The 55,674-nt window shown below is 66.0% G+C and carries 56 protein-coding genes, 1 pseudogene and 1 riboswitch; of the genes and pseudogenes, 37 read left to right on the forward strand and 20 right to left on the reverse strand.

Annotation, left to right across the window (positions count from 1 at the left end; genetic code table 11):
* The 4 genes and pseudogenes from LE190_RS13320 to LE190_RS13335 all read left to right on the forward strand — a co-directional run.
* Positions 1-234: pseudogene (locus tag LE190_RS13320) on the forward strand (IS110 family transposase); the annotation flags it as partial.
* A 444-nt stretch (positions 235-678) separates the two neighbouring features.
* The gene (locus LE190_RS13325; protein WP_307734705.1) at positions 679-2,409 is read left to right on the forward strand and encodes a methyl-accepting chemotaxis protein; all 1,731 of its coding nucleotides are present in this window, start codon (positions 679-681) and stop codon (positions 2,407-2,409) included.
* A 119-nt stretch (positions 2,410-2,528) separates the two neighbouring features.
* Positions 2,529-2,846 carry a Dabb family protein gene (locus tag LE190_RS13330; RefSeq protein ID WP_225239163.1) on the forward strand — a complete coding sequence of 106 codons (318 nt, stop codon included), beginning with the start codon at positions 2,529-2,531 and terminating at the stop codon, positions 2,844-2,846.
* Entirely contained in the window at positions 2,843-3,394 is a 552-nt protein-coding gene (locus LE190_RS13335) for a hypothetical protein (protein WP_225239164.1), read from the forward strand. The genes LE190_RS13330 and LE190_RS13335 overlap by 4 nt, the downstream gene beginning before the upstream one ends.
* Here the strand turns inward: LE190_RS13335 and LE190_RS13340 are convergent.
* The 4 genes from LE190_RS13340 to LE190_RS13355 all read right to left on the reverse strand — a co-directional run bounded on the left by LE190_RS13340 (position 3,345) and on the right by LE190_RS13355 (position 9,430).
* Positions 3,345-4,574, reverse strand: coding sequence for a serine hydrolase domain-containing protein (locus tag LE190_RS13340; protein ID WP_225239165.1), 1,230 nt, complete (start codon positions 4,572-4,574; stop codon positions 3,345-3,347). The genes LE190_RS13335 and LE190_RS13340 overlap by 50 nt on opposite strands.
* Before the next feature lie 122 nt (positions 4,575-4,696).
* A complete protein-coding gene (locus tag LE190_RS13345) occupies positions 4,697-4,903 on the reverse strand; it encodes an addiction module protein (protein ID WP_225239166.1) in 207 nt (68 codons plus the stop codon).
* Between the two features lie 41 nt (positions 4,904-4,944).
* Positions 4,945-8,535 (reverse strand): ABC transporter permease/M1 family aminopeptidase, encoded by a 3,591-nt coding sequence (locus LE190_RS13350; protein ID WP_225239167.1) that lies wholly within the window; start codon positions 8,533-8,535, stop codon positions 4,945-4,947.
* A 1-nt stretch (position 8,536) separates the two neighbouring features.
* Entirely contained in the window at positions 8,537-9,430 is an 894-nt protein-coding gene (locus LE190_RS13355) for an ABC transporter ATP-binding protein (protein WP_225239168.1), read from the reverse strand.
* A 206-nt stretch (positions 9,431-9,636) separates the two neighbouring features.
* On the opposite strand from LE190_RS13355, the gene LE190_RS13360 reads away from it, so the two are divergent.
* Together LE190_RS13360 and coq7 are read left to right on the forward strand one after the other, a co-directional pair.
* Entirely contained in the window at positions 9,637-10,068 is a 432-nt protein-coding gene (locus LE190_RS13360) for a hypothetical protein (RefSeq protein ID WP_225239169.1), read from the forward strand.
* Positions 10,069-10,120: 52 nt separating this feature from the next.
* Entirely contained in the window at positions 10,121-10,765 is a 645-nt protein-coding gene (gene coq7 / locus LE190_RS13365) for a 2-polyprenyl-3-methyl-6-methoxy-1,4-benzoquinone monooxygenase (protein ID WP_225239170.1), read from the forward strand.
* A gap of 8 nt (positions 10,766-10,773) precedes the next feature.
* Here coq7 and LE190_RS21925 read toward each other — a convergent pair whose 3' ends face one another.
* The 5 genes from LE190_RS21925 to LE190_RS13390 all read right to left on the reverse strand — a co-directional run bounded on the left by LE190_RS21925 (position 10,774) and on the right by LE190_RS13390 (position 16,304).
* Complete coding sequence (locus tag LE190_RS21925) at positions 10,774-12,294, reverse strand: S41 family peptidase (RefSeq protein WP_225239171.1); 1,521 nt, start codon at positions 12,292-12,294, stop codon at positions 10,774-10,776.
* Between the two features lie 126 nt (positions 12,295-12,420).
* Complete coding sequence (locus LE190_RS13375; protein WP_225239172.1) at positions 12,421-12,843, reverse strand: OsmC family protein; 423 nt, start codon at positions 12,841-12,843, stop codon at positions 12,421-12,423.
* 104 nt (positions 12,844-12,947) lie between these two features.
* Positions 12,948-14,132 carry an ABC transporter permease gene (locus tag LE190_RS13380; RefSeq protein ID WP_225239173.1) on the reverse strand — a complete coding sequence of 395 codons (1,185 nt, stop codon included), beginning with the start codon at positions 14,130-14,132 and terminating at the stop codon, positions 12,948-12,950.
* Positions 14,129-14,860: an ABC transporter ATP-binding protein gene (locus tag LE190_RS13385; RefSeq protein WP_224946251.1), complete on the reverse strand. Its 732-nt coding sequence runs from the start codon at positions 14,858-14,860 to the stop codon at positions 14,129-14,131. The genes LE190_RS13380 and LE190_RS13385 overlap by 4 nt, the downstream gene beginning before the upstream one ends.
* A gap of 10 nt (positions 14,861-14,870) precedes the next feature.
* On the reverse strand, positions 14,871-16,304 hold the full coding sequence (locus LE190_RS13390) for an alpha/beta hydrolase (RefSeq protein ID WP_225239174.1): 1,434 nt from the start codon (positions 16,302-16,304) through the stop codon (positions 14,871-14,873).
* A gap of 295 nt (positions 16,305-16,599) precedes the next feature.
* On the opposite strand from LE190_RS13390, the gene rplM reads away from it, so the two are divergent.
* The 4 genes from rplM (at position 16,600) to LE190_RS13410 (ending at position 19,147) form a co-directional block, all read left to right on the forward strand.
* Positions 16,600-17,028 (forward strand): 50S ribosomal protein L13, encoded by a 429-nt coding sequence (gene rplM / locus LE190_RS13395; RefSeq protein ID WP_225239175.1) that lies wholly within the window; start codon positions 16,600-16,602, stop codon positions 17,026-17,028.
* A 9-nt stretch (positions 17,029-17,037) separates the two neighbouring features.
* On the forward strand, positions 17,038-17,430 hold the full coding sequence (rpsI, locus tag LE190_RS13400; protein WP_005667904.1) for a 30S ribosomal protein S9: 393 nt from the start codon (positions 17,038-17,040) through the stop codon (positions 17,428-17,430).
* Between the two features lie 210 nt (positions 17,431-17,640).
* A complete protein-coding gene (locus LE190_RS13405) occupies positions 17,641-18,390 on the forward strand; it encodes a helix-turn-helix domain-containing protein (protein ID WP_225239176.1) in 750 nt (249 codons plus the stop codon).
* 16 nt (positions 18,391-18,406) lie between these two features.
* On the forward strand, positions 18,407-19,147 hold the full coding sequence (locus LE190_RS13410; RefSeq protein ID WP_225239177.1) for a hypothetical protein: 741 nt from the start codon (positions 18,407-18,409) through the stop codon (positions 19,145-19,147).
* Here the strand turns inward: LE190_RS13410 and LE190_RS13415 are convergent.
* Positions 19,144-19,536 carry a hypothetical protein gene (locus LE190_RS13415; RefSeq protein WP_225239178.1) on the reverse strand — a complete coding sequence of 131 codons (393 nt, stop codon included), beginning with the start codon at positions 19,534-19,536 and terminating at the stop codon, positions 19,144-19,146. The genes LE190_RS13410 and LE190_RS13415 overlap by 4 nt on opposite strands.
* A gap of 160 nt (positions 19,537-19,696) precedes the next feature.
* On the opposite strand from LE190_RS13415, the gene argC reads away from it, so the two are divergent.
* A complete protein-coding gene (gene argC / locus LE190_RS13420) occupies positions 19,697-20,734 on the forward strand; it encodes an N-acetyl-gamma-glutamyl-phosphate reductase (protein WP_225239179.1) in 1,038 nt (345 codons plus the stop codon).
* Between the two features lie 210 nt (positions 20,735-20,944).
* Positions 20,945-21,313, forward strand: a complete 369-nt coding sequence (gene erpA / locus LE190_RS13425; RefSeq protein WP_224946243.1) for an iron-sulfur cluster insertion protein ErpA — start codon at positions 20,945-20,947, stop codon at positions 21,311-21,313.
* A gap of 115 nt (positions 21,314-21,428) precedes the next feature.
* Here the strand turns inward: erpA and LE190_RS13430 are convergent, their stop codons facing one another.
* From LE190_RS13430 to LE190_RS13440, 3 genes are all read right to left on the reverse strand, one after another.
* Positions 21,429-22,526 (reverse strand): anhydro-N-acetylmuramic acid kinase, encoded by a 1,098-nt coding sequence (locus tag LE190_RS13430; RefSeq protein ID WP_225239180.1) that lies wholly within the window; start codon positions 22,524-22,526, stop codon positions 21,429-21,431.
* Positions 22,527-22,682: 156 nt separating this feature from the next.
* Positions 22,683-22,832 (reverse strand): hypothetical protein, encoded by a 150-nt coding sequence (locus LE190_RS13435; protein WP_225239181.1) that lies wholly within the window; start codon positions 22,830-22,832, stop codon positions 22,683-22,685.
* Positions 22,833-22,949: 117 nt separating this feature from the next.
* Complete coding sequence (locus LE190_RS13440; protein WP_225239182.1) at positions 22,950-23,483, reverse strand: TetR/AcrR family transcriptional regulator; 534 nt, start codon at positions 23,481-23,483, stop codon at positions 22,950-22,952.
* Between the two features lie 134 nt (positions 23,484-23,617).
* Between LE190_RS13440 and LE190_RS13445 the strand changes: the two genes are divergently transcribed.
* Positions 23,618-24,295, forward strand: coding sequence for a DUF4336 domain-containing protein (locus LE190_RS13445; RefSeq protein WP_225239183.1), 678 nt, complete (start codon positions 23,618-23,620; stop codon positions 24,293-24,295).
* A gap of 284 nt (positions 24,296-24,579) precedes the next feature.
* On the opposite strand, the gene LE190_RS13450 is transcribed toward LE190_RS13445, so the two are convergent.
* The 3 genes from LE190_RS13450 to LE190_RS13460 all read right to left on the reverse strand — a co-directional run bounded on the left by LE190_RS13450 (position 24,580) and on the right by LE190_RS13460 (position 27,843).
* Positions 24,580-25,107 (reverse strand): nuclear transport factor 2 family protein, encoded by a 528-nt coding sequence (locus LE190_RS13450; RefSeq protein ID WP_225239184.1) that lies wholly within the window; start codon positions 25,105-25,107, stop codon positions 24,580-24,582.
* A gap of 28 nt (positions 25,108-25,135) precedes the next feature.
* The gene (locus LE190_RS13455; protein ID WP_225239185.1) at positions 25,136-26,299 is read right to left on the reverse strand and encodes a dienelactone hydrolase family protein; all 1,164 of its coding nucleotides are present in this window, start codon (positions 26,297-26,299) and stop codon (positions 25,136-25,138) included.
* Between the two features lie 179 nt (positions 26,300-26,478).
* Complete coding sequence (locus LE190_RS13460; RefSeq protein WP_225239186.1) at positions 26,479-27,843, reverse strand: M23 family metallopeptidase; 1,365 nt, start codon at positions 27,841-27,843, stop codon at positions 26,479-26,481.
* A 146-nt stretch (positions 27,844-27,989) separates the two neighbouring features.
* Here LE190_RS13460 and tyrS point away from each other — a divergent pair, with 146 nt between their 5' ends.
* From tyrS to LE190_RS13530, 14 genes are all read left to right on the forward strand, one after another.
* Positions 27,990-29,252: a tyrosine--tRNA ligase gene (gene tyrS / locus LE190_RS13465; protein ID WP_225239187.1), complete on the forward strand. Its 1,263-nt coding sequence runs from the start codon at positions 27,990-27,992 to the stop codon at positions 29,250-29,252.
* Complete coding sequence (dtd, locus tag LE190_RS13470; protein WP_225239188.1) at positions 29,249-29,716, forward strand: D-aminoacyl-tRNA deacylase; 468 nt, start codon at positions 29,249-29,251, stop codon at positions 29,714-29,716. Before tyrS ends, dtd begins: the two co-directional genes overlap by 4 nt.
* 50 nt (positions 29,717-29,766) lie before the next feature.
* The gene (locus LE190_RS13475; protein WP_225239189.1) at positions 29,767-30,429 is read left to right on the forward strand and encodes a YbhB/YbcL family Raf kinase inhibitor-like protein; all 663 of its coding nucleotides are present in this window, start codon (positions 29,767-29,769) and stop codon (positions 30,427-30,429) included.
* Between the two features lie 36 nt (positions 30,430-30,465).
* Positions 30,466-31,134: a histidine phosphatase family protein gene (locus LE190_RS13480; RefSeq protein ID WP_225239190.1), complete on the forward strand. Its 669-nt coding sequence runs from the start codon at positions 30,466-30,468 to the stop codon at positions 31,132-31,134.
* Positions 31,135-31,315: 181 nt separating this feature from the next.
* Positions 31,316-32,377, forward strand: coding sequence for a tRNA dihydrouridine synthase DusB (gene dusB / locus LE190_RS13485; RefSeq protein WP_225239191.1), 1,062 nt, complete (start codon positions 31,316-31,318; stop codon positions 32,375-32,377).
* 109 nt (positions 32,378-32,486) lie between these two features.
* A complete protein-coding gene (locus LE190_RS13490; RefSeq protein WP_027865797.1) occupies positions 32,487-32,720 on the forward strand; it encodes a helix-turn-helix domain-containing protein in 234 nt (77 codons plus the stop codon).
* A 101-nt stretch (positions 32,721-32,821) separates the two neighbouring features.
* Entirely contained in the window at positions 32,822-34,408 is a 1,587-nt protein-coding gene (gene purH / locus LE190_RS13495; RefSeq protein WP_225239192.1) for a bifunctional phosphoribosylaminoimidazolecarboxamide formyltransferase/IMP cyclohydrolase, read from the forward strand.
* Positions 34,409-34,546: 138 nt separating this feature from the next.
* Positions 34,547-35,083 (forward strand): crossover junction endodeoxyribonuclease RuvC, encoded by a 537-nt coding sequence (ruvC, locus tag LE190_RS13500; RefSeq protein ID WP_224946233.1) that lies wholly within the window; start codon positions 34,547-34,549, stop codon positions 35,081-35,083.
* A 29-nt stretch (positions 35,084-35,112) separates the two neighbouring features.
* Positions 35,113-35,691: a Holliday junction branch migration protein RuvA gene (gene ruvA / locus LE190_RS13505; RefSeq protein WP_225239193.1), complete on the forward strand. Its 579-nt coding sequence runs from the start codon at positions 35,113-35,115 to the stop codon at positions 35,689-35,691.
* A gap of 17 nt (positions 35,692-35,708) precedes the next feature.
* Positions 35,709-36,776, forward strand: a complete 1,068-nt coding sequence (ruvB, locus tag LE190_RS13510; protein ID WP_225239194.1) for a Holliday junction branch migration DNA helicase RuvB — start codon at positions 35,709-35,711, stop codon at positions 36,774-36,776.
* 91 nt (positions 36,777-36,867) lie between these two features.
* The gene (locus tag LE190_RS13515; RefSeq protein WP_225239195.1) at positions 36,868-37,146 is read left to right on the forward strand and encodes a hypothetical protein; all 279 of its coding nucleotides are present in this window, start codon (positions 36,868-36,870) and stop codon (positions 37,144-37,146) included.
* Between the two features lie 131 nt (positions 37,147-37,277).
* Entirely contained in the window at positions 37,278-39,077 is a 1,800-nt protein-coding gene (locus LE190_RS13520) for a CIA30 family protein (protein ID WP_225239196.1), read from the forward strand.
* A gap of 16 nt (positions 39,078-39,093) precedes the next feature.
* Positions 39,094-40,215: a sensor histidine kinase gene (locus tag LE190_RS13525; protein WP_225239197.1), complete on the forward strand. Its 1,122-nt coding sequence runs from the start codon at positions 39,094-39,096 to the stop codon at positions 40,213-40,215.
* On the forward strand, positions 40,212-40,817 hold the full coding sequence (locus LE190_RS13530) for a response regulator transcription factor (RefSeq protein WP_225239198.1): 606 nt from the start codon (positions 40,212-40,214) through the stop codon (positions 40,815-40,817). Before LE190_RS13525 ends, LE190_RS13530 begins: the two co-directional genes overlap by 4 nt.
* Before the next feature lie 33 nt (positions 40,818-40,850).
* Here LE190_RS13530 and LE190_RS13535 read toward each other — a convergent pair whose 3' ends face one another.
* Positions 40,851-41,261 carry a hypothetical protein gene (locus tag LE190_RS13535; RefSeq protein WP_225239199.1) on the reverse strand — a complete coding sequence of 137 codons (411 nt, stop codon included), beginning with the start codon at positions 41,259-41,261 and terminating at the stop codon, positions 40,851-40,853.
* Positions 41,262-41,433: 172 nt separating this feature from the next.
* Here LE190_RS13535 and LE190_RS13540 point away from each other — a divergent pair, with 172 nt between their 5' ends.
* Together LE190_RS13540 and LE190_RS13545 are read left to right on the forward strand one after the other, a co-directional pair.
* Complete coding sequence (locus tag LE190_RS13540) at positions 41,434-41,844, forward strand: MerR family transcriptional regulator (protein ID WP_224946225.1); 411 nt, start codon at positions 41,434-41,436, stop codon at positions 41,842-41,844.
* A 2-nt stretch (positions 41,845-41,846) separates the two neighbouring features.
* Complete coding sequence (locus LE190_RS13545; RefSeq protein WP_225239200.1) at positions 41,847-44,114, forward strand: VIT domain-containing protein; 2,268 nt, start codon at positions 41,847-41,849, stop codon at positions 44,112-44,114.
* Between the two features lie 19 nt (positions 44,115-44,133).
* On the opposite strand, the gene LE190_RS13550 is transcribed toward LE190_RS13545, so the two are convergent.
* Both LE190_RS13550 and LE190_RS13555 read right to left on the reverse strand, forming a co-directional pair.
* Entirely contained in the window at positions 44,134-44,475 is a 342-nt protein-coding gene (locus tag LE190_RS13550) for a DMT family transporter (RefSeq protein ID WP_225239201.1), read from the reverse strand.
* A 36-nt stretch (positions 44,476-44,511) separates the two neighbouring features.
* Positions 44,512-44,958, reverse strand: coding sequence for a DUF2147 domain-containing protein (locus LE190_RS13555; protein ID WP_224946222.1), 447 nt, complete (start codon positions 44,956-44,958; stop codon positions 44,512-44,514).
* Between the two features lie 198 nt (positions 44,959-45,156).
* Here LE190_RS13555 and LE190_RS13560 point away from each other — a divergent pair, with 198 nt between their 5' ends.
* A complete protein-coding gene (locus LE190_RS13560) occupies positions 45,157-46,122 on the forward strand; it encodes a hypothetical protein (protein ID WP_225239202.1) in 966 nt (321 codons plus the stop codon).
* A gap of 28 nt (positions 46,123-46,150) precedes the next feature.
* Positions 46,151-47,113 (forward strand): hypothetical protein, encoded by a 963-nt coding sequence (locus LE190_RS13565; RefSeq protein WP_225239203.1) that lies wholly within the window; start codon positions 46,151-46,153, stop codon positions 47,111-47,113.
* Positions 47,114-47,145: 32 nt separating this feature from the next.
* Here LE190_RS13565 and LE190_RS13570 read toward each other — a convergent pair whose 3' ends face one another.
* Positions 47,146-49,971 (reverse strand): valine--tRNA ligase, encoded by a 2,826-nt coding sequence (locus LE190_RS13570; RefSeq protein WP_225239204.1) that lies wholly within the window; start codon positions 49,969-49,971, stop codon positions 47,146-47,148.
* A gap of 173 nt (positions 49,972-50,144) precedes the next feature.
* A riboswitch (TPP riboswitch) is annotated at positions 50,145-50,249 on the forward strand.
* Between the two features lie 63 nt (positions 50,250-50,312).
* Between LE190_RS13570 and thiC the strand changes: the two genes are divergently transcribed.
* From thiC to LE190_RS13600, 6 genes are all read left to right on the forward strand, one after another.
* Complete coding sequence (thiC, locus tag LE190_RS13575) at positions 50,313-52,217, forward strand: phosphomethylpyrimidine synthase ThiC (protein WP_225239205.1); 1,905 nt, start codon at positions 50,313-50,315, stop codon at positions 52,215-52,217.
* Positions 52,217-52,420 carry a sulfur carrier protein ThiS gene (gene thiS / locus LE190_RS13580; protein ID WP_225239206.1) on the forward strand — a complete coding sequence of 68 codons (204 nt, stop codon included), beginning with the start codon at positions 52,217-52,219 and terminating at the stop codon, positions 52,418-52,420. The genes thiC and thiS overlap by 1 nt, the downstream gene beginning before the upstream one ends.
* A 21-nt stretch (positions 52,421-52,441) precedes the next feature.
* A complete protein-coding gene (locus LE190_RS13585) occupies positions 52,442-53,236 on the forward strand; it encodes a thiazole synthase (RefSeq protein WP_225239207.1) in 795 nt (264 codons plus the stop codon).
* On the forward strand, positions 53,236-53,982 hold the full coding sequence (thiD, locus tag LE190_RS13590) for a bifunctional hydroxymethylpyrimidine kinase/phosphomethylpyrimidine kinase (protein ID WP_225239208.1): 747 nt from the start codon (positions 53,236-53,238) through the stop codon (positions 53,980-53,982). The genes LE190_RS13585 and thiD overlap by 1 nt, the downstream gene beginning before the upstream one ends.
* A gap of 47 nt (positions 53,983-54,029) precedes the next feature.
* Positions 54,030-54,638: a thiamine phosphate synthase gene (gene thiE, locus LE190_RS13595; RefSeq protein WP_225239412.1), complete on the forward strand. Its 609-nt coding sequence runs from the start codon at positions 54,030-54,032 to the stop codon at positions 54,636-54,638.
* A gap of 59 nt (positions 54,639-54,697) precedes the next feature.
* A protein-coding gene (locus LE190_RS13600) for an IS5 family transposase (protein WP_374041198.1) occupies positions 54,698-55,560 on the forward strand; the annotation gives its coding sequence in 2 pieces (ribosomal slippage) (positions 54,698-55,067 and positions 55,067-55,560; 864 coding nt in all).
* Positions 55,561-55,674: the final 114 nt, after the last annotated feature.

A 55,674-nucleotide genomic window follows, 5' to 3' on the forward strand; every position in this document is an offset into this window, starting at 1 on the left:
AGCAAGCGAGGCGACAAGCATATGCGCCGTTTGCTCGTGCAATGCGCCCGGGCGTACATGCAGCGGCTGGATCGCCAGACCGACCACATGGCGCAGTGGGTACGATCCATGCTGACACGACGTCACTCGAACGTCGTTGCTTGCGCCTTGGCCAATAAATTGGCACGCACGGCCTGGGCAATTGCTGCGCACCATACGGAATTTAAACGACAAGAGGCCGTCATGGTGGCATGACAGCCTCTTGAGCTTGCTTACCAACACCTACCTGGTTTTGCGACTGCCGAAATCGGATGACGTGAACGGCACACCGGCCCGACGGATAACCTGACAAAAAAATCGGCTCATGTAGACCGAGGCGTTTTTTAGGTCCGTCAGGCGCGACTCTCATCGTGGCGCGGAGCAAGTCTCCAACTTAACGCCGGATAGATTTGAGCAAGCCAACTACATCATACGAAATCGGGGTTGTAAAAAGGAGGGTGACCATAGATTTTTTTGCACGGGGCCGTCCGCGTCAGCCATCTTGCATAGCGTCTGTCTCCATTTCCCACTACCACACAAATTTGCTTTTCATTAATCCAATGTTCCGGTAATAATCGAGCGAATGTTTCAAACCTGAAGTTTCTTTCCTGGTCGCCTGCTTGCAGGCATTACTCCAACAAGACAGACCTGCCTGAATCCATGAAGCTCTCTGACCTGAAAATCGCGACCCGCCTCTATCTCGGCTATGGCATCCTGGTCGGCGTCACCAGTATCGTGGTGGCCCTTGCCTACGGCAATTTCACCGCCCTGGTCGCCGCCAACGAGACCAACCTGCGCGACCATGCGACCCTGGCCGAAATCGACGCGGCCCTGCTGGCGCTGGTGAACATCGAGACCGGCCAGCGCGGCTTTGCGCTGACCGGCAAGGAGGCCTCGCTGGAACCCTACACCGCCGGCAAGACCGCCTTCCAGCGCCACCTTGCCAGGTCGCTCGAGCTGACCGCCGGCGACGAGGCGCAGCGCGGCCGCCTGCAGCAGCTGGCCCGGCACCAGCGTGACTGGCTGGCGCAGGTGGTCGATCCTGCCATTGCGCTGCGCCGCGGCGCCGGCGATGCCGACCTGGCGGCCGTGGTCGGGGCCGAACAGGAAGGCAAGGGCAAGGCCGGCATGGATGCCATGCGTGCCGTGATCGCCCAGCTGAAGGCGGACGAAGCGGCCGAGCTGGCCGAACAGGCGGCCGAGATCGCATCCCTGCAGTCGGCCATGCGCCGCACCCTGGTCGGCGGCGGCCTGGTCGGCGCCATCCTGGCGGTATTCATGGCCTACCAGCTGGGCCGCAACATCAGCGTGCCGCTGCGCCGTGCGGTCCAGCTGGCGCGCAAGGTGGCGCAGGGCGACCTGAGCACCGAAGTCAAGGTGCGTACCAATGACGAGGCGGGCGAGCTGATGGCTGCGCTGAAGGACATGAATACCTCGCTGGGATCGATCGTGGCCCAGGTGCGCGCCGGTACCGGCACCATCGCCAGCGCGGCCGGCGAGATCTCGGCCGGCAACCAGGACCTGTCGAGCCGCACCGAACAGCAGGCCAGCACGCTGGAAGAGACCGCCTCATCGATGGAAGAGCTGACCTCGACCGTCAAGCAGAACGCCGACAATGCGCGCCAGGCCAACCAGCTGGCCGCCAGCGCCGCCGACACCGCGGCGCGCGGCGGCGAAGTGGTGGCCGAGGTGGTGGTAACGATGGGCTCGATCAACGAGGCGTCGCGCAAGATCGCCGACATCATCAGCGTCATCGACGGCATCGCCTTCCAGACCAATATCCTGGCCTTGAACGCGGCCGTGGAAGCGGCGCGCGCCGGCGAGCAGGGACGCGGCTTCGCAGTCGTGGCGGGCGAGGTGCGCAACCTGGCGCAGCGCTCGGCCGCGGCGGCGCGCGAGATCAAGGACCTGATCGGCGACTCGGTATCGCGGGTCGAGACCGGCTCGCGCCTGGTGGACCAGGCCGGCCGCACGATGGACGAAGTGGTGTCGAGCGTGAAGCGGGTCTCGGACATCATCGGCGAGATCGCGGCCGCCAGCGACGAGCAGCGCGAAGGCATCGAGCAGGTGAACCATGCGATCGTGCAGATGGACCACGTGACCCAGCAGAACGCGGCCCTGGTCGAGCAGGCCGCGGCGGCGGCGATCGCGATGCGCGAACAGGCGGATGGGCTGGCGCAGCTGGTCGACACCTTCCGCCTGGCCGAGGGCGCACCGGCCCAGGCGCCAGTCCAGGCCCTGCCGCGCAAGCCGGCGCGTGCGGCGCTGGCAAGCGGCGGCCAGCCGGCGCGCGTGGCCCGTGCCGGGAGCGCCCGGGGTGCAGCCAAGCCCGCCGGGGCGGCCGAGGCGGCCAGGGCGGACGAGGCAGCCGAGGCAGACGCGGCCCACTGAGGTTCACCCGGGCCGGCGCTGGCGGGCGCACCGCGGCGGCGCGTCCGTGTAGCATCGAGGCCGGTTGCCATGGCGCTGGAACGGCCACGCGACCAGACCCACGCGAAAGGAGAAGCCCGATGCCACCCAATGCCTTCCTGCGCCACGTGGTGCTGTTCGCATTCAAGGCCGAAGCCGGCCAGGATGCGATCGATACCGTCGTCGCCGATTTCGCGCGGCTGCCCGCCGCGATTTCCGATATTGCCGCCTATGAGTGGGGTACCAACGTCAGCCCCGAAGGCCTGAACGATGGATTCACCCATTGTTTTACCCTGAGTTTCACCAGCGAGGCCGGACGCGACGCCTACCTGGCGCATCCCGCGCACCAGGACTTCGTCGCCACGCTGGGCGCCTGCCTGGCGCGCTCACTGGTGCTCGACTACTGGACGCGCGCATGAAGCCTGCGCTGTCGGGGCTGGCACTGGCGCTGGCGCTGGCAAGGGCATGGTCGTTGCCGGTCATGGCCGGCGAGACGATGCCGGCCCACCTGACCGGTGTCTGGGGCACGGCCGAATCGCTGGACGCCGGCACCACCGCGCAAGCCGAGCTCTATCTGGAGGCGGACGGTTTCGGCCTGCTGATCGGTTCCTCGCCACCGGGCGTCTTCACGGCGGGACCGGACAAGGGCAAGCCGGTGGGGCGGATCACGATGGGCCTGCCGTTCCGCGCGCGGCTGGAAGAGGGTACGCTGGTGGTGCTGCCTTTCAATCCGGGCAATCCGGACGACACGGGGCCGACGACGCGCTGCCGCTACCAGGCCGTGGACGCGGTCCTGCATTGCACCACGTCCGGCCACGGCACCCTGCTCCTGAAGCAGCGCAGCGCGCCGATCGACGCGAAAATGGCCGGCATCATCGACGAGATGCGGATCGCGCTGCGCGCCCATGCGGGCAAGGCTAGCGCACTTCGCCCCGCACCTGCCCCAGTGTCTGCCAGACTTCCCTGAACCTGCGCACCAGCTTCGGATCGTCCTCTTCGCCGGGGCCGCTGAATTCGGTGTTCGTGATCAAAAGGCGTCCGGTGCCGCTGGTCGGATCGATGAACATGAAGGCGGTCACGCCCGGATCGCTGCCGGTATGCCCGACCTGGCCATTGCGCCGGATGCGCCAGAACACCCCGCTGTTCGGCTCCCCGGCCGGACTGCCGGCGGGCAGGGCGTCGGGCGCGAACTGCGGGTCGAACAGCAGCGTGAAACCGGCCTTGCTCAGCACCCCCTCGCCACCCTTGTAACCCTTCACCATCGCCATCAGGAAGCGCGCCAGGTCGGCGGCGGACGTGGTCAGGCCGCCATCCGGATAGGTGATCAGCGCATACGGTGGATAGGGCTGGTGGCGGCGATTGTAGGCCAGGGCCTGGCGTCCGGCATGCGCCGGCTCGGCGCGCCAGGAGGTGGCGCGCATCTGCAGCGGTGCGAAGATCGTGCGCCGCGTGAACGCGTCGAAGCGCTCGCCGCTCCTGAGCTCCACCAGGTAGGCCGCCAGGGCGGAGCCGATGTTCGAATAGTGGTAGGCGCTGCCGGGAGCAGGCTTCGCGAAATTGCCCGGCTTGTAGTGGCGTCCGCCCACGGCCAGGTAGTCCTTCAGGAAGGCGCCCAGGCCCGGGTCGGCGCGGCCCGGTACGGTGAATGTGCGCGCGAATTGCTCCCGCAGCGGACTCGTTTGGCCGGAGCCGGGCAGCACGATATAGGAGTGGCCGTACACCTCGTCGTCATCCAGGATGCTTGAGGTGTGCGTCACCAGGTGGCGCACCGTGATCGGCAGGCCGGTATGCGGATGCCGCACCTTGAACGGCAGGATGCTGTCGATCTCGGTGTCCAGGCCGAAGTAGCCCAGTTCGATCGCCTTGACCAGCGCCACCCCGATCACGGTCTTGCTGACCGAGCCGACGTTCTGCACGGTGTCCACCGTATACGGGCGCCGGGCCTGCAGGTCGGCGTAGCCGAAGCCGCGCTGGTAGAGCACGTCCCTGTCCGACACCACGGCCACCGCGAAGCCGGGCAGCCTTGATGCCTGCTGCAGGTTGGCCAGGCGGGCATCCACGCAGGCATGGGCGGCATGGGCGGGCGGCGCCGCCTGGGCGCACAGCGCGGCCATCGAGAGGGAGAGCAGGGCGAACAGTCGTTTCATCGGCAGGATCCTTCGCCGCAAGCGGCTGGAAATGCAAAAACCGCGGCCAGGCCGCGGTTTCCGGGAACCCGCCCATCCGGAGGCGGAGCAGAGCAGAGCAGGAGCAGAGACGGAGCAGGCGCTCAGTCCTGCCATTCCTGCAGTGCGCGCAGGGCGGCTTCGCCGCTGCGGATCGCCTTTACCCGGCGCACCACCTCGTCGCGCCAGGCCTGATCGGCATCCTCGTCCGCGACATCGGTGTCCTGGAGGAGCATCCGAAGCAGCGCGTGTTGTTCATCCGCGCTGAGCAGCTTGATCTTCTCTGCGATCTCGGCAACCAGGTTCGACATGATTCACCTCTGGGAAATATTTGGTAATAGTAACTACTGTTTCAGCGCTTGTCGACGGCGACCATGTTATCTGTTGGTTTTCGATCGATCAGCTTGTTGTCGGGATCGATCCCGGCGCGTGCGGGACGCGCGCCGACCACCAGCGTGACGTTCTGCTCGGCCCGGTCGACCAGGCGCCGCTCGCGTACCAGCGGATTGCCGTTGCGGTCGTCGACGCCGAATTCGATGTAGTCCTTCAGCGGCGCCGCTTTCTCGTCACCCAGCTCGCCGGCACGCACCTTGCCGGCATGGGCCTTGATGGTGACCTCGTACTTGCCGTCCGGACGCTGGCGCGCGCTGGCGCTGTCGGCGCGGTTCTCGTACAGGACGATGTGCTCGAACAGGTCGTCGATCAGGTAGGCCTTGTCGGGCGGCGTCACGGCGCGCAGCGCGTCCACCAGGGCCAGTACGGTGGGGTAGGGCGCGCCCTTGAACGCATGCTGCTGCAGGAGGCTGCGCAGGACACCGTTGACCGTGTCCTCGCCCAGCAGGTCGGCCAGCAGGTAGAGCGCCAGGCTGCCCTTGCGGTAATGGACGTAGTCCTGGTTCTCGTTCTGGGCCAGCGGCAGTTCTTTGCGGCGCTCGGTGGCACGGCCCATCAGGTAGGCGTCCAGGTTGTAGCGCAGGAAGCGGCGCATCTTGTCGCCGCCCACGGCGCGCTTCATCACCATCAGGGCCGTGTACTCCGACAGGCTCTCCGACAGCACGGTCGCGCCGCGCGCGTTGGCGCCCACCAGCTGGTGGCCCCACCACTGGTGCGCCACTTCGTGCGCGCTCACGTAGAACGGATAGTCGATGTCCTTGGGCGAATCGGCATCGATGCGGGCGATGAAGCCCATGCTTTCCGAGAGCGGGATGGTGCCCGGGAAGGCTTGTCCGTAGTGGCCGTAGCGCGGGAATTCGACGATGCGCAGTTCGCGGAACTGGTAGGGACCGAAGCGGCGCGACGCGTAATCCAGGCCGGCCTGGGCGCCGCGGATCATGCGCTCCACGTTGTAGCCGTGGCCCGGGTGGTAGTACACGTCGATGGTCACGTCCTGCCAGCGGTCGTGCCGCACCTCGTAGCGCGCCGACTGGACCGCGTAGAAGTTCAGGATCGGCTTGTCCATCCGATAGTGGAAGTAGCGCCGCCCCTTGTCCATCCATTCCTTCTCCAGCGTGCCGGGCGCGATCGCGACCTGGTCCGGGCTGGTGGAAACCACCGCGTCGAAGCCGATCCAGTCGGCGTCCACGCCGAGGCCGTTGTTGGCGCGCGCGGCCGGGTCGTCGCGCGCGGGCATCGGGTCCTTGGGCGGCAGGCCGCGCCGCTTGCGGTCGCGGTCGTCCGTCAGTTCCACCGCGTTCTGGTAGCCGATGCGTGGCAGCACCTCGTTGGTGAAGAAGCTGCCATTGCCGACCACCGGGGTATCCTGGCCCAGGCCCAGCAGGCCGCCCGGCTGGTAGCTGACGCGAAAGTCGAAGCTGATGCGCCCTCCGGGTGGCAGCGGCCGCGCCAGGCGGTAGTGATAGAAGCCGCGCTCGGGATCGGCCAGGCGCAGCTGGGCCGGGGCCGAGAAGCTGGCCTCGAACCGGGCGCCGCGCTGCTGATACAGGATCACGTCCGACAGTGGCTGGCCGCTGCGGTTCTCGAGCAAGTAACTGCCCTGCACGGCCATGCTGCGCTCCTCGGGGCGCAGGTCGGCCTGCAGCCGCACGTCGGCGATGCGCGGCTGCGCCAGGCGGGAGTAGCGGTGGTAGCGCAGCTCGTACTCGGCGCGGTCGCGTTCCTGGTGGGCCGTGGTGCGGTAGCCGCCGGCATGCAGCTCGTAGGCCAGCAGGACGCCGGTGCCGGCGAACACCAGCAGCCCGGCGCCGAAGCCGGCCAGTACCGGCAGCGAGAGGTTGCGGCGCGCCAGGCGCAGGCGCTCGCGCCAGCCGCTGTCGACGCCGCGCGTCCACAGCACGCGCGCCACCACCATCAGCATCAGGGCCATGCCGCCCCAGTACAGCTGGAACAGGTGCTCGCGCAGCAGGTAATGGCCGAAACCGTTCATCGCCGAATAGGTGAAGGTCGGGGTGCTGCCGTACACCAGCATCGGGTGGTCATAGCCGTAGCCCTGGGCGGTACCGAGCGCCAGGTAGACCGTAATCAGGATGAAGTAGGCCAGGTAGCGGTTGTTGACGATGACCTGCACCGCCACCGCCGCCACCGCCAGCAGCGCGTACTGCGGCAGCAGCACCGTGAACAGGTAGCGCAGGTAGAGGCCCGGCTCGAGGCCGAAGTAGCCCTTGAACAGCTGGATCAGCATGCCGACCGCCATCGCCATCAGCAGCAGCAGGGCCTGCAGGCCGATTAGGGCCAGGGTCTTGCCGACCAGCGGCAGCCAGCTCGGCGCCGGCATCGCATCGAGCATCTGCGACATGCGCGCCTCGCGCTCGCGCCACACCATCTCGCCGGCGAACAGGGTGGTCACCACCAGCATGTAGAGCTGGAACACGTCGCGTATCAGTTCCACCACCATGTAGGTGACCGGATAGGTCGTGGTGCCGTAGATCGAACCGAGGTCGAGCGAGCTGGCGGCCAGGATAAGCGCGCCGGCCACGGTCAGCGCCAGGAAGTACACGTTCTTGCTCGATTCGCGCAGGTTGTACAGCACCGATTTGCCGAGCAGGATGGCCAGGCTGCGCTGCTGGAAGTCGGGCGCCTCGCGGGTATCGACCGCGGTGCCCGACAGCGGCGGCGCCAGCGCATCCGTCACCTCGGCCAGCTGCGCGCCCTTGCGGTGGCGCGGGTCGATGCTGCCCACCGTATGGAAGCGCCAGTAGCCGAGCACCAGCACCAGCAGGCCGAAGCCGGCCCAGATCGCGCGGTTCACCAGGTACACGCCCTCGAGCGTGACGGGGCGCATGTTGCGCTCGGCGATGGGCCAGTATTCGGTGAGGCGGATCAGGGCCGTGGTGCCGAACGGGTCGATCAGGGCGGCCAGGGTCTTGTAGTCGAGGTCGCGCGCCAACGAGGGCGCGACGATGTAGCCGATCATCATGACGATGCTGGCCACGTAGACCGGCAGCATGCGGCGCGACAGCGCGGCCAGCACGAAGAACAGCGAGCCGAAGATGAAGGTGTTGGGCAGCAGCGTGAACACGTAGGGCAGCAGGTAGCTCGCCACCAGGTTCGGGCCCAGGCGGTCGGGTTCGATGCCGGGGATGAAGCTGCCCAACCAGGCGCCCAGCACGATGCTGGACAGGATCACGGCCAGCGTGGCGAAGGCGCCGATGAAGCGTCCCAGCACGTAGTCCGCCTTGCGGATCGGCGCGCTGAAGAAGAAGTGCTGCATCTCGTATTCGAAGTCCTGCTGCACCGAGCGGCCCATCACGGCCGCCACCACGATCACCCCGAAGCAGCCGAGGAAGGATGCGGTCAGCGCGATCTGGCGCGGCGCGTTGATCAGGACCCGTCCGCCGAAGGTGACCAGCGCATCCTTGAAGGCGCCGCCCGCGGCTGCCATCCACAGCATCGCCAGCGCCAGGAACATGCCGAAATAGATCCAGGTCGACAGCAGCTTGAGGCGCTGGCGCGCCTCGAAGCGGGCGATGGCGAACAGCGGCGCCATGCTAGCAGTCTCCGGCGGCGGCGTTGAAACGGCCTGCGATGGTGGCGAAGTAGACGTCTTCCAGGCTGGCGCGGGCCGGCTCGAAGCCGTCGCCCGGGTCGCTCTCGCTGTAGACGTGGATCAGGGTGCGCCCGGTGAGCAGGCGGGTGGAAATCACCTGATGGCGCTTCTGGAACATGGGCAGTTCCTGCTTGGTCACGATGCGCGCCCAGATGTAGTCTTCGATCTCGTAGGTCAGTTCCTGCGGATCGCCGCACAGCAGTACATGGCCCTTGTGGATGATCGCCATGTTGGCGCACAGGTCGGCCACGTCGGACACGATGTGGGTCGACAGGATCACGGTCTTGTCTTCGCCGATGTCCGACAGCAGGTTATGGAAGCGCACCCGCTCCTGCGGGTCGAGGCCGGCAGTGGGTTCGTCGACGATGATCAGGCGCGGGTCGCCCAGCAGGGCCTGGGCGATGCCGAAGCGCTGGCGCATGCCGCCCGAAAAGCCGCCCAGGCGCTGGTTGCGCACCTCCCACAGGTTCACCTGCTGGAGCAGGCCATCGACCACCTCGCGCCGCCGGCCCTTGTGCGATAGGCCCTTGAGCTGGGCGAAATGGTCGAGCAGTTCGTAAGCGGTCACTTTCGGATAGACGCCGAAATCCTGGGGCAGGTAACCAAGCATGCGGCGCACCGCGTCCTTCTCGTCGAGGACGTCGATATCGTCCAGGAAGACCGAGCCGGAATCGCATTCCTGCAGCGTCGCCAGGATCCGCATCAGCGTCGATTTGCCGGCGCCGTTCGGACCGAGCAGGCCGAACATCCCCGCCGGGATGTTCAGCGTGACGCGGTCGAGCGCGACCACGCCATTGGCGTAGGTCTTCGACAAATTGCGGATTTTCAATTCCATGCCTTGCTCTCCTGGCTTGCCTGACGGCTTTTTCAACACTTGCATTGTATTAAATTGTCCGGCCGGTTGTGGTATCTCTGCGACGCACCGGCCCTTCCGTGGTCCAGACTGCATTATCGGATGACAGGATGCATGACGCCGCGCATGTTTAGTTTCTATAGATAAATACCGTACGCATTCCCGATGGAAAAGTGGATAATGGGCGCATGAACAAGGCCATCCAGGACAAGCTGCTGGCGCTGATGCGCGAAGGCCGCGACCGTGCCGAATCGACCGACTGGTTCCGGGTCGCGCTCGGCCTGTTCTACCTGGCGGCCCTGATGACCGACGAGACCATCGATTTCAGGAAGGTCGACCGCGCCTTCAACCGTTTCATCTATCACACACTGGGCCGCGGCCACACCATTACCAGCGTGCTGCAGTACATGAGCGGCGCGAAGGTGATGCCGACCGTCGAATCGGCGCGTTTCATGGACGCCTTCCAGCGCCATTGCCCGGAGGTGCCGGTGGCCTCGATTCCCTTCCTGCTCGAACTGAACCTGGGAGTGGCGAAGAACCTGTCCGGCCTGGCGCCGGCCGGCCCGCTGGCCGACTGGATCGCGCGCCGCAAGGGCGAGGCGCCGGCAGCAGGCGCCTGAGCCCGGGCGCTGGGCCTATAATGGCGTTTTCGCCATTCGCAACGACGACATCATGAGTGCATACCGTTCCAGTTCTTCCCTCGACCGCCTGATCACCGGTTTCGACAAGGCCCTGCGCGTGGTCGGCGGCGTCGCTTCCGCTTCCCGCGCCAACCCCGGCGCGCATGCCACCGATTGCGAGCTGAGCGACGACGAGCGCCGCCACAGCGCCGGCCTGATGCGCGTGAACCATGTCGGGGAAGTGTGCGCCCAGGCGCTGTACGATTCCCAGGCGCGCTTCGGCAAAAGCCCGGCGATCCGTGCCCAGTTTGAGAAATCGGCGCGCGAGGAAGAAGACCACCTGGCCTGGACGGCCGAGCGCCTGGCCGAACTGGGCTCGCAGCCGAGCCTGCTCAATCCGCTGTGGTATGCCGGTTCCTACGTGCTGGGCGGGATCGCCGCCAAGCTGGGCGACCCGCACAGCCTGGGCTTCGTGGTTGAGACCGAGCGCCAGGTCGAAGCCCACCTGAACCGCCACCTCGACACCCTGCCGCCGCAGGATGCGAAATCGCGCGCCATCGTCGAGCAGATGCGGGTGGACGAGATCGCGCACGGCGCCGCGGCCCAGGCGCTGGGCGCGGCCGAGACGCCGCTGCCGGTGCGCATCTTGATGACGGCGATGTCGAAGGTGATGACGACGACGGCATATCGCATCTGAACAAGGTTCTACTGCGCTGGTCCCTGGTTTTGGTCGCGCTCGATGAGCGCGAGCGCGGCGTCCAGCACCGTCGCCGGATCCTGGTGCATGAATTCGGGCGCAATGCGCAGGTCGGGTAGTACGCCGCGCACGGACCGGTCGCCGTTCGGCCTCACAAAATAGCCTTTTGGATAGGTGACGCTGATCCCCGAATGGGGCAGCGTGAAGCTCGCCGACGAGGCGTAGCTGGTCGGGACGTCCGCCGTTTCCTCGCCGATCACTTTGCCGAATCCGTAGTCCTGGATCATGGCCGCGACGCTGGTGGCATTCGAATAGCTGTGACGGTCAACCAGCACGTACACCTGTCCGGTAAAGCGCGGCTGGCGCACACTGGCCTTGGGCAACTCCACCCGCACGGTGTCGCCGTCCTTGCGCGCGGCGATCAGCCCGGCCATGCGCGTGACGATGCCGGTCTGATCCTGCTTATCCGCCAGCGAGCGCTCGAACTGTCGGCGCAATGCGGGGCTGGCCTTGATCGAGAAGTCGTCGCTGAAGCGGAAAGGACGATCGGCGAACCAGGCCACCATCAGGTCGCTGAAGGAATTGTCGCCGCCTGGATTGGCGCGCAAGTCGACGAGCACGCGTTGCGATCCGGCTTCCAGGATGCGGGCAAACGCCGCGTCGATGAACTCCCGGAAGCGACCGGTATCCATGGGGTTTTTGCCTTCCTCGAAGAACGGTCCCGGCCGAAGATAGGCAGTCCGCGCGTCGATCAGCTTCACATCGCGCGAGGCCAGCACCTCGGTCCACGCGGACTTGCGCGGTTCGACCTGCATGATCGGCAGGCCGCTGACGCGCGCGATGAATGGTATGCCCTGCGGGTCGAGGCCGCGCACTTCCATGTCGCGTATCTCACCCTTGATGAGCCACAGCCAGCGCGGGAAGTAGCGCTCAAGCTGGGCGTTCACCATATACGGACGCTCGGCGGATACAAAGCGCGACACCTCCGCCACCAGGGCGCTGGCGGGCGCGCCATCCAAGCCAAGCAATTCGGCGCCCGGTGCGATGCTGGTACCGGGCAGGTAGCTGTGGGTGACGAATACCCGCTCGCCTTCGACGCGGATATCAAAGGGGAGCACCGTGCCTCCCTGTTGAGCCGCGGCAATGTATTCCGACACCGGAAATTCGAGACGTGCGTGGCCGATGCGGCCGAACGCCACCAGCGGCTGCATGACGCGCACCAGGTCAAGCCTGGTCATGGGGTCGGTCAGGCTTGCACGGGCCGTGCGAAACGCGGCCCGGTACTGTTCACGTGAGCGGTACGCGTACAAGTCGTAATGGGCCGCTTCGAGCGTGTCGAACAGCGCGTCGAGATCAGCGCGTGCCTGCGCGACTGTCAGCCGCGACTGCGTTTGGGTATTGCTGGCGGCGGCTTGCGCATTGGCGGCCGGAGCGCCGGCGGTGGCCGGCAACGCAACGCAGGCCAGGATGGATGAGATGAGGAGTGGCCTGACGACGCGGAAGCAGGACATGCGGAAGATCCCGAACACGATGATTGCCGATCATAGCCCATTGATATGATGCTTGTCCGCTTGCTCTGGTCCCGTTTGCTGTGACACGCGTAAATAAAAATGCTGGATGCGCGCCCGAACCGCCGGCGCGCCAGCGCTTTTCGCTCAGACCTCGACGATCTCGACCGTGTGCGTGATCTCGGCGGTCTTGGCCAGCATGATCGAGGCCGAGCAGTACTTCTCGTGCGACAGGGTGACGGCGCGCTCGACGGCCGCCGGTTTCAGCTTGCGCCCGCTGACCGTGAAGTGGAAATTGATTTTGGTGAACACCTTGGGCTCGGTCTCGGCCCGTTCCGCCTGCAGCGTCACCTCGCAGCCGCGCACGTCCTCGCGTCCGCGCTTGAGGATCAGCACAACGTCGTAGGCAGTGCAGCCGCCGGTGCCGGCCAAAACCATCTCCATTGGGCGCGGCGCCAGATTGTGGCCGCCGCCTTCCGGCGCGCCGTCCATCGCCACCATGTGGCCGCTGCCGGTCTCGGCACGGAAACTCATGCCCGACGGGCCGTTCCAGCTGACTTTCACTTCCATTGATTGTTCTCCGCTGAAGATGCTGTGCGGGGCATTGTAAGGCAGAAGGGGGCGCCATGTTTGGCGCCCCCTTCGCTTTGCTGCCGGTGCCGTGTGCTGTGTGCCTACACTGCCAGCACGTAGCGTTCGCTCTTCATGCGCCAGCTGGCGAAGGCGATGATCAGGACGGCCGGGATGGCCGAGCACAGGAAGGTCAGCACGAAGGGCAGGGCGCCGATGCCGCCGGCCTTCGACATTTCCGTCACCAGGGTCTGGTTCGACAGCATCGGCACCAGGTACATCCACTGCGCGGTCTTGAGCTCCATGAACGACACCACCAGGCCCGGGATGATCGGCACCAGCAGCACGAAGCTGATCATGGTCTGCGCTTCCTTGAACGACTTGGAATTCATCGCCAGGGTCACGTGCAGCGCGCCGCCCAGCAGCGCCAGCGGCACCGTCACCGCGCACACCAGCAGCAGCTGGCCCCAGCCCAGGCTCCAGGTCATGCCCAGTTCCTCCAGCGGCAGCCAGCCCAGGATCAGGTGCGCCAGGATCAGTTCGAGCGTGACGCCGACGATGGCCAGGGTGCTGGCGGCGAGCCACTTGCCGCACACCAGTTCCCAGGTCCGGGCCGGCTGCGCCATCAGCACTTCCAGCGAGCGCCGTTCGCGTTCGCCGGCGGTGCTGTCGACCGCGGCCGACATGCTCAGCATGAAGGCCGGGAAGAACAGGATGCCGATGATGCTGCCGATCAGGACCGCCGAGCGCGAGGCATTGGTGCCGGTGTCGTAGCGCTGCACCAGGATCGGGGTCAGCGCCGCCGGCGACACGCCGTGCGCCAGCAGGCGGGCGTTGGCGACGTTGGCGCCGTAGGCTTCGAGCACGTCTTCCACGTCCTTGCGCTGGCGGTCGCGGTCCGAGGCCGAGTCGTACCAGATCTCGAGGCGCGCCGGGCGCATGGCCTGGTAGTTCTCGGTGAAGTCGTCTGGCAGGCGCAGCACGGCCGGCACCTTCTTGGAGCGCAGCAGTTCGCCGATGGCCTCTTCGTCCATCGGCGCGGTTTCCTTGGCCGTGATGTTCTTCTGGGCCAGCTGCGACATCAGGGTCGGCGCCCTGGCGCCGCCGATCACGGCCAGCTCGATGCCTTCGCGCTCGGTCTTGGTGCTCTTCGTGATCCCCTGGTGCAGCATGAAGCCGATCATCAGCGGGTAGAACAGGGTGAACATGGCGAGCATGCCAAGCGAGCGCTTGTCGCGCAGGGTCTCGCGCAGCTCTTTCCAGTAGATGACCCACATCTTGGTCTTCATGCGATTCCTTCCTCGGTGCCGACCAGGCTGACGAAGGCGTCTTCCAGGTTGGCGATGCCGGTGCGCCGGCACAGTTCTTCGGGCGAGCCCTGCGCCACCGTGTGGCCGCCGGCGATCACGATCACGTCCTCGCACAGGGCGGTGACTTCCTGCATCACGTGGGTCGCCATGATCACGCAGCAGCCGTCCGCGCGCAGCGAGTGCAGGGCGGTGCGCAGCGCGCGCGTGCTCATCACGTCCAGGCCGCGGCTCGGTTCATCGAGCAGCAGGTGGCGCGGGCGGTGCAGCAGGGTGCGCGCCAGCGCCACCTTGATGCGCTGGCCCTGCGAGAAGCCCTTGGTGCGGCGTTCCAGGATCTCTTCCATGCCCAGCAGCGCCGACACTTCCTCGATGCGCTGGTCGAGCGCGGCGCGCTTCATGCCGTTCAGCTCCCCGAAATAAACGAGGTATTCGCGCGTGCTGAGGCGCTCGTACAGCCCGAACTGGTCGGTGAGGAAGCCGATGTTGCGGCGCACCTCCATCGGGTCCTTTTCCGGATCGACGCCGTCGATCGAGATCGTGCCTTCGTCGCGCTTGAGCAGGCCGACCAGGGTGCGCAGCAGGGTGGTCTTGCCGGCGCCATTCGGGCCGAGCAGCGCGGTGATCTGGCCATCGCGCGCGGTGAAACTGACGCCGCCCAGCGCCTGGACGGCGCCGAACTTCTTGCGTACATCGTGAACTTCGATCATGGTCGTTGCCTTATGGTTGCGGGCCGGCGCTGCCGAGCTGGAAGGTCGGGGGCGGAATCTGTTTCAGGCAGCTGGCGTCCAGCTTGTCCTGTGGCTTGTCCAGGAAAGCGCGCAGCAGGCGTGGCGCACAGCCGAGCTGCGACACGCCGTGGCCGACGTTGTCCACCACCACGTGCTGGGCGCGGGCCATGTAGCTGGCGGCGCGTTCGGCGCGGCGCGGCGGGGTGACCGGATCGAGCGCGCCGGACAGCAGCAGGGCCGGGGCCTCGATCCGCGCTGGCTCCTTGTAGGGCACGGCGGGCACGTTCATCGACTTGCACAGGGCCGGCATCTTGTCGGCCAGGGTCTTGGTCAGCTTGCCGGCATCGGCCGCGAGGAGCTCGGGCGTCATGCGCGGCACGTCTTCGGCGCAGACGACCGCGAAATGCAGCAGCGTCGCGATATGGCCTTCGCCGCCGAAGTCGCCCGCCAGGTTCTGGCGCGCGACGAAGGGGCGCCAATGTCCCTGCGCGGCATTGTGGATCAGGAAGGGCAGGCGGCGCGCGTCGGCCGGCGAATACAGGATGCCGTGCACGGTGCCGAGGAAGCGGGCGGCGGTCATGGTGTACTCGGCCGGCTGCGCGGTGCGCGGATCGGGCAGCGACAGCTTCAGGGGCGCCGCTTCGAGCTTGGCCACCAGGCCGTCGAATTCGGTGCGCAGTTTGGGGAAGGCCTTGCTGCAGCCGGCATCCTGGGCGCACTGGGCGAACATCTTGTCGAGCGCGGCCTGGCCGTCGCGCGCGCCGGCCGGGATCACCTGGTCGGGCGCGGCCACGCCGTCCAGCACCAGCGAACGCACGCTGGACGGATACAGGCGCGCATAGGCCTGGCCGAGGCGGGTGCCGTAGGAGCCGCCGAACACGTTGACCGTGCGGTAGCCGAGCGCCTGGCGCACCAGTTCCAGGTCGCGCGCGGCGGCCTCGGTGGTATAGGCGCCGAACGGCACTTTCGCGGCCGCGATGCAGGCAAGCAGTTCCGCTTCCAGCTGGTCCTCGCTCATGCGCTCGTGTTCCGGCTTGCTCTTGCAGTCGAGCTTGCCCGAGCGGCCGGTGCCGCGCTGGTCGATGAACACGATGTCGCGGGTGGCGCGCACCCGGCTGAAGGCGGTGCCGAGCAGGGGCGCGACGTCGCTGCCGGCTTCGCCGGGGCCGCCGGCCAGCACGAACAGCGGGTCGCCGCGCACGCCCTGGCGATGCGCCGGTGCGATCGTGACGTGCAGCTTCAGCTTGGGGCCGGCCGGCTTGGCATGGTCGAGCGGCACGTCGATGCCGACGCAGCGCAGGGTCGCGGTGACGCCGGGCAGGTGGCAGTTGCGAACGGCGCTGGCACCGGCGGCAGGGGCGGCTCCGGCGGTGGAGGCTGCCAGCCAGAAGGCGGCAAGCGGGAGTAACGATCTTGTCTTCACACAATCTCCTCAAAGGACGCCTGCATAGTAGAGTGGCATCGTTTTGGCGGTCAACGAATTAGTTGCACACTCGCATGAATTTATGCGGAACGGGCGGGCAGGCCGAGGGAATGCGCGGCGGGCATGGCCGGGGCAGGAAAAATGCGACAGCAGGGGCTTGTCCGCGTTGACGGGCATGGTCCTGTTCGGCTATCATCGTGGGCTTTCCCTTTGCTCGGGGAAGATAATAAGGCAGAGTCCGCTGCAACAAGGGCGGAACCACCACAGTGAGCATTTAACCTATTAGGAAGTCAACATGAAAACTTTTTCCGCTAAGGGCCATGAAGTCCAGCGCGACTGGTTTGTGATTGACGCGACGGACTTGGTCCTCGGACGTGTTGCCAGCGAAGTGGCACTCCGACTGCGCGGCAAGCACAAGCCGGAGTTCACTCCGCACGTCGATACCGGCGACTACATCATCGTCGTCAATGCAGGCAAGCTGCGCGTGACCGGCACCAAGGCCACCGCCAAGACCTACTACCGTCACTCGGGCTACCCGGGCGGTATCTACGAAACCAACTTCCTGAAAATGCAGCAGCGCTTCCCGGGCCGTGCCCTGGAAAAGGCTGTCAAAGGCATGCTGCCGAAGGGCCCGCTGGGCTATGCCATGATCAAGAAGCTGAAAGTGTACGCGGAAGGCTCGCACCCGCACGCAGCACAGCAACCTCAAGCACTGACCCTCTAAGGAACTGACATGATCGGTAACTACAACTACGGCACCGGCCGTCGCAAGAGTGCAGTCGCTCGCGTGTTCATCAAGGCCGGCACCGGCCAGATCATCGTGAACGGCAAGCCGGCTTCGGAATACTTCTCGCGCGAAACCGGCCTGATGGTCATCCGTCAGCCGCTGGAACTGACCGGCAACGTCGAGCGTTTCGACATCAAGGTCAACGTGCACGGCGGTGGCGAATCGGGCCAGGCTGGCGCCGTCCGTCACGGCATCACCCGCGCACTGATCGACTACGACGCAGGCCTCAAGGGCGACCTGGCACGTGCCGGTTTCGTCACCCGTGACGCCCGTGAAGTCGAGCGTAAGAAAGTCGGCCTGCGTAAAGCACGCCGCGCAAAGCAGTTCTCGAAGCGTTAATTCGCCTCGCTGCCTGGCAGCGCCTCCGGGCGCTGTCGCGAAAGCCGTCCTCCGCAAGGTGGGCGGCTTTTTGCATTGCGGGCCTGGATGTTGATGCTTCCATGCGTCCCGATTTGCCAGATTCATGCTTATTCGCGAATATTCATCTTCCAAGTCTTGCATGAATCGCCAAGAATACGGCCATTCCATTGACGTTCAGGAAAGGTCGATATGAATTTTGGTGAAAGACTCAAGCAGATCAGGACCGGCAAAGGCTTGACCCAGCCGCAGTTCGCGGAGCTGGCGGGGATCGAGCAGTCCTACCTGTCGAAGCTGGAAAACGACAAGTCGGTACCTTCGGCCGAGATGTTCGATACCATCGTGTCCGCCCTGGGGATGGATGCCGCGGCCTTCCTGCGCGAGCTCGACCGCGAGGCGATCGACACGACCCTGCGCCACGTTCCTTCGGTCGCGCAGTTCAAGGCGCAGGCAGTGACGGAACAGGTGCAGCACACGAAGCGCTGGCTGTTCGGTTCGGCGGCAGCCTGGATGCTCGGCTTCGCCATGATGCTGGCGGCGAACGACGGTATCTTTTTCCCGACCAAGCTCTATCAATACACGTCGCAAGGCGTGATCCGGCCCGGCGAGGCCGAGAATGTGTTTCGCGACCAGCGCCAGATCCTCGAGCTCAGGATGCAGGCCAAGCTCATTACCTACGAGGAGATGACAAAGGCGCTGGCGGACTTCTACGAGCGCCGGCTGCAGCCGCTCACGGTGGAGTCGCCGGAGAACCGCGGCACCGGCTATTACGAAGCAGTGGAGAACGGCCGGCGCCGCTTCGAACTGGCCGACACCACCTACGTCAAGGCTCCGGGCAACCGCATCCTGCAATACCTCGGCGCGATCGTGTTTGCCTGCGGCTTCGTGGGCCTGTTCATCGAATGGCGCCTGCGCCGCCTCAAAACGAAACTCACAAAATAAGCAACAAGGGGACCTCATGTCGCACATCCGCACCTTCTTCGCCGGCGCCACCACCATGGCCGCGCTTCTCGCCGCCATCATGACCCTGACCGGCGCCAGCGATCCGGCACGCCGCGCCAGCTTCGACGAAATTACCGTCGGACGCATCAACATTGTCGAGCCCGACGGCACCAAGCGCATCGTCATCTCCAACAGGGCCCAGTTTCCCGGTGACTTCATGCAAGGAAAAGAGCGTGCGCGGCCGGATCGCAGCAGCTTCGCCGGCATGATCTTCGTTAACGAAGAAGGCACGGAAAATGGCGGCTTCCTCCAGAAGGGCAGCATCGGCGCCGACGGCCGGATATCCTCGGGCCTCTCGCTCACCTTCGACCGTTTCCGCCAGGACCAGGCGCTGCAACTGATGAACAATGACAGTGCCATCCACCAGACAACCGGTATCAAGATCAACGACGTGCCCATGTACACGGTGACCTCGATTGCCGACTTCGGACGTTTGCGCGAGGAAGCCGGCAAGCTGCCCGAGGCCGAACGGCGTGCCTACTGGGATAAGCTGGCGAACGAAGGTCGCCTCAGCCAGAACCGCATCTGGCTTGGCAACACGCCCGGCAAGAGCTCGACCTTGCAGCTGAAGGATGCGAAAGGGCGCGTCAGGATGATGCTGCTGGTCACACCCGAGGGGGAGGCCGAAATCCAGATGCTGGACGAGCAGGGCAAGGTGACCAAGTCGATCACGCCCGGCTCGACCGACCGGGCTTAGAACAGCGCGACGCCCTGCCTGTTCGCCTCGCGCTCCACGCTGATCATCTTCAAGGCGCGGAGCGCGCCGCCGAGAAGCGTTTGCGCCGCCTGGCGATTTCCATCCGTGGGCACCATCAATACCCGCAGCAGCGCGGGATCGATCACGCCCCAGTTCGCCAGATCCTGGCAGCCCGATCCACCGCAAAAAGCCTGGAACACCACGAGCGGCCGGCCATCGGCCGCGTTCATGCATTGGCCGCCAATGAAGTCGATGCCGCGGAAACGCAGCACGGTGCCGAGCCCGTTGCGCGACACGGTGACGACGCCTTCGGCGCGTTCTCCCGCTACCCGGGTGTCGCGCGCGCGCACTTCGATAAATGAGGTGGCCACGCTGCCATGGTAAATCACGGCCCGCGATGTTGTGCAAAGAATATTTGCACAACGAGCCTCGCATGCAAATATTCTTTGCAATGCCCTCGCAGGCCTTGGCGGCGCACGCATTTTTCACCGCTGTTAAAATGCAGCCTCGTCCTGGAAAGGTCATTTTTACATCACGAAGGAAGAGAACATGATCAAAGTTGGCATCGTTGGCGGAACCGGATACACGGGCGTGGAATTGCTGCGGCTGTTGGCCGTGCATCCCGACGTGCAACTGACCGCGATCACTTCGCGCAAGGAAGACGGCCTGCCGGTGGCCGACATGTTCCCGTCGCTGCGCGGTGTCGTCGACCTGGCCTTCTCGAGCCCGGACAAGGCCGACCTGAGCCAGTGCGACGTGGTGTTCTTCGCCACCCCGCACGGCGTCGCCATGGCCCAGGCCCCGGCGCTGCTGGCGGCCGGCGTCAAGGTGATCGACCTGGCGGCCGATTTCCGCCTGAAGGACCAGGCGACGTTTGAAAAGTGGTACAAGATCCCGCACACGGCGCCGGAACTGATCGAGGAAGCCGTCTACGGCCTGCCGGAACTGAACCGCGAAGACATCGCCAAAGCGCGCCTGATCGCCAATCCGGGCTGCTACCCGACCACCATGCAGCTCGGCTTCGTGCCGCTGCTCAAGGCCGGCCTGATCGACGCCTCGCACCTGATCGCCGACTGCAAGTCGGGGGTCTCGGGCGCCGGCCGGAAGGCCGAGATCGGTACCCTGTTCTCGGAATCGAGCGACAACTTCAAGGCCTATGGCGTGCACGGCCACCGCCACACCCCGGAAACCTCGGCCCAGCTGGCGCGCTACACCGGACAGAAGGTCGGCCTGATCTTCACCCCGCACCTGGTACCGATGATCCGCGGCATGCACGCGACCCTGTACGCGCGCCTGACGCAAGCGATCGACGACGCGGCCCTGCAGGCCCTGTTCGAAGAGACCTACAAGGACAGCCAGTTCGTCGACGTGATGCCGTTCGGTTCCCATCCGGAAACCCGCTCGACGCGCGGCTCGAACATGCTGCGCCTGGCGCTGCACCGTCCGGAAGGCGGCGATACGGTGGTGATCCTGGTGGTGCAGGACAACCTGGTCAAGGGCGCATCGGGCCAGGCCGTGCAATGCATGAACCTGATGTTCGGCCTGGACGAAGCGACCGGGCTGAAGCAGATCGCACTCCTGCCCTGATGTCACCTGCGCGGCAAAGCAGGCGACGCCTTGAATTGCGGCCGACCGGCCGCATCATGTGATCATCACGCGCAGGCGGCAGGACGCCCGCCCGGTGTCTCATCCATCCGACGCCGAACGCGCCGGGGCATCCGGCCGGCAGCATGAGTTCTGCCAAGGGTCTATAATGGCCGCTATAGCGTAATTCACGTATTTCACCAGGAGTAATTCATGACCGCAGTCGCCGAAGTGCAAGAGCACGACACGATCCCTGTCCCGATCAACTTCACCGACAGCGCCGCAGAGAAAGTTGCCCAGCTGATCGAGGAAGAGGGCAATCCCGACCTCAAGCTGCGCGTCTTCGTGCAGGGTGGCGGTTGCTCCGGCTTCCAGTACGGCTTCACCTTTGACGAAATCGTCAACGAAGACGACACCACGATGGAAAAGAACGGCGTCCAGCTGCTGATCGATTCGATGAGCTACCAGTACCTGGTCGGCGCCGAGATCGACTACAAGGACGACCTCGAAGGCGCCCAGTTCGTGATCAAGAACCCGAACGCCCAGTCGACCTGCGGCTGCGGTTCGTCGTTCTCCGCCTGATATCCCCCAGGCAGCCCGGTACGCCGGGCAGCCAACGGCCCGGTGCGTCCGGGCCGTTCCCATGCAAGGGCCCGGTTTCTCCGGGCCTTTGCTTTTGCACATCTGTCTTCAACACTCAGGCTGGATACAGGGCCCCGAGGATGCGTGGGCCGCGTGCGCCGGTAACGGCCGGCAGGTTGCCTGGCTGGCGTTGCAGGAAGCGATGGCCGAGCCAGGCGAAGGCGAGTGCCTCGACCCGGTTCGGTGCGATGCCGAGCGCTGCGGTCGATGCCACGCTGGCGCCATCGAGCGCTGCGCCGAGTTCGCGCAGCAGGGTCGCATTGTAGGCGCCGCCGCCGCAGACATGGACGGTGTCGATTCCCGCATGCGCGGCACGGATGGCGTCCGCGATCGTCACCGCCGTCAGGCGTGTCAGCGTCGCCATCACGTCCTGGGGCGGCAGGGCGGCGTAGCCCTGCAGCCTTGCATCCAGCCAGCCATCGTGGAACAGGTCGCGGCCGGTGCTCTTGGGGGCGGGCTGGCGGAAATACGGCTCGTCCAGCAATGCCCGCAGCAAGGGCTGGTGCACGGTGCCGCTGGCAGCCCAGGCGCCATGCTCGTCATAGGCCTTGCCCAGGTGACGGCCGATCCACAAGTCCATCAAGACATTGCCCGGACCGGTATCGAAACCGCTGACGCGGCCGTCGCCATGGAGGATGCTGATGTTGCCGATCCCGCCGATGTTAACCACCACCCGCACCCCTCCCGGCTTGCCGAAGGCGGCCGCGTGGAAGGCCGGCACCAGCGGCGCGCCCTGGCCGCCAGCGGCGATGTCGCGGCTGCGGAAGTCGGCGATCACGTCGATCCCGCTCAGTTCGGCGAGCAGGGCGGGGTTGTTGGTCTGGCGGGTGAAACCCAGTTCCGGACGGTGGCGGATGGTCTGGCCATGCACGGCCACCGCCGCCACCGGCCCGCCAGCCTGCGGCAGCAGCTGGTGCACGCAGTCGGCGTAGCAGCGCGCCAGGCCGTTGGCGGCGAGGGCTTCGCGCTCGAGCTCGTTGTCACTGGCGGCCTGCAGCGCCATCAGCTCGCTGCGCAGCTCGGGCGGGAAAGGCGTGAAGGCGGCCGATACGGTGCGGATGGCACCGCCGGCAAAATCGGCCAGCACGCCGTCGACACCGTCCAGGCTGGTGCCGGACATCAGGCCGATGATCAGGGAAGAGGTCTCGCTCATGTTCTCTCTATGCGTGGAGCGGCGGCCCTGGCATGGGCTTGCCGACGCTGCAGTCTAAACGGTCGAGGCCAAAAGCGGAAGCTGCCCGGCGCGGCGGCAGCCGTCAGGCGCCTGCCCATTCCTGCTGTACACCTCCCACTGCAAGGAAAGCAGGCGTCAGGAACGGCCACTCCCGCTGGTGTGCACCCATGAGGTATTCGCGGCATTCACCCGGAAGCCGGGCGAGTCGAAGACCGTCGGGAAGATGCCGGCCGGCGTCAGGCAATGCCGGCCGCGCGACAGCAAGCTGGTCTTCGCCGACTGCATGCGCTAGACATGGACGAGCAGAGCTTGCAGGGCAGGCTGGCTTCCTGAAGCCGGGACGAACGGGTCACTGTCCGGGCCCAAAGCGGTCTTTCCACTGGCGTAATACGTTCGCGCTACCTATCTCGGCGTCAGTACCGAAAGAATCAGCTTGAGCTGGGTTTGCGTACTCACCGGGCCATCCAAAGCGGCATAGCCGACCCAGGCCCAGTAAGTCCAATGCCCCAGGGTCATCGCTTCCTCTTCAGACCATCCGATATTACGCAGCAACTTGGCCAAGTAGTTTATTCGGTCTCGGTCAACCCGCGATCGCACTTCACGTACGTTGGCATTCGTCAGGGACCATGAGCGAATAGCCCGATCCAGTCTGCAATCCGCATAGGCGGCACCAGTAATCCATGTCCGCAACTTCGCTTCCGGATCACTGGTGTCGCTTTCCATCCAGTCAATTGCTTCCCGGGTGTAGCACTGCTCCCATTCTTCCAATAATGCCGCCTGATACTCTCCAAGATTCCTGAAATGCCAATAGAAGCTTCCTTTTGTGACACCTAACTGCTCCGCAATCGGCATGATGCGAAGGCCTTCCGGTCCTTCGTTGGCCAATGCTTGCAGGCCAGCACTCAGCCAACGCTGTCGATCCAATTTCGTGTCCATGGCCTCACCATACCGCACGGTATTGACATCCGCAATCCTTGATGCAATTATCACCATACCGTAAGGTATGGAGCGTTTTTGGCGCCTGTTTGTGTACCCTTTGACGATGGTTTAGTTATCTACCAGGAAACTTTATGCTCGAAGCGATTGCGCCTGACATCTGGCATATGCAGCACAAGTTCTTTGCGAACGGGTTGCCTGTTTCATCAAGGATGACCGTTGTCCGGCTGAGAGACGGCAGCCTATGGCTGCATTCTCCTGTTCCGATCTCACCTGCAGGGCGAGCCGAACTCGCATCCCTGGGAAGCGTCAAGTACATCGTTGCGCCGAACAAGACGCATCATTTATTCCTGTCCGACTGGCTTGTGGCATTTCCGCAAGCCGAGTTGTTCGGCCCCCCGGGGCTTTCCGCGAAACGGCCGGACCTCAAAGGCATGACCGAGCTGAAGCCGGTAGCGGAACCTGGTTGGCGTCAGGACCTCGATCAGGTCTTTTTCGATGGAATCCCGTTCGGCAATGAAACGGTATGGTTCCACCAGTCCTCCCAGACCCTGATCCTTACCGACCTTTGCCAGCATTGGCAAGGTGATTTGCCGTTGGCCGCAACACTCTATGCCCGCTTCACCGGGGTGCGCAAAAAATTGGCGGTGCCACGAACAGTGCGATGGCTGGTCAAGAATCGCGAGGCGACGCAAGCCAGTGCGAAAAAGATCCTGCAATGGCCTTTCAAGCGCGTCATTGTCGCTCACAATGCCATTGTGGAGGACGATGCTTATCTCGCAGTAAAAGAAGCGTTCGCCTGTTTCGACTAACAAGCCGATTCACGACGCCATGCCGACGCGGCTAGCGCTTGTGCATTCACTTCATGCTCGCTGGAGCCGGGAGGCGATCCGCATCCACCGAACCGGATGAGCGCTTCGGGTGGTATCCGACTCTTCGCGACAACTCGTCGGCACAGAAGGCATATGGGTTCGAAACGTCTGGACGCGAGCCCTCTCGTCAGCCGTGGCTGAGCATGTGGGCATCGAGTATCTGGAATGGGCCGATAGCGGACGTATACAGCGATCAGTCCAAACATCAAGATGGCTCTTCCGGCTTACTTCTTCGGCGGTGGCACCGGATTCTCTTCCGCCGACCACACCACCGCTGCAATCCTCCAGCCATTTTCCGTGCGAACCATCTGCCAGCTTTCCTTGCCCCAGGCGCTGCGGTAGTCGCCCACCATGAAGCTGTAGTCGAACAGCACCTGGGCCATCTCGCCGTCGGTATCGATGCGTAAGTTGTCGAAGGTTTCGCTACGTGCTTCCGGGGCGCGGGCGATCGACTCGATGAACTTGCGCGGCGTGCCGCCCTGCACCTTGGGGACAGGCTGCGCCGGATCGCTCAGGTTGGCTCGGTAGCGCGCCACGCTGGCGTCCGTATAGACGGGGACCCAGGTGATGTCTTCGCGCAGGAACAGGCGCATGAAGCCTTCCTTGTCCTTGTCGAGGATCGCCTTGCCGAAGGCCTTGATCACGGCCTCGATCTTCTGCCGGCTTTCCGCCGGGTTTTCCGCAAATGCGTGCTGTGGTGCGCCTGCAAGCAGTGCCAGGTACAACGAAGCGGTGGCGAGAACGGGTTTCATCGGGTTGCTCTCCATGTGGGTGGTGTGCTCAGGGACGCGCCGCGAAAAACTGGCTGTCGACGCTGTGGCGCGGCATGCCGAGCTGTTCGGGCTTCTTCATCAGGTAGTCGAAGCCGCTGCGCTCGCCCTTCAGGGCGCCGTTCAGGAAGTTGAGGACATATCGGCCAGCCAAGGCATAGGACTGGGCGATCTCGTCGCGGGTATAGCCGCCGAAATCGAGCGGATCGAGGCGGAGGTAGCTGCTGCCGAAATACACGTGTTCCATCGCGTACATCGTCAGCAGGTAGACGTCGGCGCCGGTCATCTTCTGCAGGATGCTGCCGGAGTGGTCAGGCTTGTGCTTCAACCCGCGCTCGAAGGGCGCTGGGCGCTGGGCGAGGTAGAGCAGGGGCGTGCGCAGCTGCGCCGGCTTCAGGTAGGGTATTTTCTCCAGCATGGCATGGCGGTAGCGCACCGTGCCGTCCAGGCAGACCAAAGCCTTGATGCGCTCGTCTTGGGCCGCGGCCAGCACATTGGCCATGCCGCCCCAGGAAAAGCCGGCGACCGCCAGGCGGCTGGTGTCGGCCTGGGGCAGCGACTGGGCATAGCCGACCAGGAAACGGATGTCGGCCGCCTGGGTCTCGGCATGTGCCAGGTCATCCTTCTGCCAGCGCCCGTCCACGCCCAGTGCCGGGCTGGCAATCACGACATAACCGTGGCTGGCCAGGAGTTCCATCATCTCGGCATTTTCGAATACATTGCTGCTCAGGCTAGGCGAGTAGATCACTACCGGGTACTTGCCCGGCAGCGCCTTCGCCTCGCGCACGGCCCAGCGCACGTGCCTGCGCTCCGCAGCGATCTGTTCAGCGGACCGACCTTCGGTAACGATCTTCAGCCATTCCGCGAGCACCTTGTCCCGCTCGGCAGGGGGGCGGTCGAAATCGTCGTCCCAGCCCAGCAACTGGAGGTAATCGTCATAGCGCATTGCCTGCCCACCTTTGACGGCCGGATACCAGATGGCGGTCTGGATCGGGCGTGGCTTGCGTGTCCCCGTCGGGGCGCCCGCAGGATAGCTGCGGCTCGGATCCACCTGCCCGAGCACGCGGAAGCCCACCGCGAAGCTGCCCGGCTTGTTATGGAAGGGAAAAGCCTGCTGGGCATGGGATGGTGCGCCGATGAGAACGATCAGGATGATGCCGATGAGCCTGAGCAAGGTAGGCCTCCAATATTGTTGGTCTTTTTTACTCTAGCATTGAAGGGTAGTGCCAAGTAATGAAAATTCCACGCAATAGCAAAATAATTGCTATTGCATGGAAAAAGGCTCGCGTACCCGTCAACAAAACGCCCCGCGGCATGCTCGATGCGGCGGGGCGTTGAATGAAGCGGAAGCGCTTAGTGGGCAGCCATCGCATTGCCGCTCGGTGCGAGCAGCGAGAAGCGGTGCTTCATGTCGGCGGCGGCCATGCGGAAACGGGCCGCTTCCGCCTGGCTCAGCGGCTGCTGGACCAGCGACTTCAGCTTGCTCGGATCCTGGGCCTGGCCGGCCACGCGGAACTCGTAGTGCAGGTGCGGGCCGGTCGACCAGCCGGTCGAGCCGACGTAGCCGATCACTTGACCCTGGCTGACCTTGGCGCCCTTGCGCATGCCCGGCGCGATGCGGCTCATGTGGGCGTAGGCGGTGCTGTAGCTCGACCAGTGCTTGAGGACGACCTGGTTGCCGTAGCCGCCGCTGTTGCCGGCGAAGTCGACGGTGCCGTCGGCCGAAGCGCGGATCGGGGTGCCCTGCGCGGCAGCGTAGTCGACGCCCTTGTGCGCCTTCCACTTGCCCGACAGCGGATGCACGCGCATCGAGAAGCCGGAGGAAATGCGCGAGAATTCCAGCGGGGATTTCAGGAAGGCTTTCTTCAGCGCCTTGCCGTCCAGGCTGTAGTAGCCGCCCTGCTTGGTGACCGGGTCTTCGTACCAGACCGACTGGTAGGCAACGCCGCGGTTGACGAACTCGCCTGCCAGGATGCGGCCGGTCTTGACCAGTTCGCCATCGAGCCAGAAGGTCTCGTACACCACATTGAACCTGTCGCCGCGCTTGATGTCGGAGCGGAAGTCGATGTTGGTCGAGAACATCTCGATCATCTGGCTGACCACCGAGTCCGGCATGCTGCCGCCATCGACGTTCGAGTCGGTGGCCGAGTACAGCGAGCTGGTGATGACGCGCGAACGCATCTCGACGCGGCGTTCCAGCTTGGCCGGCGCATCGGTGGCGACGAAGCGGTCGCCCTGGCGCTCGACTTCCACCTGGCGCGCTTCGCCAGCCTTGCCGTCGGCGATCACGGCGCGCAGCGACAGCAGCAGGCCATTCTCATCGGTTTCGGCCTGGATGCGCTTGCCGGTCTTGAGCGACAGCAGGCGGCGGGCGGTCTTGTTGGTGCGGACGAATTTCTGGGCATCGGCGTCATCGACGCCAAGGCGGGTGAACAGGGAACCGAGCGAATCGCCGGGGCGGATGCGCTCTTCACGGATGAATTGCTGCTCGTCTTGCTGGAGGGCGGCGATCTGGTCTGCCAGGTTTGGCAGTTCCAGGGATTGCTCGATCGACCTGACCGGCATATCCGCCACGTCGGGGGCGATCGGAGCCACTGCAACGGCACCGAAGGCGCACACGCTCAGGAGCGCGGCGCCGGCGCTGAGGATACGCGCCTTGCGGGTCCGCGGCACCAGCTGGAGCAGGCTTTGACGGGTGATTTTCTGTATAGGGTTCATGCAATCAGTTAAAATTTGCGGCTGAACTTCCACGACCGAATCTTTTATGTGTCTGCAAAGTTTTCTGCCGGAAACATAAAAACGATCGTGAATTATACCAAAAGATCTGGTCCTACAACCGTTTTAGCTTATTTCCTACACGAATTATGACTTCCATTGTCTCGTCCGGTAAGGGCGCCCCGGTGACGTCTTCCGCCCCTTTGCCATTGACCGACAAGGTGCAGGAAGCACTGGCCATCGCCAAGCGCGGTGTCGATGAACTGCTGATCGAAAGCGAATTCGCCCAGAAATTGGCCCGCTCCGAACAGAGCGGCAAGCCGCTGCGCATCAAGCTGGGCCTGGATCCGACCGCGCCCGACCTGCACCTTGGCCACACCGTGGTGCTGAACAAGATGCGCCAGCTGCAAGACCTGGGTCACCAGGTGATTTTCCTGATCGGCGACTTCACCTCGATGATCGGCGACCCGTCGGGCCGCAACGCCACCCGTCCGCCGCTGACCCGCGAGCAGGTCGAGGAAAATGCCATGACGTATTTCCGCCAAGCATCGCTGGTGCTGGATGCCGCGCGTACGGAAATCCGCTATAACTCCGAATGGTGCGACCCGCTGGGCGCGCGCGGCCTGATCCAGCTGGCTTCGCGCTATACCGTGGCCCGCATGATGGAACGCGACGACTTCACCAAGCGCTACAAGAGTGGGACCCCGATTGCGGTCCATGAGTTCCTGTATCCGCTCATGCAAGGCTATGATTCCGTCGCCCTGCACGCGGACCTTGAGCTGGGTGGAACGGATCAAAAATTCAACCTGCTGGTCGGCCGCGAGCTGCAGAAGGATTATGGCCAGGAGCAGCAATGCATCCTGACCATGCCCCTGCTCGAAGGCCTGGATGGCGTCGAGAAGATGTCCAAGTCGAAGAACAACTATATTGGCATCACGGAAGCGCCGAACACCATGTTCGGCAAGCTGATGAGCATCTCGGACGAGATGATGTGGAAGTACTACGACCTGCTGTCCTTCCGTCCGATCGGCGAGATCGCGCAGCTCAAGGCGGAAGTGGCCGGTGGCGCCAATCCGCGCGATGCAAAAGTTGCACTGGGCAAGGAAATCGTCGCGCGCTTCCATTCGGCGCAGGCCGCCGAGGATGCGCTGGCCGACTTCGTCAACCGCTCGAAGGGGGGCATTCCGGACGACGTGCCGGAAGTCAGCCTGTCCGGCGCGCCGCTGGGTGTGGCCCAGCTGCTGAAGGCCGCCGGCCTGTGCGCCTCGACCTCGGAAGCCATGCGCATGGTCGACCAGGGCGGCGTGCGCATCGATGGCGCCGTGGTGGGCGACAAGGGCTTGCAGGTCGCGGCCGGCAGCTTCGTCATGCAGGTGGGCAAGCGCAAGTTCGCGCGCGTGACACTGGCATGATCGCCCTGTTGCAGCGCGTCAGCGAGGCCAGCGTGCGCGTCGACGGCGACACCGTCGGCGCGATTCAGGACGGGCTGCTGGTGCTGGTGTGCGCCGAAAAGGGCGATACCGAGCGCGAAGCCGATGCCTTGCTGGCCAAGCTGCTGGGCTACCGCGTGTTCCCGGACGCGGCCGGCAAGATGAACCGCAGTCTCGCCGACACGGCCGGTGGCCTGCTGCTGGTGCCGCAGTTCACGCTGGCGGCCGACACGAAGTCCGGTACCCGGCCGTCGTTCTCGCCGGCCGCCGCGCCGGAAGACGGACGGCGCCTGTTCGAGCATGTCGTGCGACAGGCGCGCGGGCGTCATGGCATTGTCGAAACCGGCAAATTCGGCGCCGACATGAAAGTTTCACTTGTCAACGACGGCCCTGTGACTTTCTGGCTGCAGGTTGATCCGGTCGCGGTTTCCGTCGCGGGCCGATGAAACCCGCGCCGTCAACAAAGGTCAATATCATGGAGGGGCAGGGAGGACGTATGCGAATCTGGAGCGAGTCATTCACCGAGGGCGGGGTCATTCCTCCCGCATGCGCGTTTGCCGTGATCGATCCCGGCAGCCACGTCAAGCTGTCCAGCAACCGTAGCCCGCACCTGGCCTGGGCTGACGTGCCGGACGGCGCCAAGTCGCTGGTGCTGATCTGCCACGACCCCGATGTCCCCTCCGTCGGCGACAAGGTCAACCAGGAAGGCAAGACGGTCCCGGCCGCGCTGCCGCGGGTGGATTTCTTCCACTGGTCGCTGGTGGACATCCCGGTCTGCCTCGAATCGCTGGCCGAGGGCATGTTTTCCGACATGGTCACGCCGCACGGCAAGACCGGCCCCCTGGTCCCCTTCACGATCAAGAACGGCACCGAGCACCAGCTGCGCCAGGGACTGAACGACTATACCGGCTGGTTCGCCGAAGACCCGACCATGGCCGGCGAATACTATGGCTATGACGGTCCATGCCCACCCTGGAACGACGAGCGCGTGCATACCTATGTGTTTACGCTGTATGCGCTCGACATCCCGCGGCTGCCGCTGGTGGGGCGTTTCACCGGCGCCGAACTGCGCCTGGCGATCCGCGGCCATATCCTCGACGAGGCATGCACCTTCGGCGTGTACTCCCTCAATCCCGCCGTCGCGGCGACACTCATCTAGACAATAGCGCCCCGAGGTTCGGGCGAACGAACCTTCATGCTTTCGAACGACAAGGCAGGCCTGCCTGCCACCATCCTCCTGATCCGCCATGGCGAAACCGCCTGGAACGCCGACAAGCGGCTGCAGGGACACCTCGACATCGCCCTGAACGCCGAGGGCGAACGCCAGGCCGCGCTGCTGGGCGCCGCCCTGGCGTCCGAGCCGATCGACCACATCGTCTCCAGCGACCTGCTGCGCGCGCGCCAGACGGCCGAGGCGATCGCGCGCCCGCGCGGCCTCGCCATCGGCATCGATCGCGCCCTGCGCGAGCGCTGCTACGGCGGCTTCGAGGGCCTCCTGTACAGCGAGATCGCTTTCCGTTTCCCGCTCGAGTTCGCCGCCTGGCAGGCGCGCGACGTCGATGCCGTGTTGCCGCTCGGTGCCAACCGGGGCGAGAGCTTCCGCCAGTTCTTCGAACGCAGCATGCGGGCAATCATGGCGCATGCGGCTGCGCACCCGGGCCAGACCATCGCCCTGGTCGCGCATGGCGGGGTGCTGGAATGCGCCTACCGGGACGCGCTCGGCCTGCCGCTGGAAACCCCGCGCGACTTCAAGGTATTGAACGCGAGCGTGAACCGGTTCGTGGTGGAGCAGGGCCGGCTGCGCCTGCTGAGCTGGGGCGAAGTGGCCCACCTGCAGCCGGCAGTGCTGGACGATATTGGCTGAGCGGCGCGCGTGAAACACGCCGGTGGCTTGCCGTGCCAGTGCGCGCGGCGGCCGCTCCTACGCCCACTGCCGGCGCCTGCCAATATCACACTCGCAACAACACCGAAAATTCTGCCGCTATTTTGAGCAGCGAATAAGGTAAAATAATAGGTTCCCCGAGAAACTTCCATGATCGCCCGTTGTGCAAATCGGTCCTTATATCCTGCGTAACAATGTCTTTGTCGCTCCCATGGCCGGCGTGACGGACCGCCCGTTCCGCCAGCTGTGCAAGCAGCTGGGCGCGGGCTACGCCGTGTCCGAGATGGCGGCCTCGAACCCGCGCCTGTGGGCCAGCGAAAAGACTTCGCGCCGCATCGACCACGCCGGCGAAATGGAACCGAAGGCGGTACAGATCGCCGGTGCCGATCCGCAGGACCTGGCCGACTGCGCCAGGTTCAATGTCGAGCGCGGCGCCCAGATCATCGACATCAACATGGGTTGCCCGGTAAAAAAGGTGTGCAACAGCTGGTGCGGTTCGGCCCTGCTGCAGCACGAAGACCTGGTCGAGCGCATCCTGCACGCCGTGGTCGAGGCGGTGGATGTGCCGGTCACCCTGAAGTTCCGCACCGGTTGGGACCGGCAAAACAGGAACGCCTTGAACATTGCCCGCATGGCCGAGCAGGCCGGCATCCAGATGCTGACCCTGCACGGCCGCACCCGCGCCGACGGCTACAAGGGCGAAGCCGAATACGACACCATCCGCGCGGTGAAGGCGGCGGTGGGCATCCCGGTGGTGGCCAACGGCGACATCACGACACCGGAAAAGGCGAAATTCGTGCTCGACTACACCGGTGCGGACGCGGTGATGATCGGCCGCGCCGCCCAGGGCCGTCCCTGGATCTGCCGCGAGATCGACCACTACCTGCGCACGGGCGAGCATTTGCCGGCGCCGCTGGTCGACGAGGTAAGGGCCCTGATGAACGAGCACCTGCCGGCGCACTACGCCTTCTATGGCGAATACGTCGGGGTGCGCACGGCCCGCAAGCACATCGGCTGGTATGTCGAGGACTTGCCGGGCGGCGAAGCATTCCGCCAGCGCATGAATCTGTTGGAATCGACTGCCGAGCAACTGGCGGCCGTCGATGCGTTTTTCAAATCGCAACACCAGTATGGCGAGCGGTTACAATACCGGCCCGCGCTTTCGGCCGAATCGTCGGCCGCTTCTGCCGGCGCGCATCTCGACCATCCTGCGATGGCGGCCTGAAGGCGCAACTGAAGACATAACAACAAGCAGTGCACAAGAATCAGAATAAAACGGGGACGCGCTGCGCCAGCGGCGAGCAATCATTAACCAGGATGAAGCAGCAGAGAACATGAGCAAAGAAAGTATCCAGGAAGTCGTCCAGAAAAGCCTCGAGGACTATTTCAACGATCTGGGCGAGCAGAAACCGACCAACATCTACGACATGATGGTGCTGACGGTGGAAAAGCCGGTCCTTGAAGTGGTCATGACGCGCGCCGATGGCAACCAGTCGCACGCGGCGCAGATGCTGGGCATCAACCGGAACACTTTGCGCAAGAAACTGCAGGAGCACGGGCTCCTCTAAGCTTCACTGCATGGCACGGCCGTGTTCTGGAGCGCGGCCTGGTTGCCGTGCGCCCGCCCCGTCCTCCGAGGGCGCCAGAATTCTCAACAACAGGCCTCACCATGATCAAACAAGCACTGATTTCCGTTTCCGACAAAACCGGCGTCCTTGATTTCGCCAAGGCACTGTCGGCGCTTGGCGTCAACATCCTGTCCACCGGCGGCACCGCAAAGCTGCTGCAGGAAAATGGCGTGCCAGTCACTGAGGTTGCCGACTACACCGGCTTCCCGGAAATGCTGGACGGCCGGGTCAAGACCCTGCATCCGAAAGTCCACGGCGGCATCCTGGCCCGGCGCGACCTTCCGGAACACGTCGCCAAGCTGGAAGAGCACGGCATCCCGCAGATCGACATGGTCGTGGTCAACCTGTATCCCTTCCAGCAGACCGTCGCCAAGGATGCGTGCGCGCTGGAAGACGCGATCGAGAACATCGACATCGGCGGCCCGACCATGCTGCGCTCGGCGGCCAAGAACCACCGCGACGTGGTCGTGATCGTCGATCCGGCCGACTACGGCGTGGTGCTGGCCGAGATGAAGGGCACGGGTGCCACCGCCGGCCCGGTCAGCTACGAAACCAAATTCCGCCTGGCCAAGAAAGTGTTCGCCCACACCGCCCAGTACGACGGCGCGATCACCAACTATCTGACCAGCCTGGGCGAAGACCGCCAGCACGCGACCCGTTCCAGCTACCCGCAGACCCTGAACCTGAGCTTTGAAAAGGTGCAGGACATGCGCTATGGCGAGAACCCGCACCAGGGCGCCGCTTTCTACCGCGACCTGGTGACGACCCCGGGCGCGCTGGCCAGCTACCGCCAGCTGCAAGGCAAGGAACTGTCGTACAACAACATCGCCGACGCGGACGCGGCCTGGGAGTGCGTCAAGACGCTCGGTGGCCTGGGCCAATCGGCTGGCTGCGTGATCGTCAAGCACGCCAATCCCTGCGGCGTGGCGATCGGCGTCGATGCGCTGGATTCCTACACCCGCGCCCTGCAGACCGATCCGACCTCGGCTTTTGGCGGCATCATCGCCTTCAACGTCGAGGTCGATGGCCGCGCGGCGCAGGCGCTGTCGAAGCTGTTCGTGGAAGTGCTGATCGCCCCGCACTTCACCGAGGAAGCGCTGCAGATCATGGCCGCCAAGCAGAACGTGCGCCTGCTGGAAATCCCGCTGGGCGAGGGCCAGAACGCCTACGACCTGAAACGCGTGGGCGGCGGCGTGCTGGTGCAGGCGCCGGATGCGAAGAACGTGGCCTTAAGCGAACTGCGCGTGGTCAGCAAGAAGCAGCCGACCCAGCAGCAGCTGCAGGACCTGATGTTCGCGTGGCGCGTGGCCAAGTTCGTCAAGTCGAACGCGATCGTGTTCTGCGCCAATGGCATGACCCTGGGTGTGGGCGCCGGCCAGATGAGCCGCATCGACTCGGCGCGCATCGCCTCGATCAAGGCGCAGAACGCCGGCCTGTCGCTGAGCGGCTCGGCGGTGGCGTCGGACGCTTTCTTCCCCTTCCGCGACGGCCTGGACGTGGTGGTCGATGCGGGTGCGACCTGCGTCATCCATCCGGGCGGCTCGATGCGCGACCAGGAAGTGATCGATGCGGCCGATGAGCGTGGCGTGGTGATGCTGTACACCGGCACCCGTCACTTCCGCCACTGATCCTGTCGGGGTGGGCGTTCGTCATTCCGGGCATTGCCCGGAATGATCTCGCCACCCTGCGTGGTAACATTTACCACGCACTGTGTTTTTGCACAGTATTTTTCCCACGAACCTCCGCCAGCCGTATATCATTCCACAATGATTATTCTCGGCATCGACCCGGGCCTGCGCACGACGGGTTTCGGCGTCATTGAAAAACACGGCAGCAAGCTGCGCTACATCGCCTCCGGCACCATCAAGACCGGTACCGAGGGCGCCCTGCCGCCGCGCCTGAAGGTGATCCTGAACGGCGTGGGCGAAATCGTCGCCGCCTACCAGCCGGCCTGCGCGGCCATCGAAAAGGTGTTTGTCAACGTCAACCCGCAGTCCACATTGCTGCTGGGCCAGGCGCGCGGCGCGGCCATCACGGCCCTGGTCGGCGCCGACCTCGACGTGGCCGAATACACGGCGGTGCAGGTCAAGCAGGCCGTGGTGGGCACCGGCAAGGCCGCCAAGGCCCAGGTGCAGGACATGGTCTCGCGCCTGCTCAAGCTGCCCGGCCTGCCCGGCACCGACGCCGCCGACGCCCTCGGCGTGGCGATCTGCCACGCCCACAGCATCGATACGCTGTCGATGATCGGCGCGCTGGCCCCCACGACCGCCACGCTGCGCATGAAGCGCAGCCGCCTCGTTTAAGAACATAGGAACGCACACAGGAACATGCGATGATCGGCCGTCTCTCCGGAACCCTGCTCGAAAAAGCGCCGCCCCACGTGCTGGTGGACTGCAATGGCGTCGGCTATGAAGTCGACGTCCCGATGAGCACCTTCTACAATCTGCCGCACACGGGCGAGAAAGTGGTGCTGTTTACCCACCTGATCGTGCGCGAGGATGCGCACTTGCTGTTCGGCTTCGGCAGCGCCTCCGAGCGGGCGCTGTTTCGCCAGCTGATCAAGATCACCGGCATCGGCGCGCGCATGGCGCTGGCCATCCTGTCGGGCATGACGGTGGCCGACCTGTCGCAGGCCGTCACGCTGCAGGAAGCGGGCCGCCTGGTGAAGATCCCCGGCATCGGCAAGAAGACCGCCGAACGCCTGCTGCTGGAACTGAAGGGCAAGCTCGGCGCCGACATCGGCGTGGTTGGCGGCGCGGTGCGCGACGACGCCCAGGCCGACGTGCTCAATGCGCTGGTCGCCCTCGGCTACTCCGACAAGGAAGCGCTGCTGGCGACCAAGAACATGCCGGCCGGTAGCAGCGTGTCCGATGGCATCAAGTTCGCACTCAAGGTCCTGTCGAAAGCATAACGAGGTTAACAAGCAGCATGAGCATCCAGACCGACAACTTCACCGAGCAGCGCGTGATCGACGCCGCGCCGGCCTCGCCCAACGAAGAGGCGATCGAACGCGCCCTGCGGCCCAAGCAGCTGGACGAGTACGTTGGCCAGGCCAAGATCCGCGATCAGCTCGAAATCTTCATTTCCGCCGCGCGCAAGCGGCGCGAAGCGCTCGACCATACGCTGCTGTTCGGCCCTCCGGGCCTCGGCAAGACCACGCTGGCCCACATCATCGCGCGCGAGATGGGCGTGAACCTGCGCCAGACCTCCGGCCCGGTGCTGGAGCGCCCGGGCGACCTGGCCGCGCTGCTCACCAACCTCGAGCCGAACGACGTGCTGTTCATCGACGAGATCCACCGTTTGTCTCCGGTGGTCGAGGAGATCCTGTACCCGGCGCTGGAGGACTACCAGATCGACATCATGATCGGCGAAGGCCCGGCCGCGCGTTCCGTGAAGCTCGACCTGCAGCCGTTTACGCTGGTCGGCGCCACCACCCGCGCCGGCATGCTGACCAATCCGCTGCGCGACCGCTTCGGCATCGTCGCGCGCCTCGAGTTCTACAACGTCGAAGAGCTGACCAGGATCGTCAGCCGCAGTGCCGCCCTGCTGGCGGCCCCGATCAACGAGGATGGCGCGCGCGAGGTGGCCAAGCGCGCGCGCGGCACGCCGCGCATCGCCAACCGCCTGCTGCGCCGCGTGCGCGATTATGCGGAAGTGAAGGGCACCGGCGAGATCACGGTGGACATGGCCGACCGCGCGCTCAAGATGCTCGACGTCGACACGGTCGGCTTCGACCTGATGGACCGTAAACTCCTGGAAGCGGTGCTGTTCAAGTTCGCCGGCGGTCCGGTCGGCATCGGCAACCTGGCGGCGGCGATCGGCGAGGCGGCCGACACCATCGAGGACGTGCTCGAACCCTACCTGATCCAGCAGGGCTACCTGCAGCGCACGCCGCGCGGGCGGATCGCGACGCCGCTGGCGTATCAACACTTCGGCGTCAGCGCGCCGCGCATCAGCCCGACGGGGGACTTGTGGGACAGCCTGCCGCCGGCCTGACGCGCATCCGGTAGCGGCTTGGGTCGATTCAAGAGGCGGAAGAGCGAGCGCTTTTCCGCATATTCCATGCCTGGAACAGCATCGACCCAGCATGGACAAGCACATACGCTACCGGGATAAAGCCTATCCCAATAGCAAGCCTCAGTCGCCCTGGCTCAGGCAAGCTGAAGTAGAGAATGAGGCCGAATACCACCCCCATTCCAATACCTGCGGCAAGAAACTTAAAAATAGCAAAAATTACGTCGCGCATTCGGCTATTGCTAAGGGCTGCAATCTCATTGTTAGCTGCAAAAAACTACTCTCGGCAATTATGCCCGCTTCTTGCCCGATAGCAGGCAAAACTCCAACGCTGCTGTGTTGCTTTTCTTAAGTCTGCCAGACAAGGGTTTCCCCGATCGGAAGGCTGCATGACAATTGTCATGCCAATCTGCTGGCACCCGCTTCTACCGGCGCGACCGCCGTTTTCGCATACTGGCTTCACATCCACCCTGCGAGGAAGCCATGAAGCCCACCGCCCTGAAAGTCCTGTCCACTGCCGCCATCCTGATGCTGGCCGCTTGCGCCAACGCCGCTCCCACCCTGGTCAAGGACGTGCGCGTGTTCGACGGCGAGCGCGTGCACGAGCGCCGCTCGGTCCTGTTCGACAAGGGTGTCATCCTCGACGCTGACTTCCGCGGCCCGGCGCCGCGCGATGCGCGCATCGTGGAGGGCGCCGGACGCACGCTGCTGCCGGGCCTGATCGACGCGCACACCCACGCCTTCCGCTTCTACGAGCTGCCGGTGCTGTTCGGCGTGACCACCCAGGTCGACATGTTCACCGAAGTGAACATGATGAAGCAGGCCAGGCAGGACATGGCGGCAGGCGGCAACCACGCCCGTGCCGACCTGTTCTCGGCCGGCACCCTGGTAACCGCGCCGGGCGGACACGGCACCCAGTTCGGCATCGCGATCCCCACCATCACGAAGCCGGAAGACGCGCAGGCCTTCGTCGACGCCCGCATCGCCGAGGGTTCGGACTTCATCAAGATCGTGATGGAAGGCGGGCATGGCTACAAGCCGCTCGACCTGGCGACCGTGCGCGCGGTGATCGCGGCGGCCCACCGGCGCGGCAAGCTGGCCGTGGTCCACATCGGCAACGAGCGGGACGCGCGCGCCGTGCTCGAGGCGGGTGCCGACGGCCTGGTGCACCTGTTCACCGGCAGCTCGGCCGATGCGCAGGGGCTGGCGCGCCTGGCCCGTGCCAGGGGCGCTTTCGTGATCCCGACCTTTGCCGTCCTGGAAAGCATGGCCGCCTACCGCGGCGACGACCTGCTGGCCAACCCCGCGTTCGCCGCGCTGCTGGACAAGGACGCGCAGGCGCCGTTGAAGGCGCGCTACGGCAATGAAACCAGGCCGGACCTGCTGGCCGCTCCGAAAGCGGTGACGGCGGCGCTGGTGAAGGCGGGCGTCCCGGTGCTGGCCGGGACCGATGCCGGCAATCCCGGCACCCAGTATGGCATCAGCATGCACCGCGAGCTGGCGGCCCTGGTCGAAGCGGGATTGAGCCCGGCGCAGGCACTGGCCGCCGCCACCAGTGCGCCGGCCAAGGCGTTCAGGCTGGGCCAGCGCGGCCGTATCGGCAAGGGCTACAAGGCCGACCTGCTGCTGGTGGAGGGCAACCCGGCGGCCGACATCCTGGCCACGCGCCGCATCGTCGAGGTGTGGAAGGATGGCGAGAGCGCGCGCGCCCTGGCCGACGGCCAGCGCCGCCAGGTGGCCAGGGCGGCGCAGGAAGCGCAGGGAACGCAGCCATTGCAGCTGCCACCGGACGGGCGCATCAGCCTGTTCAGCGAGAAACGCCTGGCCAGCCCGTTCGGGATGGGATGGGGACCATCGACCGACAGCTTCGCCGGCGGCAAATCCACCGTGAAGCTGGCCGCGCAGCCGGCGCTGCCGGACGGCCAGGTGCCGCTCGCGATCGATGCGACAGTGGCGCCAGGATTGCCGTTCGCCTGGGCCGGCGTGGCCTTCATGCCGGGCGCGCAGCCGATGCAGCCGGTGAACCTGGCGCAAGCGAAGGGGGTGCGCTTCAAGGTGCGCGGCGACGGCAAGACCTACCAGATGATCGCCATGGCCCAGGGCGTGCAGATGCCGGGCGCGAAGCGCTTCACGGCCGGGCCGGAATGGACCGAGGTGACGATTCCCTTCAGCGAGCTGAAAGGCATCGATCCGGCCGCCGTCACCATGTTAGGATTCAACGCCGGTCCGCAGCCGGGCGACTATCGCTTCGAGATCGCCGACGTGCGCCTGCTGGACCGCTAACAGGAGCGCCCGCGACATGAACAGGATCAGACAGCTGCTGGCACGGCCATGGCTTCCCGCGGAGCATGGCAGGATGCCGTACTTCTGGCTGCTGAGCCTTGCCTACATGGGCTGGAAGTACGCCTACGTGGCGCCGGGCGCGCTGGAGCTGGCCATGCTGGTCCTGACGCTGGCCGTGTTCCTGCCCTTGTACCTCGCCAGCTACTGGGCGCGCGGCTGGCAGGTATGGGCCTGCATGCTGGCCGGCTGCCTGCTCGGCGCCGCCTGGGTGCGCTGGAACCCGGGCGCGGCCACCTTCTTCATCTTCGCTTGCGCCATGGCCGCCGGCATCGAGCGCATGCAGCACGCGATGCTGGCGATCGGTGCCGTGATCGGGTTCGGCCTGCTGGTCTCGCTGCAGGCCGAAGGCAATATGCGCTTCATGTTCCTGATGCCGATCCTGACTGCCGGCCTGCCGGTGGGCGTGGGCGCCGTGATGGATGCGCGCCTGCGCCGCTCGCGCCAGGCCTTGATGCGCAAGCAGGAAGAAGTCGAGCACATGGCCACCATCGCCGAACGCGAACGCATTTCACGCGACCTGCACGACCTGCTCGGGCATTCGCTGTCCCTGATCGCGCTGAAGGCGGAACTGGCGCGCAAGCTGGCGCACCGCGACGCCGATGCCTGCGCGCGCGAAGCCGCCGACATCGAAGCCAGCGCGCGCCAGGCCCTGGCCGAGGTGCGCGCGGCCGTCACCGGCTATCGCGAGAAGGGGCTGGCCAGCGCGCTGGCGAGCGCGCGCGCCAGCCTGGCCGCGGCCGACGTGCGCCTGGAAGAAAAGCTCGAGCGCGTGGAACTGGCGCCGGCCGCCGAGAACGTGCTGGCGCTCGCCCTGCGCGAAGCCGTCACCAATATCGTGCGCCACGCCGGCGCGCGCCGCTGCTGCGTCTCGCTGGCGCTGGAGCAGGGCCTGGCCGTGCTGCGCATCGCCGACGACGGCCAGGCGCGCAGCGAGGCCGACATCCGGCACGGCAACGGCTTGTCCGGCATGCGCGAGCGGGTCGCCTCGGTCGGCGGCAGGCTGGCACTGCGCGCCCAGGCCGGGCTCGAACTCGAATTGCGGGTGCCGGCCGCCATCCCTCAAGGAGCTCACCGATGATCCGCATCCTGCTGGCCGAAGACCAGGCGCTGGTGCTGGGCGCGATGGCCGCGCTGCTCAGGCTCGAAGCCGATTTCGACGTGGTCGGCACCGCCACCAACGGGCGCGAAGCCCTCGACCTGTGCGAGCGGCTGCGGCCCGACATCGTCCTGACCGACGTCGAGATGCCTTTGATGACGGGGCTCGAGCTGGCGGCCCAGCTGCAGGAGCGGCGCCTGGCTGCGAAGGTGATCGTGGTGACCACGTTCGGGCGCAGCGGCTACCTGCGGCGCGCGCTGGAAGCGGGCGTGCGCGGCTACCTGCTCAAGGACGCGCCGGTGGACGCGCTCGCGGCCGCGATCCGCGCGGTGCACGGCGGCGGCAGGGCGATCGCGCCCGAGCTGGCGCTGGAGAGCTGGAGCGGCGGCGCCGACCCGCTCACCGAACGCGAACGGCAAGTGCTGCGGCTGGCCGGGGAAGGGCGGGCCAGCGCCGACATCGCGCGCCAGGTACACCTGTCGGAAGGAACGGTGCGCAACTACCTGTCCGAGGCGATCAGCAAGCTGGGTGCCGCCAACCGGGTCGATGCCTACCGCATGGCACGCGACGCCGGCTGGCTGTAGTCCCGCACGACGCCGGGCGAGCCGGGCCCGATCCTAGCGCAGGCTTGCCAGCTGCGGACGGCGGCGGGCACGCAGCCGTCCCGCGCTCGGTTCCTGCAGCAGGGGCGCGACCAGCGCCACCAGCACGACCATCGTAAAGCCGAGCAATCCCGCACTCATCCACATGGCCAGCGGCTGGGTGCTGATCCACAAGGCCAGCACGCCGGCCAGCAGGGGTGCCAGCAACAGCTGCACGCACTGCTGGGTGAGCGCGGGGGAGAGCCGGCCGTGGTGGACCTTGAGCGCGATGAAGAAAAAGCTCAGCGCGGCCAGCAGCAGCGGCGCGGGCATGGCGGCCGCGCTGTCCATGCTGTGGAAGCCGACCCCTTTCGGGAACAGCAGGGCAGGCGGTACGACCAGCACTGCCATGCCCGCCGTCAGGCAGGCGAGACGCAAGAGGATCATGGTGGTTCTCACTCCGGATGCTTGTGCGTTGGACGCAACAGTGAGGGCAGGATAGCGAAGCTGACGCCCGTGCGGCGCGCGGGAGGATAGCCCGCGTGCCGGTTCTACCGATTTATATTGACAGTGACACTGTTATTAATTACTGTATATAAATCGACGAACCGGAGATCCTGTGGACACCGAAGACCGCCCCGGCTTCACGCTGGACGAGCTGTGCGCGCTGACGACGCTCGGCAAGCGCACCGTGCGCTACTACATCCAGATCGGCCTGCTCGACCGCCCGGAAGGCGAGACACGCGCGGCCCGCTACAGCCAGCACCACCTGGAAACGCTGCTGAAGATCCGCCGCTGGTCCGAAGCCGGGCTTTCGCTCGAGCGCATCCGCGAGCTGCTGGCAGGCGGTGACGCGCCGCCGCCCCCGCGCCGCCATGGCGAGATCGAGGTGTGGAGCCGGATGGCGCTCGCCGATGGCGTCGAAGTCAGCCTCGATCCCGCCCGCGCCGGGCTCACGCCGGAACAGGCGCGCCGCTTCTTCGCGGACGTCCTGTCCGCCTTCGAACACATCCAGCAACAGGAGCCATGAGCATGAGCGCCATTTCACCCAGCTGTCTCGAGAATGCCCCCGCCTTTCGCGAAGCCGGCCGCCCGTCCGGCTGCCAGCCCGTCCTGCAATCCGTGCAGGCCCGCGGCACCGCGCATGGCCTGCTGCTCGAGGTGTCGATCGAGCAGGCTTATGTGAATCCCGGCAGCGTGAACATCGAGGCCGTGTACAGCTTCCCGCTGCCGCCAGGGGCGGTCCTGCTCGGCCTGGAATTCGAACTGGGCGGACGCCGGCTGCAAGGCAGGGTGGCCGAGCGGCCCGACGCGGAAGCGCGCTACGAAGCCGCGCTGGAGGCGGGCGACACGGCCGTGCTGCTGGAGCGCGCCGCCGACGGCCTGTACACGGTCAATGTCGGCAACCTGCTGGCGCGCGAGACAGCTGTGGTGCGCCTGCGCTACGCGCTGCTGCTGTCGCTGCGCCAGGGCCAGGTGCGCATCACGCTGCCGAGCGTGGTGGCGCCGCGCTTCGGCGACCCGGCGGCGGCGCGTCTGCGCCTGCACCAGGTGCCGCTGCAGGATGTGCGCGCCAGCTACGCGTTCGGCCTCTCCCTGCGCCTGCATGGCCCGCTCGCCCGCGGTGAAGTCAGCTCGCCCTCGCACGCGCTGGCGGCGCGCCACGCGGACGGCCATTTCGACATCAGCCTGGCGCAGGGCCATGCAGCGGTGCTCGACCGCGACTTCGTGCTGCTGGTCGACGGCCTGGCGGACAGCGCGGTCGCCACGCTTGGCCGCGATGGCGATGGCTACGTGGCGCTGGCCAGCTTCTGCCCGGCGCCGCGGTCCGCCAGCAAGGAACTGCCGCTGCGGCTCAAGATCCTGGTCGACTGTTCGGGCTCGATGAACGGTGACGGCATCCGGGGCGCGCGCCAGGCGCTGCACGAGATCCTTGCCCGGCTGGGTCCGGACGACCGCTTCAGCTACAGCCGTTTCGGCAGCCGGGTGGCACACCACAGCCATACCCTGCTGCCGGCCACGGCGCGCACGGTGCGCGAGGCCAGCGACTGGATCGCCGGCACCTGCGCCGACATGGGCAATACGGAGCTGCGCGAGGCCTTGCTGTCCACCATCGCGCTCGGCCAGCCGGTCGAGGCGGACATCCTCCTGGTCACCGACGCCAGCGTGTGGGACACCGATCCGCTGGTGGCGAGCGCCACCCGCAGCGGGCATCGCATCTTCGCGGTCGGCGTCGGCGCGGCGCCCGCCGCCAGCCTGCTGCAGCGGCTGGCCAGGGACACCGGCGGCGCCTGCGAACTGGTCGGTGCCAACGAGGAGACGCAGGCCGCGGTGCTGCGCATGTTCCAACGCATGCGCCAGGCGCCCGCGCGCGCGGTGAGCGTGGCCTGGGACGGGCCTGGCGCCTGGCAAACGGCCGCGGGCAGCGTCGTGTTCAGCGGCGAAACGGTCCATGCGCTGGCGGGTTTCGCCGAGGCGCCGCCAGCCAGTGCGCTGCTCGCCTGGACCGATGGCGAAGGCAGGGCGTGCGAGCAGGCGCTGGTGTTTGACGGCGCGGCCGTCGACGGCGACACCCTGGCCCGCGTCGCCGCCGCGCAGCGCCTGGAGACGCTGCCGGCGCCGGAACGGCACGCGCTGGCCATGCGCCATGGCCTGGTCGGCGACACGACAAGTTACTTCCTGGTGCAGGAACGGGCCGGGGACCAGCGTCCGGCCACCATGCCGATGCTGCGCGCTGTGCCGCAGATGCTGGCCGCGGGCAGCAGCGGCATGGGCAGCGTGGCGCGCGCGGCGGTTCCGCGGCAGCCGGCCGTGTGGCGGCGCGAGAGCACGGCCGAGCAGGTGCAGGCGATGCTGCGCACCGGGGTCGAGGACTATGAGCGGCCGGCCTTCCTGCGCAGGGGCAGCGAGGGCGATCCTTTCCTCTACCGCGGGCAGCTGCGGGTGTTCCTGGCCACGCACGCCGCCGCGCTGCGCGGCGGGGCCGGCCCCGCTACATTCGCCGAGGTCGAGGATGCGCTGCCGGCCTCGGTGCTGGCGCAACTGCGCGCGCTGGCGGAGCTGGGCATCCCGGTGCGCGAGCTGCTGCTGTGCTTCATCGCGGCCCTGCACGCCTGCTTCCACCGCGACAGCCTGGCACTGCGCCTGCTGAAGCGGATCGGCGGCATCGGAGCGAGGCGCCGCCAGCCGGGCGAACTCGAACGGCGCGTGGCGGCGATCGCGAAAGGGGCGTTCGAAGCCCGCCATGGCGGCATCGCGGCGTACGACCTACCGGCATTCCTGCGCAAGCAGGCAGATTGAAGGGCGGGCAGCCCGGTCTTCAGTGGCTGAGGCTTTTCGAGAACAGGTTGATGACGGCCACGCCCGCGATGATCAGTCCGAGGCCGGCGATGGCCGGCCAGTCGAGCCGCTGGCCATGGACGAACCAGCTGATGGTGGAAATCAGGACGATGCCCACGCCCGACCAGATCGCATACGCGATCCCGGTCGGCAGCACCTTCAGGCAAAGGCTCAGCAGGTAGAAGGAAAAGGCGTAGCAGACCACCGTGACCAGGCTGGGCACGGGCCGCGTGAAGCCGTCTGCCGCCTTGAGCGCGGTGGTACCGATCACCTCGGCCACGATGGCGAAGGCGAGGCAGAGGTAGGCCTGGGGAAGGGACATGCGAAAAAAAGAAGCGGCCCGCAGGCCGCCCGGGGATTACTGTTCGCGGACCCAGGTCTGCGAACGGCCGAACATCGGCGCGCCGATGTAGCCGCGCACTTCGAGCTTGCTGCCGTTGTCCTTCAGGGTCGCCTTGCTCTTGTAGGTCTTGCCCTTGGCCGGATCGAGGATCTCGCCGCCGGTGTACTCGTTGCCGTCCTTCTTCAGGCCGGACAGGATGGTCATGCCGATCAGCGGCTGGTCCTTGCGGGCGCCTTCGCAGGCGGTGCACTTCGGGTTCTGGTCCTGGTCGGCGGGACGGAACAGCTTTTCGATCTTGCCGGTGAGGACGCCATTGTCCTCGGTGATGCGCACCAGCGACTTCGCCTTGCCGGTTTCGTCATCGATCGTCCTCCACGTGCCCGCCGCCGAGGTGCTTTGCGCCCATGCCGCCGGCATCGCGAACATCATGGCAACCAGGCCTGCCTTCATCAGTTGTCGCATCTTGGTGTCTCCAGAATCGTTATTGGTATTGCAGAGTGTAGCAAACAGTGCCCGCTTGGTGCTTCGCCGAATCCGAGGATGTCCTCGAATTGCCACGGACGCGCGGATTGGCTGTCTTGACAATGTTGCGACATTTTGATGACATTTCGGCATTTTGATGCCGATACAATGCCGCTTTTTCGTTGAGGATCCACGACCGTGAAGCGCCTTTTCCGCATTTGCCCGCTGCTGCTGGCTGCTTTGCTGGCCGCCGGCACCGCCCATGCCGGCACGCCCTCCCTGCCGCCCGTGATGACCGTACACGACCTGGCCGGCCCCTTCGCCGACGTGTGGGAGCGCAACGTGGGCAAGCCGGACGAGGCCTTCCTGCGCGACTTCAAGACCAGCGTGGCCGCCAGGTTCCCGGCTTTCTATGGTGTCCGGCGCTACGAAGGCGGCAAGACCGAGGCGCAGCGCGACGCCGAGATCCTGGCGGCGCGGGCGGCGTTTCCGGCGCTGCGAGAAACCTACCTGGACAAGGTGGCCCGCTTCAAGCAGGAACTGCCGGGTTACATCGCCAGCTTCCGCCGCCTGTTCCCGGACTACGCGGCGAAGAACGACTTGTGGTTCATCCATTCGCTGGGCGAGATGGACGGCGGCAAGCGCCGCCTGGACGGCGAACTGGTGTTCATCTTCGGCGCGGACATGATGTCCAGGAGCGGGGGCAAGTATGCCAACGCCTTCTTCTTCCACCACGAGCTGTTCCACGACTACCAGCCGATGGAGTGCCGCAGCTGGCCGGTTTGGGCCTCGTTGTGGCAGGAAGGCATGGCCAGCCATGCGGCCAGGCAGCTCAACCCCGGCGCCAGCGAGGACGAAATGATGCTGAACCTGCCGCTCAACATGGCGGCCGACACCCGCAGGCAGATGAAGCGCGCGCTCGACGACCTGTACGCCAAGCTGGACAGCACCGACCAGGACGCCTACAGTGGCCTGTTCCTGCGCCGGGGCGACCAGACCGGCATGCCGGCCCGGCGCGGCTACTATCTCGGGATGCTGGTGGCGGAAGAAGTGGGCCGCACGATGAGCCTGCAGGAGATGGCCAGGCTGCCCTGCGAGGACGTTCGTCCGGTGGTGGTGGCGGCGGTCGAGCGCCTGCGCAGCGCGCATGCGACAGCAAACTGATTATTTTCCCATCCCAACCGGAACGACCATGAAAACACTGCTTCCCCTGATTTTCGCCGCGCTGTCGGCCGGCTCCGCGGCCGCCGCCGGACCGGCGCCCCAGGTGCACGACCTCGCCAGCACCTTTGCCACCGTGTTCGACCGCAACGCCGGCAAGCCGGAGGAGGCCTTCATCCAGGACTTCAAGGAGACGGTCGCCACGCGCTTCCCGGGCTTCTATGGCATCGCGCGCTTCAATGGCCAGCGTACCCAGGCCCAGTACGACGCCGCCCTGGCGAACGCCTACGCCGAGTTCCCGGCCATGCGCGAGGCCTATGTCAGGAAAGTGGAACGCTTCGCCAGCGAGCTGCCGGGGCACATCGCCAGCTTCCGCGCCACCTTCCCCGATTACCCGGCCACCACCGATGTCTGGTTCCTGCACTCGCTGGGCGAGATGGATGGCGGCACCCGCACCATCGACGGCAAGGTGTACTTCATCTTCGGCGCCGATGCGATGGTCAAGTACCACGGTGAGGGCGACGAGGCCGCGTTCTTCCACCATGAGCTGTTCCACGACTACCACGACATGGGCTGCCCCGGCGGCAGGCGTCCGGTCTGGACCTCGCTCTGGGCCGAAGGCCTGGCCACCTATGTGGCCAAGCGCATGCACCCGGACGCGGACAACTCCCAGCTGCTGCTGGACGTGCCGCGCAACCTGGTCGCCGACACCCGGCGCCAACTGGGCCGCGCGTTCGACGACCTGCGTGCAAAACTGGAGAGCGAGGACCCTGTCGCCAAGGCCGGCCTGTTCCAGGGCCGTGGCGGCGACAACACCGGCCTGCCGGCGCGCCGCGGCTACTACCTGGGCTACCTGGTGGCGGAGGAAATCGGCAAGCGCATGAGCATGCAGCAGATGGCCAAGCTGCGCTGCGAGGCGGCGCACACGGCGGTGGTGGACGCGGTGGACAAGCTGCGCGCCGCGTCTGCATCCGGCAAGGTGGCCGGGATGTAAAAAACGCGGCCAGGGCCGCGTTTTCAGTCGATTCAGGCTGCCGGCAATTTCGCCAGCTGTTCCTGCATCTTGGCCAGCGTCGCCGAGAAACTGGCGACGCGTTCCTTTTCCTGCTCCACCACCGCGGCCGGGGCGCGCGCAACGAAACTTTCGTTGGACAGCTTGCCGCTGGCCTTGGCGATCTCGCCCTGCAGGCGCGCGATCTCCTTCGACAGGCGCTCGCGCTCGGCGGCGACGTCGATCTCGACCTTCAGCATCAGCTTGGTGGTGCCGACGATCGACACGGCCGCCGGCGACTCCGGCAACGCGTCCACGATCTGCACTTCCGCCAGCTTGCCCAGCGACTGGATGTAGGGCGCGAAGGCCGCCATGCGGGCGCGGTCCGCCTCGTTGCCCGGCTCCACGATCAATGGCACGCGCACCGACGGCGACAGCGACATCTCGCCGCGCAGGTTGCGGGTGGCGTCCACCAGGGCCTTGAGCTGCTCCATCCAGGCTTCCGCTTCCTCGCTCACGAGCGAGGTGTCGGCCAGCGGGTAGGGCTGGACCATGATCGAGTCGCCGTCCTTGCCCGACCCTTTGCCGGCCAGCGGCGCGATCGCCTGCCACAGCGATTCGGTCACGAACGGAATGATCGGGTGCGCCAGGCGCAGCACCACTTCCAGCACGCGCAGCAGGGTGTGGCGGGTGGCGCGCTGCTGCGCCTCCGTGCCCTGCTGCACCGAGACCTTGGCCAGTTCCAGGTACCAGTCGCAGTACTCGTACCAGACGAAGTTGTAGATGGCACTTGCGATGTTGTCGAAGCGGTAGTCGGCAAAGCCCTTGGCGATGTCGAGTTCTACGCGGTTCATCAGGGAGACGATCCAGCGGTCGGCCGGCGACAAATCCTCAAAAGTGGGCTGGTCGGATGGCCGCACCCCGCAGTCCTTGCCTTCGGTGTTCATCATCACGAAGCGGGTCGCGTTCCACAGCTTGTTGCAGAAGTTGCGGTAGCCTTCGCAGCGGCCCAGGTCGAAGTTGATGTTGCGGCCCAGCGAAGCGTAGCTCGCCATCGTGAAGCGCACGGCATCGGTGCCGAAGGCCGGGATCCCTTCCGGGAATTCCTTGCGCGTGGCTTTCGCGATCTTCTCCGCGGCGCGCGGGTCCATCAGGCCGGTGGTGCGCTTGGCCACCAGCGACTCGACGTCGATGCCGTCGATCAGGTCGATCGGATCGAGCGTATTGCCCTTCGACTTCGACATCTTCTGGCCTTGGCTATCGCGCACCAGGCCGTGCACGTACACGGTCTCGAACGGCACCTTGCCGGTGAAGTGGGTCGTCATCATCACCATGCGGGCGACCCAGAAGAAGATGATGTCGAAGCCGGTCACCAGCACCGAGGACGGCAGGAAGTGCTGCATGTCCTTCGTCTGCTCCGGCCAGCCCATGGTCGAGAAGGGCACCAGGGCCGAGGAGAACCAGGTATCGAGCACGTCGTCGTCGCGGCGCAGCGCGCCCGTGATGCCGGCGGCCCTGGCCTTTTCCTGTGCTTCTTCTTCCGTGCGCGCGACCACGATCTGGCCGTCGTCCGCGTACCAGGCCGGGATGCGGTGGCCCCACCACAGCTGGCGCGAGATGCACCAGTCCTGGATGTTGCCCAGCCACTGGTTGTAGGTGGTGGTCCAGTTCTCCGGCACGAACTTGATCTCGCCGTTCGCGACCTTTTCCAGCGCGACGTCGGTGATCGACTTGCCCGGGTTGAACGTGCCTTCCGGCGCTGGTTTACTCATGGCGACGAACCACTGGTCGGTGAGCATCGGCTCGATCACGACGTTGGTGCGGTCGCCGCGCGGCACCATCAGCTTGTGCGGCTTGACCTCGGCAAGGAGGCCTTGCGCGTCGAGGTCGGCGACGATCTGCTTGCGCGCGGCGAAGCGGTCCAGGCCCTGGTATTGCAGCGGGCCGTTCTCGTTGATCTTCGCATCGAGCGTGAAGATGCTGATCGGCGCAAGGCCGGCGCGCTGGCCGACCGCGTAGTCGTTGAAGTCGTGGGCCGGGGTGATCTTCACGCAGCCGGTGCCGAATTCCTTGTCCACGTAGCTGTCGGCGATGACGGGGATCTGGCGCCCGGTCAGCGGCAGGCTCAGGAGCTTGCCGTGCAGGTGAGAATAACGCTCGTCGGTCGGATCGACCGCCACTGCGACGTCGCCCAGCATGGTTTCCGGGCGGGTGGTGGCCACGGTCAGGTGGCCCGAGCCGTCGGCGAGCGGGTACTTGATGTACCACATCGAGCCATCCTCTTCCTGCGAGTCGACTTCGAGGTCCGACACGGCCGTGCCCAGCACCGGGTCCCAGTTGACCAGGCGCTTGCCGCGGTAGATCAGGCCCTGTTCGTACAGGCGCACGAAGACTTCCGCCACCACTTTCGAGCGCGTCTCGTCCATCGTGAAGTATTCACGGGTCCAGTCGGGCGAGGTGCCCATGCGGCGCATCTGGCCGGTGATGGTATTGCCCGATTTTTCCTTCCATTCCCAGACCTTCTCGACGAAGGCTTCGCGGCCCAGGTCGTGGCGCGAGATCTTTTGCGCGTCGAGCTGGCGCTCCACCACGATCTGGGTGGCGATGCCGGCGTGGTCGGTGCCCGGGACCCAGGCGGTGTTGTAGCCGCGCATGCGGTAGTAGCGGGTCAGGCCGTCCATGACGGTCTGGTTGAAGGCATGGCCCATGTGCAGGGTGCCCGTCACGTTCGGCGGCGGCAGCTGGATGCTGAACGACGGCTTGCCGTCCTCCATGGTGGCGGTGAAGTAACCGCGCTTTTCCCACTCGGCGCGCCAGTATTGTTCAATGTCTGCGGGCTCGAAAGACTTGGCTAGTTCCATGATGTGGTGGCGTCGTAAAAGGATGCGAAACGATCATTATAGAGGAGGCCGGGGCGGATGCGGTCGCCGTGCTGGCCGCCTTGCGCGAGCACCCATGTGCTGGCGTTATGACAGCATGATGTTGACACATGCGCGACCGGCTCGGCTATAATCCGCTCCGTTGCCGAACAGGCAGCACACGCTAGGGGTCCTGCGGGCGCGATGCGCTACGCGGGTGAGAAATACCCTCTGAACCTGATCTGGATAATGCCAGCGAAGGGAAGCATCAAACGATGGCGGCCGTCCGTCCGCGCCTGCCACCATCCACGCCTCCTTTGCTGGCTCCGACACCAAGGAGCCACATGAACGCAGCACACGACGCGCCGCCGCGCACCTCCCTGCCTTTCGACGCCGCCACCGCAGGCGCCGACAGCGCGGCGCTCGCGCCTTTCCCCAACTCGCGCAAGGTGTATATCGAAGGCAGCCGGCCCGACATCCGCGTGCCGATGCGCGAGATCTGGCAGTCGCCCACCCCAGGCAGCTTCGGCGGCGAAGCCAATCCGCCGCTGTTCGTGTACGACACCTCGGGACCCTACACCGACCCGATGGCGGCGATCGACCTGCGGCGCGGCCTGCCCACGCCGCGCCTGCCGTGGATCGTGGAACGCGGCGATACCGAGGCCTTGCCGGGGCCGAGCTCCGCCTATGGCCGGGCGCGCCTGGACGACCCGGCGCTGGCGGCGCTGCGCTTCGCGTTGCAGCGCCCGCCGCGCCGCGCCCGGCCGGGCCGCAACGTGACCCAGATGCACTATGCGCGCCAGGGGATCGTCACGCCCGAGATGGAATTCGTCGCCCTGCGTGAGAACCTGCGCCGCAAGGAATACCTGGCTTCACTAGCGGAGTCGGGCCCGGTGGGCGCGCGCATGGCGGCACTGCTCGGGCGCCAGCATCCGGGCCAGTCGTTCGGCGCCAGCATCCCGCCCGAAGTCACGCCGGAATTCGTGCGCCAGGAAGTGGCGCGCGGGCGCGCCATCATCCCGGCCAACATCAACCACCCGGAAGTCGAGCCGATGATCATCGGCCGCAACTTCCTGGTGAAGGTCAACGCCAACATCGGCAATTCCGCCGTGAGTTCCTCGATCGGCGAGGAAGTGGACAAGATGACCTGGGCGATCCGCTGGGGCGCCGACAACGTGATGGACCTCTCGACCGGCAAGCATATCCACGAGACGCGCGAATGGATCATCCGGAATTCCCCGGTGCCGATCGGCACCGTGCCGATCTACCAGGCGCTGGAAAAGGTCGGCGGCAAGGCCGAGGAGCTGAGCTGGGAAATCTACCGCGACACCCTGATCGAACAGGCGGAGCAGGGCGTCGATTACTTCACCATCCACGCCGGCGTGCGCCTGGCGTTCGTGCCGATGACGGCCAGGCGCCTGACGGGCATCGTGTCGCGCGGCGGCGCGATCATGGCCAAGTGGTGCCTGGCGCATCATCGTGAATCCTTCCTGTATACGCACTTCGAGGAGATCTGCGACATCATGAAGGCCTACGACGTGTCCTTCAGCCTGGGCGACGGCCTGCGTCCCGGTGCGATCTACGACGCCAACGACGAAGCCCAGCTGGCCGAGCTCAAGACCCTGGGCGAACTCACGCAGCGCGCGTGGAAGCACGACGTGCAGACCATGATCGAAGGGCCCGGCCACGTGCCGCTGCACCTGATTCGGGAGAACATGGACCTGCAGCTGGAACAGTGCAGCGAAGCGCCGTTCTACACCCTGGGCCCGCTCACCACCGACATCGCGCCCGGCTACGACCACATCACCTCCGGCATCGGCGCCGCCACCATCGGCTGGTACGGCACCGCCATGCTGTGCTACGTGACCCCCAAGGAGCACCTGGGCCTGCCCGACAGGGACGACGTCCGGGACGGCATCATCACCTACAAGATCGCGGCCCACGCGGCCGACCTGGCCAAGGGTCATCCGGGCGCGCAGATGCGCGACAACGCGCTGTCGAAGGCGCGTTTCGAGTTCCGCTGGGCGGACCAGTTCAACCTCGGGCTCGACCCGGACAAGGCGCGCCTGTTCCACGACGCCACCCTGCCCAAGGAGTCGGCCAAGGTGGCGCATTTCTGTTCGATGTGCGGGCCGCAATTCTGCTCGATGAAGATCACGCAGGAGGTGCGCGCCTACGCGGAACAGGGCATGCAGGAGAAGGCGCTCGAGTTCGTGCGCGGCGGCGCGACACTGTATCGGGAGCTGTGATGCTTGAAATCGAACTGAACGGCGCCGCGTACCGCGTGGCGCCGGGGAGCTCGCTGCTCGAACTGGCCGCCGGACTGGGCCTGGCGCAGCAGGCGGTGGCGGTGGCGGTCAACTGCGAGGTGGTGCCGCGCGCCGAATGGCCGCGACGGCAGTTGCAGGCCCACGACCGGGTGGACGTGGTGCGCGCCATCGGTGGCGGTTGAACGGATTGCATGGGAGACGACATGGACGTAGTAGCAAACGAGGATTTCCTCATCATCGCCGGCCGCCGGTACGCTTCGCGCCTGCTGGTCGGCAGCGGCAAGTACCGCGACCTGGCGCAGACCCGCGAAGCGACGCTCGCGGCCGGCGCCGAGATCGTGACGGTGGCGATCCGCCGCGTGAACATCGGCCAGGACCCGCATGCCCCCAGCCTGCTCGACGTGCTGCCCCCGGGCGAATTCACGATCCTGCCCAACACGGCCGGCTGCTACACGGCCCGCGACGCGGTGTACACGCTGCAGATGGCGCGCGAGCTGCTGGACGGACGCAAGCTGGTCAAGCTGGAAGTGCTGGGCGACGAGCGTACCCTGTTCCCGCACATGCCGGAAACCATCCGGGCCGCCGAGATCCTGGTGCGCGACGGCTTCGACGTGATGGTCTACTGCAGCGACGACCCGGTGCAGGCTAGACTCCTGCAGGAGATCGGCTGCGCCGCCGTGATGCCGCTGGCTTCGCTGATCGGCTCCGGCATGGGCATCCTCAACCCCTGGAACCTGAGGCTCATCGTCGAGCAGGCCACGGTGCCGGTATTGGTCGATGCCGGCGTCGGCACCGCCTCGGATGCGGCCATCGCGATGGAGCTCGGCTGCGACGGCGTCCTGATGAACACGGCGATCGCCGCCGCGCGCGATCCGGTGCGCATGGCGCGCGCGATGCGCCAGGCCGTCAGCGCCGGGCGCGACGCGTTCCTGGCCGGACGCATGCCGCGCCGCTTCGCCGCTTCTCCCTCGTCGCCGGCCGAAGGCGTGCTTGCCTGATGGTGCCCACCGTTCTCGTGTTCGCCGGGCTCGACCCGGGCGGCGGGGCGGGCCTGGCGGCCGACATCGCCGCCATCGGCGCGCTGGGGGGCCATGCGCTGCCGGTCGCCACCGCGCTCACGGTGCAGGACAACAACCGTGTGCACGAAGTGCATCCGGTCGATAGCGGCCTGGTGCTGCGCCAGGCCGATGCCCTGATCGACTCCTGCAGCATCGACGCGGTCAAGATCGGCATCCCGGGCAGCCGCGCCAACGCCGCCGCCATCGCCCGCCTGCTGCGCCAGCTGCGCGCGGCCGACCCGCTGCTGCCGGTGGTGCTCGACCCGGTGCTGGCGAGCGGCCTGGGCGACGCGCTGGGCCGGGGCAGCGCGATCTCCGCGCTGGCCGGGCTGCTGCCGCTGGCGACCGTGCTGGTGCCCAACCTGCCGGAAGCGCAGGCGCTGGGCGCCGTGCCCTGCGAGCACGTGCTGGTCACCGGCGGCCACGCGCAGGACGGGGAGCTGGTGGTCAACCGCTGGCTGCACGACGGCGTGGAGCGGCGCAGCTGGCGCCTGCCACGCCTGCCGCACACCTACCACGGCAGCGGCTGCACGCTGGCGGCGGCGATCGCCGCGCGCCTGGCCCTGGGCGATGCCGTCGAAGACGCGCTCGAGCGCGCCCAGGACTACTGCCACCAGACCCTGGCCCACGCGTTCTGGATCGCGCCGGGGCAGCGCATCCCGCGCCGCATCCTGCACCCGCATTGAACCGCCCGACAAGGACAAGCATGCACCTCCACCCGAACCGGCCCGCGCTGCGCGGACTCTACCTGGTGACCCCGGACTGGGACGACACCACACGCCTGCTGGCGGTGACCGGGGCCGCACTGGCAGCCGGTGCCGCCCTGGTCCAGTACCGCCACAAGACCGCCAGCCCGGCGCTGCGCCTGGAGCAGGGCGGGGCGCTGCTGGCGCTGTGTCGCGCGCACGGGCGGCCACTCATCATCAACGACCACGTCGGCCTGTGCCGCGAACTCGGCGCCGACGGCGTGCACCTGGGCGGCGCAGACGCCGCGCTGGCCGAGGCGCGCGCGGTGCTCGGGCCGGACAGCATCGTCGGCGCTTCCTGCTACGGCGAACTGCCGCGGGCCGAAGCGGCCTGCCGCGACGGCGCCAGCTACGTCGCCTTCGGCGGCTTCCATCCGTCGCCGGTCAAGCAGTACAGCTTCGTCACCCCGCCCGCACTGGTGGATGCTTGGGGCGCGCGCGCATCCCTGCCGCAGGCCGTCATCGGCGGGATGACACCGGCGCGGGCTGCGCCGCTGGTGCGGCGTGGGGCGGCGATGGTGGCCGCGATCACGGCCGTGTACGCGGCGCCGGACCCGGGGGCCGCCGTACGCGCCTTTCGGGCGCTGTTCGACTAGGGTCTGTCTGACTGAGCGAAGGCGAAGAATGAGAGAATTAGATCGGGAGGGCTATGAAGATGAGCCGAACTGATCTAACCGAGAAGCAATGGCGGCGGTTGGAATCCCATCTGCCGCCAAATCCGCATCACGGTCATGCTTATGTCGAGCACCGACATGTGATCAATGGAATCCTGTGGCGTTTAAGGACTGGGGCGCCTTGGCGCGACATTCCAGCGCGCTACGGGCCTTGGCAGACCTGTTATGACCGGTTTGTCCGCTGGTCGCGCGACGGTACCTGGAAGCGCTTGCTCACAGTCATGCAAGCGGCAGCCGATGAAGCTGGCCTGATCGATTGGGATGGCGCTGCGCTCGATGCTACACACATCAAAGCTCACCGTAGCGCCGCCGGGGCCCGCAAGAAATTGCCTGCGGCGGAAAAAAGGGGCTCATAACTGACGAGTGGCTCGGCCGATCGCGCGGCGGCATCACCAGCAAGATTCACCTGTGTGTTGATGGGCACGGTCTGCCCTTGTCGATTGTCGTCACTGCTGGACAATGCAGCGATGCGGCAAATCTTGGACAGGTTCTCGATGCCATCTCGGTACCGCGTCCTGCCCGTGGCCGGCCTCGCAAACGTCCCTCATGCTTGCGCGTCGACCGCGCCTATGGCGCACGTCATTATCGACAGCAGATCCAAAACCGCGGGATACGCTGTGTGTGTCCTGAACGTCTCGATGCGCAGAAAAGCCGACTGCGCAAAGGACGCAACGGTGGCGCGCCACCAAGGTTCGACGTCGAAGCTTACAAAGGCCGCAACGTCGTCGAGCGGGCGATCAACCGGCTGAAGGACTTCCGCGCCGTTGCAACGCGTTACGACAAGCGCGGCCATAACTACCTCGCCGCAGTCATCGTGGCGACAATAATGTTATGGCTTCCCTGAACTCAGTCAGACAGACCCTAGCGGAACGGCGGCCGGAAGGGCGGGGTTGCGGCAGTTGCGCCAACGAAACAGCCAAGCCCCGCGGTGCTTATTTCCTGTGGGAAAAATTGTATA

It is taken from the genome of Massilia hydrophila, assembly GCF_020208145.1.
GTDB classification, from domain to species: Bacteria; Pseudomonadota; Gammaproteobacteria; order Burkholderiales; family Burkholderiaceae_D; genus Telluria; species Telluria hydrophila.

What these genes read in the sequence shown, in the direction of transcription:
- LE190_RS13325 (WP_307734705.1), top strand. Translation starts at nt 679, where the DNA reads ATGAAGCTCTCTGACCTGAAAATCGCGACCCGCCTCTATCTCGGCTAT.
- LE190_RS13330 (WP_225239163.1), top strand. Translation starts at nt 2,529, where the DNA reads ATGCCACCCAATGCCTTCCTGCGCCACGTGGTGCTGTTCGCATTCAAG.
- LE190_RS13335 (WP_225239164.1), top strand. Translation starts at nt 2,843, where the DNA reads ATGAAGCCTGCGCTGTCGGGGCTGGCACTGGCGCTGGCGCTGGCAAGG.
- LE190_RS13340 (WP_225239165.1), bottom strand. Translation starts at nt 4,574, where the DNA reads ATGAAACGACTGTTCGCCCTGCTCTCCCTCTCGATGGCCGCGCTGTGC.
- LE190_RS13345 (WP_225239166.1), bottom strand. Translation starts at nt 4,903, where the DNA reads ATGTCGAACCTGGTTGCCGAGATCGCAGAGAAGATCAAGCTGCTCAGC.
- LE190_RS13350 (WP_225239167.1), bottom strand. Translation starts at nt 8,535, where the DNA reads ATGGCGCCGCTGTTCGCCATCGCCCGCTTCGAGGCGCGCCAGCGCCTC.
- LE190_RS13355 (WP_225239168.1), bottom strand. Translation starts at nt 9,430, where the DNA reads ATGGAATTGAAAATCCGCAATTTGTCGAAGACCTACGCCAATGGCGTG.
- LE190_RS13360 (WP_225239169.1), top strand. Translation starts at nt 9,637, where the DNA reads ATGAACAAGGCCATCCAGGACAAGCTGCTGGCGCTGATGCGCGAAGGC.
- coq7 (WP_225239170.1), top strand. Translation starts at nt 10,121, where the DNA reads ATGAGTGCATACCGTTCCAGTTCTTCCCTCGACCGCCTGATCACCGGT.
- LE190_RS13375 (WP_225239172.1), bottom strand. Translation starts at nt 12,843, where the DNA reads ATGGAAGTGAAAGTCAGCTGGAACGGCCCGTCGGGCATGAGTTTCCGT.
- LE190_RS13380 (WP_225239173.1), bottom strand. Translation starts at nt 14,132, where the DNA reads ATGAAGACCAAGATGTGGGTCATCTACTGGAAAGAGCTGCGCGAGACC.
- LE190_RS13385 (WP_224946251.1), bottom strand. Translation starts at nt 14,860, where the DNA reads ATGATCGAAGTTCACGATGTACGCAAGAAGTTCGGCGCCGTCCAGGCG.
- rplM (WP_225239175.1), top strand. Translation starts at nt 16,600, where the DNA reads ATGAAAACTTTTTCCGCTAAGGGCCATGAAGTCCAGCGCGACTGGTTT.
- rpsI (WP_005667904.1), top strand. Translation starts at nt 17,038, where the DNA reads ATGATCGGTAACTACAACTACGGCACCGGCCGTCGCAAGAGTGCAGTC.
- LE190_RS13405 (WP_225239176.1), top strand. Translation starts at nt 17,641, where the DNA reads ATGAATTTTGGTGAAAGACTCAAGCAGATCAGGACCGGCAAAGGCTTG.
- LE190_RS13410 (WP_225239177.1), top strand. Translation starts at nt 18,407, where the DNA reads ATGTCGCACATCCGCACCTTCTTCGCCGGCGCCACCACCATGGCCGCG.
- argC (WP_225239179.1), top strand. Translation starts at nt 19,697, where the DNA reads ATGATCAAAGTTGGCATCGTTGGCGGAACCGGATACACGGGCGTGGAA.
- erpA (WP_224946243.1), top strand. Translation starts at nt 20,945, where the DNA reads ATGACCGCAGTCGCCGAAGTGCAAGAGCACGACACGATCCCTGTCCCG.
- LE190_RS13430 (WP_225239180.1), bottom strand. Translation starts at nt 22,526, where the DNA reads ATGAGCGAGACCTCTTCCCTGATCATCGGCCTGATGTCCGGCACCAGC.
- LE190_RS13435 (WP_225239181.1), bottom strand. Translation starts at nt 22,832, where the DNA reads ATGCAGTCGGCGAAGACCAGCTTGCTGTCGCGCGGCCGGCATTGCCTG.
- LE190_RS13440 (WP_225239182.1), bottom strand. Translation starts at nt 23,483, where the DNA reads ATGGACACGAAATTGGATCGACAGCGTTGGCTGAGTGCTGGCCTGCAA.
- LE190_RS13445 (WP_225239183.1), top strand. Translation starts at nt 23,618, where the DNA reads ATGCTCGAAGCGATTGCGCCTGACATCTGGCATATGCAGCACAAGTTC.
- LE190_RS13450 (WP_225239184.1), bottom strand. Translation starts at nt 25,107, where the DNA reads ATGAAACCCGTTCTCGCCACCGCTTCGTTGTACCTGGCACTGCTTGCA.
- LE190_RS13460 (WP_225239186.1), bottom strand. Translation starts at nt 27,843, where the DNA reads ATGAACCCTATACAGAAAATCACCCGTCAAAGCCTGCTCCAGCTGGTG.
- tyrS (WP_225239187.1), top strand. Translation starts at nt 27,990, where the DNA reads ATGACTTCCATTGTCTCGTCCGGTAAGGGCGCCCCGGTGACGTCTTCC.
- dtd (WP_225239188.1), top strand. Translation starts at nt 29,249, where the DNA reads ATGATCGCCCTGTTGCAGCGCGTCAGCGAGGCCAGCGTGCGCGTCGAC.
- LE190_RS13475 (WP_225239189.1), top strand. Translation starts at nt 29,767, where the DNA reads ATGCGAATCTGGAGCGAGTCATTCACCGAGGGCGGGGTCATTCCTCCC.
- LE190_RS13480 (WP_225239190.1), top strand. Translation starts at nt 30,466, where the DNA reads ATGCTTTCGAACGACAAGGCAGGCCTGCCTGCCACCATCCTCCTGATC.
- LE190_RS13490 (WP_027865797.1), top strand. Translation starts at nt 32,487, where the DNA reads ATGAGCAAAGAAAGTATCCAGGAAGTCGTCCAGAAAAGCCTCGAGGAC.
- purH (WP_225239192.1), top strand. Translation starts at nt 32,822, where the DNA reads ATGATCAAACAAGCACTGATTTCCGTTTCCGACAAAACCGGCGTCCTT.
- ruvC (WP_224946233.1), top strand. Translation starts at nt 34,547, where the DNA reads ATGATTATTCTCGGCATCGACCCGGGCCTGCGCACGACGGGTTTCGGC.
- ruvA (WP_225239193.1), top strand. Translation starts at nt 35,113, where the DNA reads ATGATCGGCCGTCTCTCCGGAACCCTGCTCGAAAAAGCGCCGCCCCAC.
- ruvB (WP_225239194.1), top strand. Translation starts at nt 35,709, where the DNA reads ATGAGCATCCAGACCGACAACTTCACCGAGCAGCGCGTGATCGACGCC.
- LE190_RS13515 (WP_225239195.1), top strand. Translation starts at nt 36,868, where the DNA reads ATGGACAAGCACATACGCTACCGGGATAAAGCCTATCCCAATAGCAAG.
- LE190_RS13520 (WP_225239196.1), top strand. Translation starts at nt 37,278, where the DNA reads ATGAAGCCCACCGCCCTGAAAGTCCTGTCCACTGCCGCCATCCTGATG.
- LE190_RS13525 (WP_225239197.1), top strand. Translation starts at nt 39,094, where the DNA reads ATGAACAGGATCAGACAGCTGCTGGCACGGCCATGGCTTCCCGCGGAG.
- LE190_RS13530 (WP_225239198.1), top strand. Translation starts at nt 40,212, where the DNA reads ATGATCCGCATCCTGCTGGCCGAAGACCAGGCGCTGGTGCTGGGCGCG.
- LE190_RS13535 (WP_225239199.1), bottom strand. Translation starts at nt 41,261, where the DNA reads ATGATCCTCTTGCGTCTCGCCTGCCTGACGGCGGGCATGGCAGTGCTG.
- LE190_RS13545 (WP_225239200.1), top strand. Translation starts at nt 41,847, where the DNA reads ATGAGCGCCATTTCACCCAGCTGTCTCGAGAATGCCCCCGCCTTTCGC.
- LE190_RS13550 (WP_225239201.1), bottom strand. Translation starts at nt 44,475, where the DNA reads ATGTCCCTTCCCCAGGCCTACCTCTGCCTCGCCTTCGCCATCGTGGCC.
- LE190_RS13555 (WP_224946222.1), bottom strand. Translation starts at nt 44,958, where the DNA reads ATGCGACAACTGATGAAGGCAGGCCTGGTTGCCATGATGTTCGCGATG.
- LE190_RS13565 (WP_225239203.1), top strand. Translation starts at nt 46,151, where the DNA reads ATGAAAACACTGCTTCCCCTGATTTTCGCCGCGCTGTCGGCCGGCTCC.
- LE190_RS13570 (WP_225239204.1), bottom strand. Translation starts at nt 49,971, where the DNA reads ATGGAACTAGCCAAGTCTTTCGAGCCCGCAGACATTGAACAATACTGG.
- thiC (WP_225239205.1), top strand. Translation starts at nt 50,313, where the DNA reads ATGAACGCAGCACACGACGCGCCGCCGCGCACCTCCCTGCCTTTCGAC.
- thiS (WP_225239206.1), top strand. Translation starts at nt 52,217, where the DNA reads ATGCTTGAAATCGAACTGAACGGCGCCGCGTACCGCGTGGCGCCGGGG.
- LE190_RS13585 (WP_225239207.1), top strand. Translation starts at nt 52,442, where the DNA reads ATGGACGTAGTAGCAAACGAGGATTTCCTCATCATCGCCGGCCGCCGG.
- thiD (WP_225239208.1), top strand. Translation starts at nt 53,236, where the DNA reads ATGGTGCCCACCGTTCTCGTGTTCGCCGGGCTCGACCCGGGCGGCGGG.